This window comes from Ancalomicrobiaceae bacterium S20, from assembly GCA_040269895.1.
GTDB classification, from domain to species: domain Bacteria; phylum Pseudomonadota; class Alphaproteobacteria; order Rhizobiales; family Ancalomicrobiaceae; genus Methyloraptor; species Methyloraptor flagellatus.
The window spans coordinates 4,899,692-4,955,023 of sequence record CP158568.1; the positions used below are offsets into that span (position 1 = coordinate 4,899,692).

Genomic DNA, 55,332 nt, shown 5'->3' on the forward strand with positions numbered 1-55,332 from the left:
CTAGCGCGAAGACCGCGACCACGAGGACGGCGGCGCCGGGCAGGAACCGGCGACGCGGCGCGGCGGCGGTCGCGGACGGAGCGGAGACCGAAGGCACCATGGTCACGACGCCCTCCCGCCGAACAGCCCGGTCGGCCGGATGCTGAGCACCACGGCCATGAGCAGATAGATCAGCATCGACGACAAGGCGGGTCCGGCCGCGGCGGCGGCCGACTTGCCGACGATGAGCTTCAGGAGATCGGGCGCGAAGGCGCGGCCGAGCGTGTCGACGAGGCCGACGAGCAGCGCCGAGACGAAGGCACCCTTGATCGAGCCGATGCCGCCGATCACGATCACGACGAAGGCGACGATCAGGATCTTGTCGCCCATGGTCGGCTCGACCGAGACCAGCGGGCCGGCCATGGCGCCGGCGAGGCCGGCGAGCATGGCGCCGAAGGCGAAGACGAAGACGAACAGCCGATCGATGTCGACGCCGAGCGCGGAGACGGTCTCGGGATGGGTCGAGCCGGCGCGGACCAGCATGCCGATGCGCGTGCGGTTGACGATGTACCAGAGCAGGCCGGCGACCGCGATGCCGACGGCCAGAATCACCAGTCGCCAGACCGGATAGACGAGGCCGGGCATCAGCGGCACCGAGCCCGACAGCGCGGCCGGCGTCGGGAAGGCGAGCGGTGCCGCGCCGAACACGATCCTGACGCCCTCGGTGACGACCAGGATCACGCCGAAGGTGCCGAGCACCTGATCGAGGTGGTCGCGGCGGGTCAGATGTCGGAACACCAGGATCTCGAGCACGAAGCCGAGCAGCAGCGCGCCGACGAGGCCCAGGGCAAAGCCGAGCGCGAAATTGCCGGTGGTGGCGACCGCGACGGCGACCAGATAGGCGCCGAGCATGTACTGGACGCCGTGGGCGAGATTGATGAAGTCCATCACGCCGAAGACGAGCGTCAGACCGGCGGCGACCAGAAACAGGATCACGCCGAGCTGGAGCCCGTTCAGGAGCTGGGAGACGAGCAGCGCGGTGGTCATGGGCCCCCTGGCGGCTTGGAGGTTCGAGGTCGACGGGATCTGACGTCGGTCGGGGTCGAAGACTGCGGGATCGAAGACGGCGGGATCGAAGACGGCGGGCGCCCTGATGCGACGGGCGCCCGGCCGGGCCTCGTCACTTCAGCGGACATTCGCCAACGTACGCGTCCTTTGCCTCGGCGAAAACCTTCGAGACGGTCTCGGTGGCGAACTTGCCGTCGGCGCGCTTGACGGCCTTGGCGACGTAGAAGTCCTGGACGGGGAAGCCGTTGGTGTTGAACGAGAACCCGCCGCGCACCGACTTGAACGGCGCCGACGCCAGCGCCTTGCGGAACGCCTGTTTGTCGGCGACCTTGCCGCCCGTCGCCTTCAGCGCGCCGTCGATCAGCTTGGCCGCGTCATAGCCCTGCGCCGCATAGACCGACGGCACCACGCCGTATTCCTTCTCATAAGCCGCCACGAAGGCCTTGTTCTCGGCCGTGTCGATGTTCGGCGCCCATTCCGCGCCCGACAGGAGCCCGATCGCGGCGTCCTGGGTCGCCGGCAGCGTCGTCTCGTCGACCGTGAAGGCCGACAGGAACGGGATCTTGTCCTTGAGCCCGGCCTGGTTGAACTGCTTGACCAGATTGACGCCCATGCCGCCCGGCATGAACGTGAACAGTGCATCCGGATTGGCGGCCGCGATCTTCGCGAGTTCGGCCGAGAAGTCGAGCTGGCCGAGCGGTGTGAAGATCTCCTCGACCACCTCGCCCTTGAAGTGGCGCTTGAAGCCGGCCATCGAATCCTTGCCGGCCTGGTAGTTCGGCGTCATCAGGACGACCCGCTTGTAGCCCTTGTCCTGGGCATACTTGCCCATGACTTCGTGGTTCTGGTCGTTCTGGTAGGAGGCCGAAAAGAAATACGGCGAGCAGCCCTTGCCGGCGAGCGGCGACGGGCCGGCGTTGCCGGAGACGATGAAGGTCTCGTTCTCGAGCACCGGCTTCTGGATCGCCATCATGACGTTGGAGAAGACGACGCCGGCGACGATGTCGACCTTGTCGCGATCCAGCAGCGCCTTGACCTTGGTGACGGCGACGTCGGGCTTCAGCTCGTCATCGACCACGACGACCTCGGTCGGCTGTCCCCCGAGCTTGCCGCCGAGTTCCTTGACCGCGAGCAGGAAGCCGTCGCGCATGTGCACGCCGAGCGCCGCCGACGGCCCCGACAGCGTCGACACGAAGCCGATCTTCACCGGATCGGCCAGGGCCGCCGACGACAGGAGCGGCGTGGCCACGAGAGCCGAGGCGAGCATCAGGGCCGAGGCGAACGGCATCTTTCCAAACGGCGGCATCCGGTTATCCTTCCCTCGTTTCTGCGGGCCCGTTCTCCGCCACTCTTCCGGTGGCCGGTGATGGAACGAACGGACGGGCGATGCGCTGGCGGATCCGAAGCCGGTTCCGCGTTTCAAACAATTCAGGCATAAAAAGTTCAAGTGTCAAGCATAACGACTCGGCACCGTTTGCCCAAAGGCTGGGCGATCGGCGACACGCCTTTCCCGGTCATGGAGCCCGGCGGACGCACCAGATCGCGTGTCCGAGGCGAAACCGCCGTCGATTTTGCGACCCGACCGTCGGCGCGACCTCGCTTGACAGCCTGATTGAAGCGCGATTATTTTAATCCTAAAGCATCGGTCTGGCCCGTGCTCGACCGGTTCAGGGAGATCACCATGCGCATCGTCTGCATCGGCGGCGGCCCGGCTGGGCTCTATTTCGGGCTCCTGATGAAGAAGCTTCATCCGGAGCACTCGGTCACGGTGGTCGAGCGCAACAAGCCCTACGACACGTTCGGCTGGGGCGTGGTGTTCTCCGACGCGACCATGGCCTCGATGCGCCAGTGGGATCCGGAGACCGCGGCCGAGATCGAGGATGCGTTCAACCACTGGGACGACATCGAGGTCTGGTTCAAGGGCACCCGCCAGCGCACCAGCGGGCACGGCTTCGTCGGCATCGGCCGCAAGCAGCTCCTCAACATCCTGCAGCGGCGCTGCGAGCGGCTCGGCGTCGAACTGGTGTTCGAGCGCGAGGTCGACAGCGATCTCGACTTCCCCGACGCCGACCTGATCATCGCTTCCGACGGCATCAATTCGAAGGTGCGCAACCGGTACACCGAGGTGTTCCAGCCCGACCTGCTGGTGCGGCCGAACCGCTACATCTGGCTCGGCACCAAGAAGCTCTACGACGCCTTCACCTTCGACTTCCGCAAGACCGAGCACGGCTGGTTCCAGGCGCATATCTACAAGTTCGACGCCGAGACCTCGACCTTCATCGTCGAAACGACCGAGGAGGCCTATCAGGCCCACGGTCTCGGCGAACTCGACCAGGACGGTTCAATTGCCTTTTGTGAAAAGCTGTTCGAGGAGGTGCTCGACGGCGCGCCGCTGATGACCAACGCGCGGCATCTGCGCGGCTCGTCCTGGCTCAACTTCAACCGCCTGATCTGCGGCAAGTGGAGCCACTTCAACGGCCGCTCGCATGTCGTGCTGATGGGCGACGCGGCCCATACCGCGCATTTCGCGATCGGTTCGGGCACCAAGCTCGCCATCGACGACGCGATCGAACTGGCGCGCCAGTTCGAGACGCTCGGGCACGGCGTCGACACGATCCCGGCGGTGCTCGCCACCTACGAGGAGATCCGCCGCGTCGACGTCGCACGCATCCAGAATGCCGCGCGCAATGCGATGGAATGGTTCGAGGTGGTCGGTCGCCGCTATGCCGACACGCTGGAGCCCGAGCAGTTCATGTATTCGATGCTGACGCGCTCGCAGCGCATCAGCCACGAGAACCTGCGTCTGCGCGATCCGGCCTGGCTCGAGGGCTATGAGCGCTGGTTCGCGGCCAAGTCGGGTCTGCCGGTCACGGGCAACGGCCGCGCAACGCCGCCGATGTTCACGCCCTACAAGCTCCGCGACGTGTCGCTGCCGAACCGGATCGTCGTGTCGCCGATGGCGATGTATTCGGCGACCGACGGCGTGCTCGGCGACTTCCATCTCGTCCATCTCGGCGCCCGCGCCATGGGCGGCGCGGGGCTCGTCTTCGCCGAGATGACCTGCGTGTCGCCGGATGCGCGCATCACGCCCGGCTGCCTCGGCCTGTGGGACGATGCCCAGATCGAGGGCTGGAAGCGCTTCGTCGATTTTGTTCACGCCAATTCGGACGCCAAGGTCGCCTGCCAGATCGGTCATGCCGGCCGCAAGGGCGCGACCAAGCGCGCCTGGGACGGCATCGACCAGCCTCTGGAAGAGGGTGGCTGGCCGCTGATCTCGGCCTCGGCGCTGCCCTATCTGGAAGGCTCTCAGGTGCCGAAGGCGATGGACCGCGCGGACATGGACCGCGTCGTCGCCGACTTCGTCGCAGCGACCCGGCGTGCCGCCGCGGCTGGCGTCGACTGGCTCGAGCTCCACGCCGCGCACGGCTATCTGCTGTCGAGCTTCCTGTCGCCGCTGACCAACCGGCGCGCGGACGAATACGGGGGCTCTCACGAGAACCGCGCGCGGTTCCCGCTCGAGGTGTTCCGCGCCATCCGGGCCGTCTGGCCGGCGGAGAAGCCGATCTCGGTGCGCCTGTCGTGCCACGACTGGTTCGAGGGCGGTAATACGCCCGAAGACGCGGCGATCTTCGCCGCAATGTTCAAGGACGCCGGCGCGGACCTGATCGACTGCTCGTCGGGTCAGGTCTGGAAGCAGGAGAAGCCAGTCTATGGCCGGCTGTTCCAGACGCCGTTCTCCGACAAGATCCGCAACGAGGTGCGCATCCCGACCATCGCGGTCGGCGCGATCTCGGAGGCCGACCACGCCAATTCGATCATCGCGGCCGGCCGCGCCGATCTCTGCGCGATCGCCCGACCGCATCTGGCCGATCCGTCCTGGGCGCTGCACGAGGCGGCCAAGATCGGGCTGAAGTCGGTCGCCTGGCCGAAGCAGTACCGCTCCGCCAAGGGTCAGTACGAGGCGAATCTCGAACGCGCCGCGGCGCAGTGATCGACCAGACCGACGTCTCGACGTCAGTGAGGATCAACCGATGACGGTTCCGGATCTCGCCGCCACGACTGCGACATCGCTCGAGGGCCGCCACGCGCTCGTCACCGGCGCCGGCACCGGCATCGGCGCGGCGATCGCCCGGCGGCTGGCGCAGGCGGGGGCGCGGGTGACGCTCGCCGGCCGTCGCGAGGCGCCGCTCCGGGCCGTCGCGGCCGAGCTGCCGGTGGGATCGGCGACTGTCGTCGCCGGCTTCGACGTCACCGATCCGGCCGCGATCGAGCAGGGCCTCGCCGCCGCGCGCGCGGCCTTCGGGCCGGTCGCGATCCTGGTCAACAATGCCGGCGCGGCCGAGACCGCGCCGTTCGGCAAGACCTCGCTCGACCAGTGGCAGCGGGTGATCGCGGTGGACCTGACCTCGGTGTTCCTGGTCACGCAGGCGGTGCTCGCCGATGTGCGGGCGGCCGGCGCGAACGGCGGCGGGCGGATCGTCAACGTCGCCTCGACCGCCGGTCTCGTCGGCTATCGCTATGTCTCGGCCTATTGCGCCGCCAAGCACGGCGTCGTCGGGCTGACCCGATCGCTGGCGCTCGAACTCGCCAAGACCGGCGTCACGGTTAATGCGGTCTGCCCCGGCTACACCGATACGCCGCTCGTGCGCGATGCCGTGGCGGCGATCATGGCCAAGACCGGCCGCAGCGAGACCGAGGTCCTGGCGGAACTGACCGCCGGCAATCCGCAGGGCCGCCTCGTCGATCCGGACGAGGTCGCCGATACCGTCGCCTGGCTCGTTTCGAGCGGCGCGGCGTCGATCAATGGACAGGCGATCGCGGTCGCCGGTGGTGAGGTGATGGTGGGATGAGCGACGCGGCTTCGACGATGGCGGGCATGAAGCGGGCCTTCAAGGATCATCGCCCGACGCATTTCCTGATGGAGACGAGCGCGGACGGTCGCGTCGCGACGATCCGGCTCAACCGGCCGGAGCGCAAGAACCCGCTCACCTTCGAGAGCTACGCCGAGCTGCGCGACCTGTTCCGCGACCTCGTCTATGCCTCCGACATCCGCGCGATCGTGCTGACGGGCGCGGGCGGCAATTTCTCCTCCGGCGGTGACGTGTTCGAGATCATCGAGCCGCTGACCCGCATGACCATGCCGGATCTCATCGCCTTCACGCGCATGACCGGCGACCTCGTCAAGGCGATGCGCCGCTGCCCGCAGCCGATCATCGCGGCGGTCGACGGCGTCTGCGCCGGGGCGGGGGCGATCCTCGCCATGGCCTCGGACCTGCGTTACGCCACGCCCGAGGCGAAGACGGCGTTCCTGTTCACGCGCGTCGGCCTGGCCGGCGCCGACATGGGCGCCTGCGGGATCCTGCCGCGCATCATCGGCCAGGGCCGGGCGGCGGAACTGCTCTACACCGGCCGGGCGATGACCGCGGCCGAGGGACAGGCCTGGGGCTTCTACAACGCGCTGCATGCTGCGCCGGAACTCGAGGCGAAGGCCGGTGACCTCGCCCGCTCGCTCGCCGATGGCCCGTGGTTCGCCCATGGCATGACCAAGACCATGCTGAACCAGGAATGGGCCATGGGGCTCGAGGAGATGATCGAGGCGGAAGCGCAGGCGCAGGCGATCTGCATGGCGACGCAGGATTTCCGCCGCGCCTTCGAGGCCTTCGCCGCTAAGGTGAAGCCCGTGTTCGAGGGGAACTGAGGCCATGAGCGCCGCGTCCTCTCTTGCCGCCTCCCGCCTTGTCGGCCCTGCCCGAGACCCGCTCGACTGGCCGTTCTTCGGCCCGGAGCATCGCGCCTATGCCGAGCGGCTCGACGGCTTCGTGGCCGACGGCGGGCTAGCCGGGCTCGACCATACGCAGGTCGACGGCACCTGCCGGACGCTGGTCGCCCGGCTCGGCGCGGCCGGGCTCCTGGAGGCGGCGGTGCCGGCGCCGGACGAGGACGGCGCGTCGATCCGCTCGCGGCAGCTCTGTCTCGCGCGCGAGACGCTGGCCTGGCACGACGGTCTTGCCGATTTCGCCTTCGCCATGCAGGGGCTCGGCACCGGGGCGATCGCGCTGTCGGGCTCCGAGGATCTGAAGCGCGCCGTGCTGCCGAAGGTCCGCTCCGGCGCCTGGCTCGCCGCCTTCGCGCTGTCGGAAAAGGACGCCGGATCCGACGTCGCCGCCATGGCCTGCGCGGCGCGCGCCGAGGGCGAGACTTACGTGCTCGACGGCGAGAAGACCTGGATCTCCAACGGCGGGATCGCCGATGTCTACACCGTGTTCGCGCGAACCGGCGAGGCGCCGGGCACGCGCGGCATCTCGGCCTTCGTGGTGTTCGCCGACGATCCCGGCTTCTCGATCACCGAGCGCATCGATGTGATCGCGCCGCATCCGCTGGCGACGATCCGCTTCGACGCCTGCCGTATCCCGGTCGGCCGTCGGCTGGGCAGCGCGGGTGAGGGCTTCAAGGTGGCGATGCGGACGCTCGACATCTTTCGCGCCTCGGTCGCGGCGGCCGCGCTCGGCTTCGCGCGGCGTGCCTTCGACGAGGCGGTCGCCCATGTCGGGGCGCGGCGCATGCTCGGGGGCACGCTCGGCGACCTGCAGCTGACGCAGGCCGCGCTCGGCGACATGGGGGCGGAGATCGATGCGGCGGCGCTCCTGACCTATCGTGCCGCCTGGCGCCGCGACGTGCAGGGGCTGCCGACGACCCGCGAGGCCGCCATGGCCAAGATGACCGCGACCGAGGCGGCCCAGCGCGTCATCGACCGCGCGGTGCAGCTGTTCGGCGGCCGCGGCGTGCGCGTCGGCGAGATCGTCGAGAGCCTCTATCGCGAGATCCGGGCGCTCCGGATCTACGAGGGCGCCACGGAAGTGCAAAAGCTGATCATCGCGCGCGAGGTTCTGAAGGCGGCGACCGTTCCGCGAGGAGGGCAGGGCGCATGACCTTTTCGACCGCCCGCACGCTCGGCTTCGGCGATTGCGATCCGGCGGGGATCGCCTTCTTTCCCGGCTACATGCGCCTGCTCGTCGGCGTGACCGAGGAGATGTTCGAGCGTTTCGGCGCACCGTGGCCGGCGATGATCCGCGAGCGGCGCATCGGCGTGCCGACCGTCAAGCTCGACGTCGATTTCACCGCGCCGGCGTTCCATGGCGACCGGCTCGATTTCACCGTCGCTGTCGCCGCGCTCGGCAGCCGGTCGGTCGATCTGCGCCACCGCGTCGCGGTCGGCGATCGCGTGGTCTGGACCGCCCGGCAGGTGCTGGTCGCGACCTCCCTCGAAACCCATCGGGCCGTCGCATGGCCCGACGACATCCGCGCCGGCCTCGCCGCGCATCTGGAGACGAACGATGCACGAGATCCTGCAGCCTGACGGGTGGGCGAAGCCGATCGGCTACGCCAACGGTGTTCTCGCCCGCGGTCGCCAGATCTGGGTCGGTGGCCAGATCGGCTGGTCGGCGAGCCAGGTCTTCGAGACCGACGACCTCGTCGAACAGGTGCGCCAGACGCTGCGCAACATCGTGGCGGTGCTGCGCGAGGGCGGGGCCACGCCGGCGCATATCGTGTCGATGACCTGGTACTTCGTCGACAAGCAGGAATATCTCGCGCGGCTGAAGGAGATCGGCGCGGTCTATCGCGAGGAGATCGGCCGACACTTCCCCGCCATGGCGGCGGTGCAGGTCGTGGCGCTGATGGAGGATCGCGCCAAGGTCGAGATCCAGGCGACTGCCGTCGTGCCGGAGTGAGCCCATGAGCTGCGTGGCGATGGAGACCCCGCCGCCGGCTCGGCTCCGGCGAGAGCGTCGGAAACCCGCGGATCCGATCGTGCCGGACGTGTTCGGCGGCGATGCCTCGGGCTTCGCGGCGCGCGTTGCCCGGCTCAGCCGCATGCAGCGCTTCGTGCTGGCGCAGGTCGCCTGCGGCCGGCTCAACAAGCAGATCGCCTTCGATGCCGGCCTGGCCGAAGCCACGGTGAAGTCGCATGTGACCGAGATCTTGCGCCGGCTCGGCACCCGCTCGCGGACCGAGGCCGCGGTGAAGTATGCGGTATTGATGGACCGCTTCGGCGACCGGTCGGCCGTCGGCTGAGCGGGGAAGATCCGGCTACCGCGACCAGGGGAGGAACATCGCATGCGTGACTGGGACGATGCCTATGCCAATGGCGCCCATGTGCCGGGCTCCGAAAAGCTGCCGGCGCTCTGGGCCGAGCGCGCGGCCGCCTACCGGGCGGGTCTGACGGGGCTCAGGACGGATATCGCCTATGGCGCCGGAGAGCGGCAGCGGCTCGATCTCGTGATGCCGGAGGGCACGCCGAAGGGGCTCGTCGTGTTCGTCCACGGCGGCTACTGGATGCGCTTCGACAAGTCGACCTGGACCGACCTCGCCGAGGGTGCGCGGGCGTCGGGCTGGGCGGTCGCGCTGCCGAGCTACACACTGGCACCGGCGGCGCGAATCGCCGAGATGACGCGCGAAATCGCGAGCGCGATCACGACCGCCGCCGGACTGGTCGAGGGGCCGATCCGCCTCGCCGGTCACTCGGCCGGCGGCCATCTCGTCTCGCGGATGATGTGCGACGACGGACTGCTTTCGGAGACCGTTTTTGCGCGCATCGTCTCGATCCTGTCGATCAGCGGGCTGCACGACCTCAGGCCGCTGCTCAAGACCAAGATGAACGACACGCTTCGCATGGATGACGCCGAAGTGTCGGCGGAAAGCGCGGCGCTGCATCGCCCGCGCCCTGGTCCGGCGCTGACCGCCTGGGTCGGCGGCGCCGAGCGGCCGGAGTTCATCCGGCAGGCCGAATTGATCGCCAACATCTGGACCGGCTTCGATGTCGCGGTCCGGTCCGAGATCGAGCCGGGGCACAACCATTTCACCGTCATCGAAGGTTTGACGGACAAGGGCGCGCCGATCACCCGGGCGCTGCTCGGGCTCGGTTGAATCGTCAGCCCGGGAGGGCGGCCAAGGGAGGGCGGCCATGACATCGTCGACTTATGATCCTGCGAGCGAGGGCGCCGAGACGGACTTCGCGAAGCGCATGTCCTACGGCGACTATCTCGCCCTCGACGCGATCCTCGGCGCGCAGCATCCGCTCTCCGATGCGCATGACGAACTCCTGTTCATCATCCAGCACCAGACCTCGGAGCTCTGGATGCGGCTCGCGCTGCACGAGATCGGGGCGGCGCGGCGTGCGATCGCCGCGGACGACGTGCAGCCCGCGTTGAAGATGCTGGCGCGGGTGTCGCGGATCTTCGAGCAGCTGAACGGCGCCTGGGACGTGCTGCGCACCATGACGCCGAGCGACTACACGCGATTTCGCGACGCGCTCGGCCAATCGTCGGGCTTCCAGTCCTGGCAATACCGGCTGATCGAATACACGCTCGGCAACCGCAATGCCGCGATGCTGAAGCCGCACGCGCACGATCCGGCGGTCACGGCCAAACTCGAAGCCGAACTGGCGAACCCGAGCCTCTACGACGAGGTGCTGCGGCTGGCCGACCGGGGTGGGATCGCGATGCCGCGCGCGGTGCTCGAACGCGACGTCTCGGAGACGCATCGGGTGAACGAGGCGGTGGTCGAGGCGTGGCGGCGCGTCTACGAGGCGCCGGAGGCGCATTGGACGCTCTACGAACTCGCCGAAAAGCTCGTCGACTTCGAGGACTATTTCCGCCGCTGGCGCTTCAATCATGTGACCACGGTCGAACGGGTGATCGGCTTCAAGCGCGGCACCGGCGGCACGGCCGGCATCGGCTACCTGAAGCGGATGCTCGAGATCGAGCTGTTCCCCGAGCTCTGGCGCGTCCGCACGGTGCTGTGAGACGGGCCGTAATCGAAGAGGAGCCGAGTGCCATGACCGAGACCCGCCCGCAGCTCCGTGTCTATGACGACACGCGCGCGCTGTTCCATCTGCCCGAGGGCGTGATCTATCTCGACGGCAATTCGCTCGGCGCGCTGCCGCTCGGTGCCGCGGAGCGGGTGGCGCGCACGATCACGGCGGAATGGGGCGAGGATCTGATCCGGGCCTGGAACACGGCCGGGTGGTATGTCCAGCCGCGCCGGGTCGGCGACCGGATCGCGCGGCTGATCGGCGCCGAGCCCGGCTCGGTGATGATGGGCGATACGCTGTCGCTCAAGGTCTACCAGGCGCTCGCCGCCGCGCTCGACATGGTACCCGAGCGGCGGGTGATCCTGTCCGACACCGGCAATTTCCCGACCGACCTCTACATGGCCGAGGGCCTGATCACGACGCTCGGGCGCGGCCACGCGCTGCGGCTGGTCGCGCCGGAGGCGATCGAGGACGCGCTGACCGAGGAGGTCGCGGTTCTCTATATTACCGAGGTCGACTACCGGACCGGCCGCAAGCACGACATGGCGGGCCTGACCGCCAAGGCGCATGCGCTCGGCATCGTCACGGTGTGGGATCTGGCGCATTCGGCCGGCGCGCTGCCGGTCGATCTCGCCGGCGCCGGCGCCGATTTCGCCGCCGGCTGCACCTACAAGTACCTGAACGGCGGCCCCGGCGCGCCGGCGTTCCTCTATGTGGCGCCGCGCCATGCCGAGCGGGCGCGTGCCGCGCTGTCGGGCTGGATGGGCCACGCAAAACCGTTCGCCTTCGATCTCGGCTATCGCCCGGCCGGCGGCGTCGAGCGCATGCGTGTCGGCACGCCGCCGGTGCTGGCGCTCGCCGCGCTCGAAGCCTCGCTCGACATATGGGACCGGGTCGACATCGCCGAGGTCCGGGCGCGGTCGATCGCGCTCTGCGATCTGTTCATCGCCGAAGTCGAGCGGCGTTGTCCGTCGTTGCGGCTGGTCACGCCGCGCGACCCGGCGAGCCGCGGTTCCCAAGTGTCGTTCGCCTTCGAGGGCGGCTATGCGGCGATGCAGGCGCTGATCGCGCAGGGCGTTATCGGCGATTTCCGGGCGCCGGACATCATGCGCTTCGGCTTCACGCCGCTCTATATCGGCGAGGTCGAGGTGGTGCGGGCGGCGGAGATCTTGGAAGCGATCATCCGCGACGAGGTCTGGCGGCGACCGGAATTCGCGGTGGTCAACGCGGTGACCTGAGCCGATCGGCTTCGGCTTGTTGCTTCGAAAAGGGCGGGATACGCGGTGCGCGTGTCCCGCCTTTTCCGTCTCAGACGCGGGTGGCTTCGCGCAGCGCGAAGCGCTGGATCTTGCCGGTCGACGTTTTCGGCAGCGCGTCCACGAAGCGGACCGAGCGCGGGTACTTGTAGGGCGCGATGGTCGCCTTGACGTGTTCCTGCAGCTCGCGGACGAGCAGCGCGTCAGCCTCGTGGCCGCTGGCGAGCACGACATAGGCCTCGACGATCTGGCCGCGCTCCTCGTCGGGCGCGCCGATCACCGCGCATTCCGACACCGCCGCATGGGCGAGCAGCGCCGCCTCGACCTCGGGGCCGGCGATGTTGTAGCCGGCGGAGACGATCATGTCGTCGTTGCGGGCGGCGAAGTGGAAGTAGCCGGCCTCGTCCTGGAAGAAGGCGTCGCCGGTGATGTTCCAGCCGTCCTTCACATATTCGGCCTGCCGCTTGTCGGCGAGGTAGCGGCAGCCGGTCGGGCCGCGGACCGCGAGCCGGCCGACCGTGCCGCGCGGCACCTCATGCATCGCCGCGTCGACCACCTTGGCCTCGAAGCCGGGCACCGGGCGGCCGGTGCGGCCGGGGCCGTGGTCGTCGAGCGTGTTGGAGATGAACACGTGCAGCATCTCGGTCGAGCCGATGCCGTCGAGGATCGGCTTGCCGGTGCGCTTGGTCCAGGCCTCGTAGACCGGCGCGGGCAGCGTCTCGCCGGCGGAGACCGCGATGCGCAGCGACGATAGGTCGGCGCCCTCGTTCATCGCCGCCAGCATGGCGCGGTAGGCGGTCGGGGCGGTGAAGCAGATCGTCGCCTTGTAGGCCTCGATCAGGCCGATCAGGTTCGGCGGCGTCGCAGTCTCGATCAGGGTCGCGGTGGCGCCGAAGCGCAGCGGGAACACCGCGAGGCCGCCGAGACCGAAGGTGAAGGCGAGCGGCGGCGAACCGACGAAGATGTCGTCCGGCGTGACGCGCAGCACGTTCTTGGCGTAGGTGTCGGCGATCGCGAGGATGTCGCGGTGGAAATGCATGGTCGCCTTCGGCACGCCGGTGGTGCCGGAGGTGAAGCCGAGCAGCGCAACGTCGTCGCGGCCGGTCTTCACCGCCTCGAAATTGACCGGCTTGTCGAGCGCGGCGCGGTCGAGCTCGGCGTCATGGTTGGCGGTGCCGTCGAAGCCGACCACCGCTTCCAGGAACTGGCTCTCCTTGGCGCAGGCAACCAGCTCGTCGAGGATGCGCGTGTCGCAGAGCGCGAGCTTGATCTCGGCCTTGTCGATGACCTTGGCGAGCTCGCCGGCGCGCAGCATCGGCATGGTGTTGACCACGACCGCGCCGGCCTTGGTCGCCGCGAGCCAGCAGGCGACCATGGCCGGGTTGTTGGCCGAGCGGATCAGCACGCGGTTGCCGGGCTTCACACCGTAGTTCTCGACCAGTGTGCGGGCGAGCCGGTTGGTCCAGTCGGACAGTTCCTTGTAGGTGCGCCGCCGGCCGTTGCCGATCAATGCGACGTGGTCGCCGAAGCCGCGCTCGACCATGCGGTCGGTCAGCTCGACGGCGGCATTCATGTACTCCGGATAGGCGAGCCCGGCGCCCGGCATCGCCGGCCAGGTGTCGAGCGGCGGCAGGCGATCGCGCGTGAACGTATCGACATGAACCGACGGACCCAACATGCGCTGACCCTCCCGCGACAACGATCGTTCAAGGACGGCGGCTCGCCAAGTGCCGCATGCCGTCCACAGGCCGGCGCCGCGCCCCTCGCGGGCGCCCGGCCTTTCGTCAGAACCGAGGCTGGCATACGCCCCTATTTAGTTCAAGCATAAAATGTATCCATCTAAAGCATTGGAATCGGGCGGAGGTGCACGCGGTTCTTCTTCTGGCGGCGCTTCGCGTCAAAGCGCAGGATCCAGTGGATTTCCGGCTCAGAGCCTCGCGGCGGACGCAGCGCCGGCCGCATCGGCGGCAGGTCCGGCGAAGCCCGAACTGGCGCCGGATTGCGCCGGAACAGTACATTTGACATATGAAAGATGCCGGTCCCGTGATATCGAGCGGAACATGAACGAAACCATTCTCGAAGACGTCGAGGCGCTCGTCCGCGACGAGCCGGCCGGCTCGAAGATGGAGCTTCGGCTCTGGCTCCGGCTCCTGTCCTGCTCGAACCTGATCAGCGCGGAGATCCGCCGCCGGCTCCGGGCCGACTTCGACGTGACACTGCCGCGGTTCGACGTGATGGCGCAGCTCCACCGCGAGCCGGACGGGCTCCGGCTCGGCGACCTGTCGCGCCGGATGATGGTCACCAATGGCAACATCACCGGCCTGATCGACCGTCTGGTCGAGGAAGGGCTGGTCGTGCGCGAGGCCGATCCGAACGATCGGCGCGCGACCACGGTGCGGCTGACGCGCGCCGGCTCGACCATGTTCCGCATGATGGCGAGCGCGCACGAAGGCTGGATCCACGAGCTGTTCGGCGCGCTCGGGCCGGTGCAGGTCGAGACCATGCTCGAGGATCTCGAAGCGCTGAAGCTCTCGGCGGCCGCAAAGATGCGAGCGGGCGACGACAAATGAGGCGCTGAGGCGACCGCGCGGTTTCGGACCGGCGGCCGGGGCGCCTCACGTGCGGGCTCGCTGTTCGGCTCCGCTCACATCCGCGCGGCGGCGGCCGCCGGCTCGGCGAGCGCGGCGAATTCCGGCGGGGTCAGGATCAGCGACGGCGCCGCGGCGTCGAGCTGGGTCCACAGGTTCTCGGCCCGGCTCGGCAGCTTGTGCGAGGGGCGGTAGATCCGGATTTCCAGATCGATATCGAGATCGGGGCTGCCGGCGCGGACGAGGCGCGAGCGCAGGATGTCGTTGTGCGTCGTCGTCAGCGGCAGCCAGGCGACGCCGAGACCGGACAGCGCCATGGTGCGCAGGCCGTCGGCGAGCGAGTTCTCATAGAGATTGTTGAGCCGCGGCAGGTCGGAGCGGGCGGCGATCAGGCCCTCGACCGCCCAGCCGAGCGAACATTCGCGGCTGTAGGCGAGATAGGATGCGGACCGCCGCGGGCCGACGTCGAGCGGATGCAGCGGCGCGCCGTTCTCCAACGCCGCGGAGAGCGGGATCAGCCGCTCCCGGCCGATCGTCACGTATCGGCATCCCTCCATCGGCAGCGGGCGGCCGCCGGTGCGGAAGATCGCACCGCTCGGATCGACCAGGCAGACGACGAAGTCGACCGAGCCGTCCTCAAAGGCGCTGGCACAGCCGGGCAGGTTGTCGGAGACGATCGCGAGCCGCGTGCCGCCGAGCCGGTTCTGGATCGCCGGGATCCAGCGCGGAAAGAAGGTCACCGACAGCACGTGCGGCGCGGCGAAGCGGATGCAGCGGTTGCGCTCGTCGAGATCCTCGCGGATCGCCCGGCGCGCGGCATTGAGCCGGTTCAGCGTCTCGCTCGCGGCTTCGAGCACCCGATAACCGGCGTCGGTCAGCTCGAACGGGTTGCGGCGCCGGTCGATCAGCGGCGTGCCGGCCCAGTGCTCGAGCGACTGGATACGCCGGCTGAAGCCCGACTGGGTGACGTTTCGGATCTCGGACGCCTTGGTGAAGTTGCGGGTCTCGGCGAGCACGACGAGATCTTCGAGCCAACGGATATCCAGCATCGATCCACTCCTTCCGGCCCTCTCCGGGTCTGCCATTGCCCCGGTCTGCCGCGTGGGCGCAGCGGTCGGACGACGAAATCATGACACGGCCGGCGGGCGCGCGGTCATGCGAATTGGCGATTGGCGGTCGCGCGATCCGCATTGGCGGGATTTTGTGTCGCCGGCTTAGCCTCGGATCCGAAAGCAAGGAGCGTGCTCGACCGGCGAACGGTCGGCGGGACCGCCTCCCGCCCCGTCTCTCGGTCTGGAGGATCTCGATGTCGCAGCCCTTCGCGTGTTCCCGCGTGTTCGCCGCCGCCGCCGTGTTCGCGACCCTCGTCACCGGCACGCTCGTCGCCGGCGCCGTGCCGTCCGGTGCCGTGGAGAGCGGGCCCGGCAACAGTCCGGTGCTGAAGCGGATCGCGGAGCGCAACACGATCACGATCGGGCATCGCGAGGCCTCGGTGCCCTACTCGTATCTGAGCCGCGATCAGAAGGTCGAAGGCTATGTGATCGACCTCTGCACCAAGGTGGTCGACGCGGTGAAGGAGCGGCTCGGCAAGCCGGACCTGCAGGTCCGCTACGTGCCGATCAACACGACCAACCGCATCCCGCTGGTCGCCAATGGCACCATCGATCTCGAATGCGGCACGACCACCAACACGCTGGCGCGGCAGGAGCAGGTGGCGTTCTCGCCGGTGTTCTACATCACCGGCACGCAGGTGCTGGTGAAGACCGCGAGCGGCGTGAAGGAAGTCGAGGATCTCGCCGGCAAGCGCGTCGCGGTGCTGCAGGGGTCGAGCAACGAACAGTCACTGCGTGCGCTGAACGACGCGAAGAAGCTCGGCATCGAGCTGGTCTATGCCAAGGATCTCGCCGAGGGCGCCTTGCTGGTCGAGACCGACCGCGTGGACGGCTTCGCGGCCGACGGTGGCCAGATCAAGGTCTATGCGGCCACCAAGGCGCGCCAGCCCGGCAGCCTCGCGGTGATCGGCCGGCTGCTCACCTACGATCCCTACAGCGCGATGATGCAGAAGGGCGATCCCGACTTCACGTTGCTGGTCGGCCGCGTCTTCGCCGACGCGTTCCGCTCCGGCGAGGCCGAGAAGCTCTACGACAAGTGGTTCGGCCCGCTCGGCATCGGGCTCGACCCCATCCTGAAGACCGCCTTCGAGATCCAGGCCCTGCCGCGCTGAGCGCGGCCCGGAAGGACGGCACTTCGCGCCGTGCGCGGCGGCAAAGGGCATCGCCGCGCTGAATGCGGCTGGAGGATCCCATCGGTCCAAAGGGGTGAGCGTCATGGAATATCATTGGAACTGGGGCGTCCTGTTCGAGCCGCCCTATTTCGGCTGGCTCGTCGACGGCACCAAGTGGACGCTGCTGGTCGCCGCGACGGCCTGGGTGCTGGCGCTCGCGGTCGGCGTTACGATCGGCGTGGCGCGGACGCTGCCGTGGCGGCCGGTCCGCGCTCTCGGGGCGGCCTATGTCGATCTCTTCCGCAATGTGCCGCTGCTGATCCAGCTGTTCCTCTGGTACTTCGTGCTGCCGGAGGTCCTGCCGGCCGAGATGGGCCGCTTCATCAAGCGCGACCTGCCGAACCCGGAGTTCTGGACCGCAGCCGTCGGCCTCGGCCTCTTCACCGCCGCGCGCGTCGCCGAGCAGGTGCGCGCCGGAATCCAGGCCGTCGGTCAGGGCCAGGGCATGGCCGCGGCGGCGAGCGGCATGACGCTCGCGCAGTCCTATCGCCACGTGCTGCTGCCGCTCGCGCTGCGCCAGATCCTGCCGCCGCTCACCTCCGACTTCCTGCACGTGATCAAGAACTCGTCGCTGGCGCTGACGATCGGGCTTCTGGAGCTGACCGGGCAGAGCCGGCAGATCGAGAGCAACACCTTCCAGGGCATCGAGGCGCTGACCGCCGCCACGCTCGTCTATGTCGCGATCACGCTGGTCGTGACCGTGGCCATGCGCGCGGTCGAACGGCGCGTCGCGATCCCCGGCCAACTGGCGAGGGCGTGAGCGATGGGTGGCTTCGATCTCGGCGTCATCATTCAGGCCCTGCCGTTCCTCGGCGAGGGGCTGGCGACCAGCTTCGCGCTGCTCGGCCTCGCCATGGCGGGCGGCATCCTGCTCGGCACGCTCATCGCGATCCTGCGGCTCGCCGGTCCGGCGCCGATCCGCTGGCTGGCGGTCGCCTACGTCAACGCGCTGCGCACCGTGCCGCTGATCATGGGCATCTTCTGGCTCTATCTCCTGGTGCCGCTGGTGATCGGGCGGCCGATCGGCGCCTTCGTGTCGGCGCTGGTCGCCTTCGTGCTGTTCGAGGCGGCGTTCTATTCGGAGATCGTGCGCGCCGGCATCGAGGGCGTGCCGCGCGGCCAGATGGCGGCGGCCGAGGCCTCCGGCATGAGCCGCGCGCAGGCCTTCGTCCATGTGATCCTGCCGCAGGCGTTCCGGCGCATGCTGCCGGTCCTGGTGTCGCAGAGCATCGCGCTCTTCCAGGACACCTCGCTCGTCTACGTCATCGGCCTGCACGACTTCATGACCGCGACCGCCGTCACCGCCAACCGCGAGGGCCGGCTGGTCGAGCTCTATCTGTTCGCGGCCGCCGTCTACTTCCTGATCTCGTTCGCCGCCTCGCGGCTGGTCCAACGCCTCAACGCCGCGCAGGTGATTTGATGACTGTCTCCTTCAAGCTTCGTCCCTCCGACGGCGTCGCCCGCGCAGCAGCGCGACCGGTGCTGCAGCCGACGATGATCGCGATCGATGCGATCTCGAAATCCTACGGGCCGCTCGAGGTGTTGAAGGGCTGCTCGACGCGGGTCGCGCGCGGCGAGGTGGTGGTCGTCTGCGGCCCGTCTGGTTCCGGCAAGTCGACGCTGATCAAATGCGTCAACGGGCTGGAGGCGTTCCAGTCCGGCACGATCACGGTCGACGGCGTCTCGGTCGGCGACCGGCGCACCGACCTCGCGAAGCTCCGATCGCGGATCGGCATGGTGTTCCAGCACTTCGAGCTCTACCCGCACCTGACGGTGCTGCAGAACATCACGCTCGCGCCGATCAAGGTCTTGAGGCGCTCGCCGAAGGAGGCGGCCGACAAGGCGATGGCGCTGCTCGAGCGGGTCGGGCTCGCCGACAAGGCCGCGCGCCATCCGGCGCAGCTCTCCGGCGGCCAGCAGCAGCGCGTGGCGATCGCCCGCGCGCTGGCGATGGACCCGATCGCCATGCTGTTCGACGAGCCAACCTCGGCGCTCGACCCGGAGATGATCAAGGAAGTTCTCGACGTCATGGGCGAGCTCGCCGCCGAGGGCATGACCATGATGGTCGTGACCCATGAGATGGGCTTCGCGCGGCGCGTCGCCGACCGGGTCGTGTTCATGGACGGCGGCCGTATCCTCGAGGATGCGCCGAGCGAGGCCTTCTTTGCCGCGCCGTCGACCGAGCGCGCGCGCGGCTTCCTGTCGAAGATCCTGCACCACTGACCACGCCGACCAGGCAGACGCTGCGACCGGGAACGCGGCGGAGCCCTCGATCGCGACGGGCACAACGAGAAAAGACCGAGCGGATGAACGCCTTCACACTGAAGCCCGTCGACACCGTCGACACTCGGGCGCATGCCGGAGCCGATTTCAGGGCGACGTTCCGGGCCGAGACGCCCGGCACCGCGCGCGTCCTGCATGTCAACGCCGCCGGGGCGGGCCTGCCGCCCGGCTGCGTCACGCGCGCCATGACGGCCTTCCTGGAGCGCGAGGCCGAGGTCGGTCCGCACTGGGCAGCCGACGAGGTGCGTACCGACCTCGCCGCCATCCGCCGGTCCTGCGCCGATCTCATGGCGTGCCGGCTGGACCAGGTCGCCTTCGGCGAGAGCGCCGGCCGGCTCTGGGCGATGGCGATGCTGGCCATGCCGGTCCGGCGCGGCGCGCGCATCCTGATCGCGCGCTCCGACTGGGCGGGCAATCTGATCAACCTGTTCAAGCGCGCGCGGGTCGATGGCGTATCGGTCGAGATCATGCCGGTCGACGCGGCAGGCCGGGTCGATGTCGCCGCGCTCGGCGCGGCGATCGACGAGCGCACGGCGGCGCTCTGCATGCCGCTGGTCGGCAGCGGTTCGGGCCAGCGCCAGCCGGTCGAGGCCGTCGCGCGGCTGCCCCGGCCCGAGGGCTCGCTGTTCTTCGTCGATGCGGCGCAGTCGCTCGGGCGCGAGCCGGTCGACATGGAGACGCTCGGCGCCGACGTGCTGGTCGCGCCGGCGCGCAAGTGGCTGCGAGGCCCGCGCGGGCAGGCGCTGATGGCGCTGTCGGATCATGCGCTCGCCCGGCTCGGCGATCCGCCGCTGCTCGATCAGGCCGGCTCGGCGTGGACGCGGCCGGGCGGCTACACGACGCGCTCCGACGCGGCGCGGTTCGAGGCGTTCGAATTCGCGGTCGCCGGCCGGCTCGGGCTCGGCGCGGCGGTTACGCATCTCGGCCGGTTCGGCGTCGGTTCCGTGTGCGAGGCGATCCGGCGCATCCTGCGTCGGCTCGCCGACGGGCTCGATACGATCGACGGTCTCCGTGCCTTCGAGCGCGCCGAGGACGATCCGGCGTTCCTGACCTTCGCGGTGGATGGCCTGTCGGCGGAGACGGTCGGTCTCGGCCTCGCCGCCGCCGGCATCTGCGCGGCGACGGTCGGACGCGACTATGCACGGCTCGAGCTCGAGGCGCGCGGTGTTCGGGCCGTCACGCGGCTCGCGCCGCACGCCTACACCAGCGACGAGGAGATCGACCGGCTCGTCGACGTGCTTGCCGATATCGTCGCCAAGGCCCGCCGGCGGCCGGGGCGCCGCGCCGGCTGAACCCGTCGTCCGTTCCTTCATCCACCGATGCGGCGCGGCATTCGCGCCGCCGAACCGCAGAGGCCCGTTCGCATGTCCGTCTCCTCCACCTCCGCGCCCGTGCCATCGCTCGGCGTTGCGCTCGGCTCGGCGCTCGACCCGTCGATCGTCGCGGCGCTCTCGGCCGTCTCGACCGCGACCCTCACCACGGTGTTGCTCAAGAAGGGGCTCAGGAACGTCTGGATGCGCGGGCCGCGCCCGCTGAAGCCGGGGCAGCCGCGACTGGTCGGCCGCGCGTTCACGCTGCGCTTCGTGCCGGCGCGCGAGGATCTGGCGACGCCGGAATCCTGGTCGTCGCCGCGCTCGACCCGCGCGGCGATCGAGGACATGCCGGCCGGGTGCATCGTCGTCGCCGATGCGATGGGCGTCGTCGATGCCGGCATCTTCGGCGACATCCTCGCGGCGCGGATGGCGAAGCGCGGCGTCGGCGCGCTGGTCACGGACGGCGTCATGCGCGACCTCGCCGGCGTCAACGGCACCGGCCTGCCGGTCTGGTGCCAGGGCGGCGCGGCGCCGCCGTCGGTGGCCGGGCTCACCTTCGTCGGCTGGCAGGAGCCGATCGGCTGCGGCGGCGTCGCGGTGTTCCCGGACGACGTCATCGTGGTCGACGACGACGGCGCGGTGGTGATCCCGCAGGCGCTGGTCGACACGGTCGTGCCGGTCGCCGTCGAGCAGGAGCGGCTGGAAGGCTGGATCATGGCGGAGGTCGACAAGGGCGCCGCGCTGCCCGGCCTCTATCCGCCGAACGCCGAGACCAAGGCGCGCTACGAGGCGTGGAGCGCCGCGCAGCCGGTCGCGCTCAGCGGGGCGGCAGAATGAGCGGGGTCGTCGAGCGGTTGCGCGCGGCCGGACTGGACCTGCCGGTGCCGAACGCACCCGCGGCGAACTATGTGCCATTCACGAGGATGGGCTCGCTCCTGTTCGTCGCCGGGCAGACGCCGGTGGTCGACGGCGTCGCGCGCTACACCGGCATCGTCGGCGAGGACATCGACATCGAAACCGCGCAGGCGGCGGCGCGGCTTTGCGCCCTCAATCTCCTCGCCCAGGTCGGCGCGGCCTGCGGCGGCGACTTCGCCGGGGTCAGGGCCCTGCGCATCGGCGGTTTCGTGCGCTGCCGGGCCGATTTCATCGACCAGCCGAAGGTGATGAACGGCGCGTCCGACCTGCTGCTGCTCGCGCTCGGCGACAACGGCCGTCACGCGCGCACCGCCGTCGGCACCAATGCCCTGCCGCGCGGGGTGCCGGTCGAGGTCGAGGGCATCTTCGATCTCGGCCGCTGATCAGCGATCCGTCCGTCTGCATGGCTGCCCGGATCACCGCCCGGCGATCCGGGGCTCCCCTTCGGCGTTGCCCGCCTGTATTCGTCGCGGAGCGAGCGACGATCGGCAGGCTGGAGGCGGCGATGAAGACGGTGACTTTCGCGGACGGAACCGAGGTGCCGGCGCTCGGGCAGGGCACCTGGATGATGGGCGACGACCGGGCCATCCGCGCCGAGGAGATCGCCACGCTGCGCGCCGGCCTCGATGCCGGCGCGACGCTGGTCGACACGGCCGAGATGTACGGCGATGGTCGTTCGGAAGACCTCGTCGGCGAGGCGCTCGCCGGACGGCGCGAAGAGGCCTTCCTCGTCTCGAAAGTCTATCCGCACAATGCTTCGCGCGCCGGCGTGGTCGCGGCCTGCGAGCGGTCCTTGAAGCGGCTCCGGACCGACCGGCTCGACCTCTACCTGCTGCACTGGCGCGGCTCGATCCGGCTCGCCGAGACGATCGAAGGCTTCGAGCGGCTGATCGCCGAGGGCAAGATCCGGCGCTGGGGCGTGTCGAACTTCGATCCGTCCGACATGGCCGAACTGGTGGGGCAGCCGGGCGGCGCGGCGGTCGCGACCGATCAGGTGCTCTACAATCTGACCCGTCGCGGCATCGAATGGGATCTGCTGCCCTGGTGCGCCGACCGGGGCATTCCGATCATGGCCTATTCACCGATCGAGCAGGCCGCGCTCGCCCGCCATGCCGGGCTGACGCGGCTCGCGCAAGGGCTCGGCGTCTCGGCCGCGGCACTGGCGCTCGCCTGGGTGCTCGACCGTGACGGGGTGATCGCGATCCCGAAGACGTCGGCGCGCGCCCACCTCGCCGACAACCTGCGTTGCCGGGAGGTGACGATCACCGACGAGATCCGCTCGGCGCTCGATGCGATGTTCCCGCCGCCCCGGCGGGCGACGCCGCTCGAGATGATCTGAGGACGACCCTTCGCACAAGGGTGCCGCGACCGCCGCGCCAGAGCTGAATCACTGCTCTAGCGCGGGCCGTTCAGCGTCGGATCCGGACAGCGCGAGATCGCTTCGACGATGTTGCCGCGGCCGCGATAGGTGATGCGGTCGAAGCAGAGCTTCGAGGCGATCGCGATGCCGCGGCCGTTCGGTCCGTCGAGCGGATAGCCCTGGCTCATTGCGCTCGCATGGTCGAAGCCCTTGCCGGCGTCGATGATGCGCAGCCGGACCTGATGTCGCGTCCGCCGGAAGGCGACATGGACGCGGCGAGCTGCGTAGGGTTGCGTCGCGAGCCGGCGTTCGATCTCCTCCTCGTAGCGACCTGTCAGCAGCAGTTCGCGTTTGGTGGCGAAGTCGATCTCCAGATTGCCGTGTTCGATCGCGTTGCAGAGCAGTTCCCAGATGCCGATCACCAGCCGTTCGGGGTCCGGATGGCATGACGCCAGCAGGGTCGCCAGACGCTCGGCCTCGGTCAGGGTGGAGATCTCGAAGATGCCGCTGACCAAACGGCCGATCGCCGAACGGTTGATTCCGATGTAGCGGCCGATGGCGCGCGGGGGGCCGCGATCGATCGCGGCGACCCGGATCGTCCGGAGCACGATGCCGTCGTCGCCGGGCACGACCAGCACCGTGTCCGCGCCGGCCGCCAGCAGCATCTGTCGGTTCTCGGGCCGTTCGGGCCGGATCTCAATGACGGTGCGGACGCGGCGCGGCGTTGAAATGGCGCCGAGCGCGATGAGGGCCGCGGTGAGGCCAGCGCCGTCGAGCGGCGCGCGGCAGAGCACGACGTCGATCTCGGTGCCGCTGCCGGCGACCGTCTCCGCCAACAGCCCCGGATCCTCGACGGTCGACGCCGTGAGGCCGGCGTTGACGATCTGCGCGGCGGTGAAGTCGAGCGCCTCGGCGTCTTCGCCGAGCACGACGACGAGCGCCGTCAGGGTCTGACCGCGCGGTTCGGCCGTGCGGGGGGACGCCGATGGCGTGCCGGCGATCGTTTGCGAGTGGGGCGTCGCCGAACCCGTTGCGGAAATTGTGGTCGATACCGTCATGGGGCCGTGCTCCGCTCGTGGCGGACGACGACCAGTGTCAGGTCGTCGGCCGGCTTTTCCGGTGAACCGAAGAACAGCGCGCCGATGGTCGCGCGGCGCAGGACCGCCGCGCTGGCATCGGGGGCGAGCGAATTCAGGAAGTCGCGGTAGGTCTCCGGCGTGAACACCGAGCAGGGCGGCAGCGGCGTCTCGACCAGGGCATCGCTGTAGAGGGCGAGCGCCGCGCCCGGGCCGAAGGGCGCGCTGCGCGTCTCGTAGGTGGCGTCACGGGTGATGCCGAGCGGCAGGCCGGAGCCGTCGAGCAGTTCGAACGGCTCGCCGTGGCGGGGACGCAGCGGCACAGGCGGGCTCGCAGCGGCAGCATAGCTCACCCGTTCGGCGGCGAAATCGATCACGGCCAGGAACATGGTCGCAAACTGGCCGACCGGCAGCACGTCGCAGAGCAGCGCATTGAGCCGGGCGAGGCTGGTCGCCGGATCCTCGACGGCGGCCGAGCTGCTCTTCAGATAGGCGTGGAGCCGGAACGTGTTCAACGCGGCGCGGACGCCGTGGCCCGCGAAGTCGCAGGTGTAGATGCCGACGCGGCCGCCCGGCCAGGCGAACACGCCCCAGATGTCGCCGCCGAGCCCGACCGAAGCCTGGTAGAAGCCGGCGATGTCGATCGGATGCGCCTCGGTCAACGCCTCCAGTTCGTGCTCCTGCGGCAGGAGCGACACTTGCATCTTGCGGGCTTCGATCAGCTCCTCGTCCATGCGGCGCTGCGCCTCGACCAGGCTCTCGATCAGGCGCTTGCGCTCGATGTGCAGCCGGACGCGGCCGGTCAGCTCGATCGGGTTGATCGGCTTGATGATCAGGTCGGAGGCGCCGGCGGAGAGCACGCGTGCGCGATCGTCCGCGCCGCTGAGGCCGGTCTGGACGATCACCGGGATCGCGGCCGTCGCCGGATCGGCGCGCAGCCGGCGGATGAATTCATAGCCGTCGACATTCGGCATCATCAGGTCGGTGACGATCACGTCCGGTCGCCGGCGCTGGATCAGGTCCAGCGCCTCGGCGCCGTCACAGGCCAACTCGATCCGCTCGAACCCTTGCGCCGCCAGGTAGGACTTGAGGATCAGCCGGTTGGTCAGGTTGTCGTCGATGACCAGCACGTGCGCGGCGTTCTCGTCCGGCGAGGGCGCCGCGGCGCTGTAGCCGAGCGTGCCGGACGGGACGATCGAGAGCCGCGTCCTGCGCGCCATCAGGACACGTCCACGGTGACGAGGCGGTCCATACGCGACAGCTGCAGCAGCTGCTTGACGTGGCCGGTGGCGCCGACCAGCGACAGACTCCAGCCGCCGGTCTTGGCCGCCTCGATCGCGATGATGAACATGCCGAGCCCGGCGGAATCGATCGAGACCAGTTCGGACAGGTCGAAGACGCAGCGCGTCGGCGCCGCCGCGGCGACGTCGTCGAGCAGCTTTCGAAAGGCGGGATGATCGGCGAAGCTCAGCCGTTCGCTGAGCTTGGCTTCGAAGGTGCCGCCGGTTTCGGCGTAGGTGATGCGCATGCGTGGTGCCTCCGTGTCGTATCCGTTCCCTCGTCCCCGTTTTTCGTCCCGTTGCGTCAGAAGAGTTCGATGCCGCCGTCGTCCGACGGATCGGTCGGCGTGGTGCGCAGCGTCTCCGCGGCTCCGTGCGTCGGCAGCCCGACGGCGCGCGCGAAGCGGTCGCGCACCGCGCCCAGCGTCGAATGGTCGGCGACCCGTTCGAACAGGGCGCGCGCCCGGGCGGCGTCCGCGACCTCGATCGGGCAGGCGACGTGCGTGTCGCGTTCGAGCGCCTCGACCTCCTCGGCGACGCTGGTGAGCGTCTCGCGCACGTTGTCGAGGCGCTGCTTGGCGCGATCCTGGAACTGCAGCCCGACGATCGAGCCGGAGATGTCGTTGGCCAGCATCTCGGAGGCGCGGGCGGTCTCCTCGAGCGCCGCGCTGAAGCGGGCGTTCTGGTCGATCATCGCCTGCATCATCGCGTGGATGCGGTCGTCGGCGAACAGGTTCGCCTCCGACATGTCGGTGGTGGCGATCTCTTGCAGGAGCGAGTAGCCGCGGCCGAGGCCAGCGGAGACCGAGGCGATCTGGCGTTTGAGGTCGGTCGACATCGCGTCGACGAGCTTGGCCAGTTCCTGCACCTCGGTCGCGACCACGGCGAAGCCGCGGCCGAGCTCGCCGGCCCGCGCGGCCTCGATCTTGGCGTTGAGCGCGAGCAGATTGGTCTGGCGGTTGATCTTGTCGATCTGGGCGATCGAACCCTCGACCTGCTTCAGCTCGCCGAGCACGTCGTCGAGCGTGTAGACCATGCTGACGCCGCGCGACGACAGGTAGACGATCTTCTCGACGAATTCGGAGATCGTGGTCGACAGGTCCGTGGTCATGCGTTCGATCGAGATCGACTGGCCGTCGAACTCGAGCGTGGTCGCGGTCGCCGCGAGCTGGCGGATCGTGTCCATCTGCTGGCGCGACACCTGCGCCATGTTCTGGAACCGGCCGGAGAAGTCGCGCACGCTGGCGTCCATGTCGCCGGCGACGTCGCCGATCTCGCCGCTCAGGAAGTCGAGCACACGGCGCTGGCCCTCCGAGAGGCCGAGCCACTGCGACAGGAGTTCGATGCCGGCCCGGTCGGGACCGGCCTTGCCTGGGCCGGACCCGTCTTGGCGGTTGCCGTCTTGTGCCGGCGCCGCGTCATCGGCCGCCCGCAGCTCCGGCCGGCCTTCCGATCGTTGTGCCGCGTACGGCGCGGCTACGACCTCCGACGGAGCCGGCGGGACGATCTTCAGGGCGGGCCGTTTCAAACCGAACATGGTCCTGCTCTCGGACAGGGGTTGCAATCAGAGACGCGCGCCGGCTTCGGCGCACGTCCCGCAGGTCTCGACAAGAATTTCCGGGATCGCATCGAGCCGCGCCTGCCGCTCGACCGCGCCGACTTCGAAGGCGACGCGCGGCATGCCGTAGACGAGGCTCGTCTCCGGATCCTGGCCGATGGTGCGCGCGCCGGCGCGGCGCATGGCGAGCAGGCCGGAGGCGCCGTCGCGGCCCATGCCGGTCAGGATCACGCCGGTCGCCGCGGCGCCGGCCACCCGGGCGACCGAGGCGAACAGCACGTCGACCGAAGGGCAGTGGCCGCTCACCGTCTCGCCCTCGCTGATCCGGCACCGATAGTCGGAACCGGAACGCTTGATCTCCAGATGCCGGCCGCCCGGTGCGATGTAGGCATGGCCGGCGAGGAGGCGGGCGCCATCCTCCGCCTCCAGGACGCGGACCGCGCAGAACCCGTCGAGCCGCTCGGCGAACTTGCGGGTGAACTGCGCCGGCATGTGCTGGGTGACGACGATCGGGGGCATGTCCGGCGGCAGCGCGCCGAGGAGCGTGCCGAGCGCCTCGACCCCGCCGGTCGAGGCGCCGATCGCGATGATGCGGTCGGTCGGCATGATGCTGCGCGGGATCGGGTCCAGCCGCCGGCGATCGGGGCGCGGTTCGCGGCGGACGACCTTGATCCGCGCGGCGGTCTTGACCTTGGCCAGGATCTCCTCGCGCAGGCCGGGAAAACTGTCGGCGAGGTCCTCGACCGGCTTGGCGATGAAATCGACCGCGCCGCGATCGAGCGCGCGAAAGGCCGCCTCGGCGCCATGCTGCGTCAGCGCCGAGAGCATGATCACCGGCATGGGCCGGAGCGTCATGATCCGATCGAGAAAGTCGAGGCCGTTCATGCGCGGCATCTCGATGTCGAGTGTCAGCACGTCGGGGTTCAACTTCTTGATCTTGTCGCGCGCGATCAGCGGGTCGGACGCCGTCTCGACCCAGCCGATCTCGGGATCGCTCGTGAGAGCGGCCGTCATGATCCGCCGGACCAGGGCGGAATCGTCGACGACGAGAACTCCGATCGGCTTGTTCATGGGCGGCCTCAATCGAACAGCTCGATGGCGCCTTCCTGGGGCGCATGGGAGATCGTGGAGATGTAGCGGCTCTCCTCGGCGACGACGGTCTTGACGTTCATCGGCTTCAGAAACAGCCGCTGTACCTTGCCGTTCGCCGGCCGATAGTGGATCCGGCGCGCGAGGTTGCCGCCGAGATCGACCGCGTCGGGCCACAGACCCTCGATCTCCAGATACTTCAGGGCAAAGCGGGCATTCATGGTGCCGACCATCGGCCCCTCGTTGAGGTCGGCGCCGCCGAACAGCTTGATCTCCAGGTCCTCGCGCCGGCAGCCCGTCGTGAGCACCGCGTTGATCAGCGTTTCCATGGCGTGATTGCCGTAGCGCATGGCGGCCGACACGCCGCTCCAGTGGCCGCTCTCGCTCTCCGGCAGCATGAAGTGGTTCATGCCGCCGAAGCCGGTGCGCGGATCGCGCACGCAGGCGGCCACGCAGGAGCCGAGGATCGTGACGATCACCTCGTCCTCGGCATCGGTCGTGTAGTAGTCGCCCGGCAGGACGCGGATGCCATAGGCGTCCTCGCCCGGCATGTAGACGCGCGCCGCGCGCTTGGAGCGATGATCCGGGCTGCCACCGATGAGGTGGCGGGGGCGGGCGGTCGCGAGGCTCATGACTCGATCTTCCTGTAGATCGTACGGCCCGCGGTCTTGAAGATCTCCTGCTGGCCGAGCAGCGTCTCGGCATGGCCGATGTAGAGCCAGCCGCCGGGTGCCAGCAGCTCCGAGAAGCGGCGGACGAGTTCGAACTTGGTCGGATTGTCGAAATAGATCATCACGTTGCGGCAGAAGATCGCGTCGAACGGACCCTTCATCGGCCAGGGACCGAGCAGATTGAGCGGCTTGAAGGTGATCAGATCCCGCGCCGGCGGCCGGACCGCGAAACGGTCGCCGCCGGGCTCGCGCTTGAAGTGTTTGGCGACGGTCGCGCCCGGCACGCCCTCGAGCGCGGCGCGGCCGTAGATGCCGGCGCGGCCGTGCGCGACCATGTTGGTGTCGAGGTCGGTCGCGAGGATCTTAACGTCGAAACTGCCGAGGCCGGCGAGCCGGTCGGCGACCGTGATCGCGATCGAGTAGGGCTCCTCGCCCGAGGAGCAGCCGGCCGACCAGATCCTGATCCGGCGCGCGTCCCGCTTGGCGAGATCCGGCACCACGGTCGCGCCGAGGTGCTCGAAATGATGGTTCTCACGGAAGAAGCGCGTGAGGTTGGTGGTGATCGCGTTGATCAGATGACCGATCTCGTCGGCGCCGTCCGGGCTGCCGACGAGATCGCAATAGTCGGAGAAGGTCGGCAGGCCGAGCTCGCGCAGGCGGCGGACCAGGCGCGAGTAGACCATGTTCTGCTTGCTCGGCCCGAGCACGATCCCGCTTCGCGCGAAGACGAGCTCCGCGATGAAGGCGAATTCGGCGTCACCGAACGGGAACTCTCGTTCACCGGCATGGGGCGTCGCGGACAGGGATCGGACGGAGGCGTTCAAGGATCATCCTCGGCGCTGGCGGGACGGGGGGCCATCCGCCGGCGGACCGGCGGATGGCGTGCTTCCATGGACGGATCAGAATTCCTTCCAGTCCGCGTCGTCCTGGAAGGCGGACTGCAGTTCCGCCTGCATGCGAGCCGCGCCGCCCGATGCGGCGACCTTGCGCGCCGGCGGACGCGGGGCGGGCTTCGCCGCCGCCGGGCGAACCGGGACCTTGGCCTTGATCGGCGTCGGCTGGGCGGCGAAGGCGGCGTCGAGCTCGAACTGCGACATGCGGTGCTGCATGTCGTCGGCCTGGTCCTGCAGGAGCCGGCAGGCGGCCGCGTTCTCTTCGACCAGGGCGGAGTTCTGCTGGGTCATCTCGTCCATCTGCGAGACGGCCTTGTTGATCTCCTCGACGCCGGTCGCCTGTTCCTTCGAGGCGGAGGCGATCTCGGAGACGATGTCGGCGACCTTCTTGATCGAACCGACGATCTCGTTCAGCGCCTGGCCGGCGTCGTTGACGAGCTTGACGCCGTCCTTGACCTGGCTGCCCGAGGCCGCGATCAGGGCCTTGATGTCCTTCGCCGCACCCGACGAACGCTGGGCGAGCGAGCGGACTTCCGAGGCGACGACCGCGAAGCCCTTGCCGGCGTCGCCGGCGCGTGCCGCCTCGACCGCGGCATTGAGGGCGAGCAGGTTGGTCTGGAAGGCGATCTCGTCGATCACGCCGATGATGTCGGAGATCTTCTGCGACGAGCTCTCGATCCGGCTCATCGCCTCGACCGCCTTGTCGACCACCTGGCCGCCGTCGGTGGCGGTCGAGCGGGCCGAGATGGCGAGGGTGTTGGCCTGCTGGGCGTTCTCGGCGTTGAGCTTGATGGTGGCGGCCATCTCCTCCATCGAGGCGGCCGTCTCCTCGAGGTTGGAGGCCTGCTGCTCGGTGCGCTTGGAGAGGTCGTTGGTGCCGTTGGTGATCTCGCCGACCGCGGTCGCGATGGTCGAGGACGAGGCGAGGATGTTCGCCACCACCGAGGTCATCGTGTCGATCAGCGAATTGATGCCGCTGCACAGCTCGTGCAGCGAGCCGGTCTTGCCCTCGAGCGGGATGCGGCGGGTCAGATCGTTGTCGCGGGCGGCCGCGATGATCGCCTGGCTCTCGGCGACCGCGGCCTCCATGGCGCGGCTCGCCAGCACCTGCTCGGTGACGTCGGTGGCGTATTTGACCACCTTGAACGGCTTGCCGTTCATGTCGAAGATCGGGTTGTACGAGGCCTGGATGAAGACCTCGCGGCCACCCTTGCCGATGCGCTTGTACTGACCGGCGTCATACTCGCCGCGGCCGAGCTTCTCCCAGAACAACCGGTACTCGTTGCCCTGACGCTCGGTCGGGTCGACAAACATCGAGTGATGCTGGCCCTTGATCTCGTCGAGCGTGTAGCCGAGCGTGTCGAGGAAGTTCTTGTTGGCGTGGCGGACGCGGCCGTCGAGGCCGAATTCGATCACGGCCTGGGCCTTGCCGATCGCTGCGAGCTGACCCTCGAAGTCGGCCGTGCGCAGCTTCTGCTCGGTGATGTCGGTGGCGTATTTGACCACCTTGAACGGCTTGCCGTTCATGTCGAGGATCGGGTTGTAGGACGCCTGGATCCAGACCTCCTTGCCGCCCTTGCCGATGCGCTTGTACTGGCCGGCATCGTATTCGCCGCGGCCGAGCTTCTCCCAGAACAGCCGATAGTCGGCGCCCTGACGTTCGACCGGGTCGACAAACATCGAGTGATGCTGGCCCTTGATCTCGTCGAGCGTGTAGCCGAGCGCGTCGAGGAAGTTCTTGTTGGCATGGCGGACGCGGCCGTCGAGACCGAATTCGATCACGGCCTGGGCCTTGCCGATCGCGTCGAGCTGGCCTTCGAAGTCGGCCGTGCGCAGGCGCTGCTCGGTGATGTCGGTCGCGAACTTCACGACCTTGAACGGCTTGCCGTGGATGTCGAGGATCGGGTTGTAGGTCGCCTGGATCCAGACTTCCTTGCCGCCCTTGCCGATGCGCTTGTACTGACCGGCGTCGAACTCGCCGCGGCCGAGCTTCTCCCAGAACAGCCGGTACTCGGTCGTCTGGCGCTCGGCCGGGTCGACGAACATCGAGTGATGCTGGCCCTTGATCTCGTCGAGCGTGTAGCCGAGTGCGTCGAGGAAGTGCTTGTTGGCGGTCACGACGCGGCCGTCGAGGCCGAACTCGATCGTCGCCTGCGCACGTTCGACCGCGTCGACCATGCCGCGGAACACCGCGTTCTCGGCCTCCTTGGCGCGCAGGTGGCCGATCTCCGACCACTCCAGGATGTTGCCGACATAGCGGCCCGAGCGGTCGATCGAGGCATGGACGTGCAGCGCGAAGCGCAGCGGGCCGACGACGATCTCCGTGTGATAGGGCAGGCGGGTCGGGTCGGAGAGCATGTTGCGCTGGTGCGACGGGTTCTTGTGGAACACGTCGATGTTGGTGCCGATGATCCTTTCGGCATCGAAGCTCGGCCACAGCGCGCGGAAATGCTCGGCATTCTCGCGCAGCATGTCGACGGTGGTCTTGTTGGCGTAGGTGACGACGAAGTCGCGGTCGACCATCATGATGGCCGACGAGACGAGATCGACGGTCGTGCGCATCGCGGCATCGTCGACGCCCTTGCGGGCCTTCTTGCCGAGGAAATCGAAGTTGAACCAAGACATGGGAAGAGGTCCTCTTAGGCGGCCATCTGGGACGCCCGGGCGACGACCGAGCGACTGAACAACTGCTCGAGCGAGAGCAGGACGACCATGCCCTCCTCGACGGCGATGATTCCGGAGAGATAGTCGGAGGCGACGCCGCGCTCGGTCTCCGGGACCGGGCGGATCTGGCCCGCGTCGACGGTCAGGATGTCCGAGACGGCATCGACCAGGAGGCCGATGATCCGGTCGGACACCGAGACGATGATCACGACATGGCTCGGTGTCGCCTCGGTCAGTCCGAGGCCGAACCGGCAACGCAGATCGAACACCGGCACGATCGCGCCGCGCAGGTTCATCACCCCGAGCACGAACTCCGGCTGGTTCGGCAGGACCGTGGTCTCGGTCCAGCCCTTGATCTCGCGCACGGCGAGAATGTCGATCGCGTATTCGGCCGTGCCGATCCGGAAGCTGATGAACTGGCGGGGTTCGTCCGCGGCGGCGCCGGCGGGGAGATCCGCGGGCGCCGGAGAAGCTTGGGAGGTTGGGCTCATGGTCATCCGTCGGTCTCCTCAGGCGCTCAGGGCGAGCGGGACGTCGGCCGGCTCGTCGATCGGGCGGGCGGTCGGGCCCCGTCCCGCGTCGGCGCGGCGGCCGGCCGGCCGTTCGGGCAGGCGCGTCAGGTTTTCGATGTCGAGGATCAGCGCGACCCGGCCGTTGCCGAGGATGGTGGCGCCGGAGATGCCGGCGACCGGGTCGTAATTCTCCTGCAGGCTCTTGATGACGACCTGCTGCTGGCCGAGCAGTTCGTCGACCGCGATGCCGATCTTCTCGCCGCTGGCGGTCTCGACCAGCACGACGATGCCGCGCCAGGGCTCGGTGATCGCGCTGGGCACGTCGAAGATCCGGTGCAGCTGCACGAGGCGGTAGAACTGGCCGCGGATCGAGGCGACGTCGCCGCCGCCGGCGAGCGTGCTGACCTGGCCCTTGTCCGGGCGAAAGCTCTCGATGATCGAGGTCAGCGGCAGGATGTACTTCTCCGCGCCGACCGCCACGACCATGCCGTCGAGCACGGCGAGCGTCAGCGGGATCACCAGCGTGAAGCGCGTGCCCTTGCCCAACTGCGACTGCACCTGGATGCGGCCACCGAGATTGACGATGTTGCGGCGGACGACGTCCATGCCGACGCCACGGCCCGAGACGTCGGTCACGGTCTCGGCGGTCGAGAAGCCGGGCGAGAAGATCAGATCGTCGATCTCCTCGTCGGAGAGCTTCGCGTCGGCGGCGATGATGCCCTTGGCGAGCGCCTTGGCGAGGAGGCGCTCGCGGTCGATGCCGCGGCCGTCGTCCTCGAGGTGGATCAGGATGTTGGAGCCGACGTGGGCCGCGGAGAGCGCGATCGTGCCCTCCGGCGGCTTGCCGGCCGCGATCCGCGCCTCGGGCGTCTCGATGCCGTGATCGATCGCGTTGCGGATCATGTGGGTGAGCGGGTCGGCGAGCTCTTCGATGACCGTCTTGTCGACCTCGGTCTGCTCGCCGCTCATCACCAGCCGGACGTGCTTGTCGAGCTTGGCGGAGACCTCGCGGACGAGGCGCGGCATGCGCTGGAACACCGAGCGGACCGGCTGCATCCGGATCGCCATCACGCATTCCTGCAGCTCGCGCGTCAGGGTCGCCAGTTCGTCGCTGCCGCGGATGCTCTCGCGGTCGCCGCCATGGCTCTCCTGCAGCTGCTGGGCGAGCATGGCCTGGGTGATGACCAGCTCGCCGACCATGTTCACGAGGCGATCGACACGGCCGAGATCGACCCGGATCGAGGAGACGCTCGACTTCGCCTGCGCCGCATTGGCGGCGCCGGAGGCTGTGGGTCGGGCCGTCGGTGCGATCGCGGCGGCGACGGCTTCCGGGGTTGCGGGCGTCCGTGTGGCGGCGGCCGGCGAGGCCGTCGGAGAGGGCTCGGCTCCGGCGGCATGCGGCTCGGCATCGTGATCGCCGGCCTCGGCCTCGGCGTCCTGCGCGTCGGGTTCGAACAGTCCCCAGCCATCGGCATCGTCGTCGTCGGCGTCTTCGCCCGCGGCCGGCAGGACCGGCGCGAGGGTCAGATCGCAGTCGGCATCGACGAATTCGAACACTTCGGCGATCTCGCTCTGCGGCCGATCGGTGACGAGCTCGAAGGTCCAAGCGAAATAGGCGTCCTCCGGATCCATGTCGGCGAGCGCGGGCAGGCGGTCGTCGCGCAAGGTCGTCTCGAGCGTGCCGAGACGTTGCAACTCACCAATCAGCAGCAGCGGCTCGTTGGCGTGCCGGAACAGTTCGGCGCGCGGCACGAAGTCGATGCGATAGCATGTGAGGGAATCAGTATGCGTGATACCTGCATCTAATGCAGGTGCGGCCGGTGTTTCGGAGCGGTCGGAAGCCGCGTCCCGGGCGTCCCCGCTCGCGGTCACGGGCGGGCGGGCGGGTGCCGATCCCGCCGTTGCAGACGGGGCGGCCCCGGCCGCTCCGGCGGCGCGGCGTCCGGCCTCGTCGAGCAGCGCCTGCAGTTCCTCGGCGACGTCGGCGCCGAAATCCGGTTCGACCGGGCTGTCGGTCTGGGCGGCCGCGACCAGCGTCGCCAGCACGTCGCCGGCGTGGACCACGGCGGTCGCGACGCGTTCGTTCTGGGTGATCCGGCCGTCGCGCATCCAGTCGAGCAGGGCTTCGAACGTGTGGGAGAAGCCGACCAGCGAACCGAGATTGAACGCGCCGGCGCCGGCCTTGATCGAATGCACCGCGCGGAAGATCGCGTTCAGTTCCTCCGCATCGATCGCCTCGGACTGCAGGCGCGTGAGACGGCCGTCGAGATCGGCGAGGATCTCGCTGCATTCCTCGAAAAAGGTCGCCTTGAACTGGGCGTATTCGCCGCCCTGGCCGCCGGTCGTCATCTCTGCTCGCTCCGCTCGCGGGTCGTCATGTCGGTTCTCTTCCCTCGCAGGGCGAAACCTCAGCGGCCGGGGCACACCTTGTTGACGACCTGGAGCAGCTTGTCGGGCGCGAAGGGCTTGACGATCCAGCCGGTCGCGCCGGCGGCGCGGCCGTCGGCCTTCTTGTCCTCGCCGCCCTCGGTGGTGAGGATCAGGATCGGCGTCGACTTGAAGTTCGGCTTGGCACGCAACTGACGGACCAGCGTGACGCCGTCCATGTTCGGCATGTTGATGTCGGTGATCACCAGATCGACCGACTGGCTCGACAGCACCGACAGGGCACGGACGCCGTCTTCGGCCTCGAGGACGTCGAAGCCCGCGCCGCGCAGCGTGAAGGCGACCATGTCGCGCATGGTCTTGGAATCGTCGACGGCGAGAACACGCCTGGCCATATGTCTGTCTCCTTGATCTCAGGCTCGCTTCAGCAATCCGACATCCTCCAGCGCGCGACGCATCGCGGAGGACGGAGAGCGCAATTTCAGGGATCGCCCCTCGGCCGCCGCGCCACGGGTCGCGGCGAGCAGGACCTGGATCGCCGGCGTGCCGATCCGCTCGACCGCCGCGCCGTCCACCTCGATCCGGGGCGCGCCCGCCATTGCGAGCAACTGCTCGCGCAGCTCGATCGTGGCGGCCATGTCGACATGCGTCGGCAGGGCAACGGACGCGACCGGGTCGCGGGCCGCTTCGCTCATGGCAGTGGCTCCATGTTGATGGGGACCGTGGTCGGGCGAATGCCCAAATCACCGTGGTGTTTTTCCCTAGGGGAACTGCTTTGTCGTTCGCAATGAACTTGGTCTGAATTGGTTTAAGAAAGATAAATTCTAAAGATCGTTTTGATGCGCCTCACGGTAAATTAATAGACAATCCGTGAATAAATTCTCTGTACCTTCCGTGTTGAACTTCTGAAATAATTCTAAGTTCTAATGAAATTTCTGTCTGATGCTCCAATTCCACGGAATCGAAGCGGCTCTTGGTGTCGGCCACGTGGAATCGATTCAGGCCGAGGACAAGAACCACGGCTGGGCAATGGTTGTGCTGGGCGCGAAACTGCTTTTCGCCCCTGGCGACGACTGAAAATCTCTCGGCCTGAAATACTAGAGTTTACGCTGCGCGATCGCTCAGGAGTCTTTGTGAGGCGCCGGTGCTCGCGTGCCGGGAGTTTTCGCGGTATCGGCGCGTCCGACGGTTGGTAAGTAGCCTTACGGACAAAGCCGGGATGCTGGTCGCGCGGCGCGGGCCAGCGCCCCGCGCCTTGTCGGTTTCATGCCGCGGGCCCGGCCGGGCGGCCCCTCTTTGTCGGCCCTCCGACATGCGCGCCGCAGAGGATTGTAAGGGTTGCGCCAATAAGCTGGCGGAGATCAAAATAATTCTTTATGGTTGGATACGTAAATGACAGGATTTGAAATCGAATAATTCCAAACTGGTGAATTTTGAAAAGCTATAATCGGCGGATACTCGGTTGACGGTCGTTGTTCGGTGGATCTAAAGAAGTCTCAGTCAACGCGAACCTCTCGGGGATCTTCGAATGCGTAAAGCTGTCATTCTTGGTTGCTGCCTCCTGCTCGGGGCCGCCGGCGCTGCCTTTGCCAAGGAATACCCGATCGGCAAGCCGCAGCATCAGGGCGGCATGGAGATTGCTGCGGTGTACCTGCAGCCGATCGAAATGGAACCTGCCGGCATGATGCGCGACGCGAAGGAGAGCGACGTTCACCTCGAGGCCGACATCAAGGCCGGCAAGGACAACAAGAACGGCTTCGCGCAGGGCGACTGGGTGCCGGCGCTCGGCGTCGCCTACGAGCTGACCAAGGAAGGCGATGCCGCGCCGATCAAGGGCGAGTTCATGGCCATGGTCGCCAACGACGGTCCGCACTACGGCGACAACGTCAAGCTCAAGGGGCCGGGCAAGTACAAGCTCAAGCTCACGATCTCGCCGCCGGGCGAAGGCGCGGCCGCGCATTCGCACTTCGGCCGCCACGTCGACAAGGAGACCGGCGTCGGTCCTTGGTTCAAGACCTTCACGGTCGAATACGACTTCGTGTTCGCCGGCATCGGCAAGAAGGGCGCCTACTGATGCGGCACCGGCTTCCCGCCCTCATCCTCCTCTGCATGGCCGCGGCCGTGCCGGCGCTGCCGGCGCAGGCGCAGGACCCGACGTTTCGAATCGAATTCGAGGACGGCAAGGTCACGCCGCAGCGGCTCGAGGTGCCGGCGGGAAGCCGTATCGCGCTCGAACTGGTCAACAAGGGCAAGAGCCCGGCCGAGTTCGAGAGCAAGGAGCTGCGCAAGGAGAAGGTTCTGGCGCCGGGCTCGTCCTCGACGCTGATCATCCGGACGCTCGATCCGGGTACCTACGATTTCTTCGACGACTTCCATCCGGACGCGCCGCCGGCCGTCCTGATCGCCAAGTGAAGGGGTGTCGGCAGGCATGACGGCGCAGCTCGGCAACATCGTCTTCATCATCTGGCGCGAGAGCGTCGAGGCGCTGCTGGTCGTCGGCATCCTGAACGCCTGGCTGCAGCGCCAGACCGCGGGTGAGGGCTTTGCCCGCGCCCGCGCGTTCCTCTGGGGCGGCGTCGGTGCCGGGCTCCTGATCGCGGTCGCCTTCGCCGCGGCGCTGATCGGCTTCGGCGACGCGCTGCCGGACGATGCCCAGCAGGCCTATCAGACCGCCGCGGTGCTGATCGCGGCGGCGCTGATCGTGCAGATGGTGTTCTGGATGCGCCGCAATGGCCGCGACCTGAAGCGCAACCTGCATGCCGCGCTCGGCGATGCCGCCGGGCGGCGCAATTGGTGGGGCGTGTTCGTGCTGGCGATGATCGCGGTCGGCCGCGAGGGCAGCGAGACGGCGGTGTTCCTATACGGAACGCTGGTGTCGGGCGCGACCTCCGGGCTCGGCGCCGAGCTCGCCGCGGTCGCGGCCGGTTTCGCGCTCGCGGTCGCCACCTACATGGCGCTGCAGATGGGCGGTCGCATCCTGTCGTGGCGGGTGTTCTTCCGCGCGACCGAGATCATGCTCCTGTTCCTCGCCGCCTCGCTGATCGTCACCGGCATCGATAATCTCGCCGATCTCGGCATGATCCCGTCCGGCTTCGCCGGTCTCGGCCGCAAGGTCTGGGACACCTCGGCGCTGCTTTCCGATGGCGGGCCGATCGGCGGTCTCGTCTCGGCGCTGACCGGCTATCGCGCCCGGCCGGCGCTGCTCGAAGTCATCACCTACGCCACCTATTGGATCGTGGTTCTATGGTTGCTGTCGCCGTCCAGGACCGTCCGCCAGCCGGCTTGACGCCGGATCGTCGGGCCGAGCAGACCGTCGATCGCGCGCTCGCGGCGATCGGCGACTGGCTCATGCGCCATCAGCGCGCGATCCGGGCCGCCCAATGGGCGGTCGTCGGCGTTTATGTGGCTCTGCTCGCGGTGCCGGCGGCGCTGCCGCTGCCGGAGCGCACGGCGCATATCTGGACCAATGTCGTCCTGTTTGCGCAGTTCGTGTTCTGGGGCATCTGGTGGCCGTTCGTGCTGGTCAGCATGGTGCTGGTCGGCCGGCTCTGGTGCGGCGTGCTGTGCCCCGAAGGCGCGCTTGCGGAAGCGGCGAGTCGGCGCGGGCTCGGTCGCGCGGTGCCGCGCTGGATCGCCTGGAAGGGCTGGCCTTTCGTCGCCTTCGCCTGCACGACGATCTACGGCCAGATGGTCAGCGTCTATCAATATGCCCTGCCGGCGCTTCTGGTGCTCGGCGGCTCGACGGTCGCGGCGGTGATCGTCGGTTTCCTGTTCGGCCGCGGCAAGCGGGTGTGGTGCCGGTATCTCTGTCCGGTCAACGGCGTGTTCTCGCTCCTGTCGAAGCTCGCGCCGGTGCATTTCCGTGTCGATACCGGCGCCTGGGCCGCCTGGCCGAAGGCGCCCGGCGCGCAGCCGAAGGTCGATTGCGCGCCGCTGGTGCCGATCCGCACGATGAAGGGCGCCAGCGCCTGCCACATGTGCGGCCGCTGCAGCGGCTACAAGGGCGCGATCACGCTGTCGCGCCGCTCGCCGATGCACGAGATCGTGCATGTCGCCGGGCTCGAGGCGAAGCCTTGGGAGACGGTGCTGATCGTGGTCGGCCTGATGGGCATCGCCTGCGGTGCGTTCCACTGGTCGGCGAGCGCGATCTATGTCGACGTGAAGCAGTTCTTCGCCGAGCAGCTGATCGGGCTCGGCTTCGTCTGGCCGCTCGAGGCGACGATGCCCTGGTGGATCCTGACCGACTATCCGGACCAGAACGACGTCATGACCGTGCTCGACGGCGCCGTGCTGGTCGGCTTCATTCTCGGGACGGCGGCGCTCGTCGCGCTCGGGGTCGGCGCGGCGCTGGCGCTCGCCACACGGCTGACCGGCCGCTGGTCCTGGGCGCGGTTCCATCATCTGGCGCAGGGCCTGATCCCGATCGCGGCGGCCGGCGTGTTCCTCGGCCTGTCGGCGCTGACCGTCACCATGCTGCGCGCGGAAGGGTTCGAGCTCGACTTCGTCTCGCCGCTGCGCGCGGCGCTGCTCGTCGGCGCCGGTCTGTGGTCGCTCGCCTTCGGCTGGCGCATCGCCGGGCTCGCGCCGGTCGGGCTGCCGTCGCGGCTCGCGGCGACGGTCGCCTTCTCGGGCGCAGTCGCGATCGGCGTGGCGAGCTGGGCCTTGTTGTTCTGGACGTTCTGAAAAGCAGTTCTGCTGCTGTCGGTCGCATCCCTTGTTGCGCAAGGGATGTGCATGTGCACATCTGTAGGTCAGGTGTGGCTTCTTTGAATATAGAAGTACTATAAACTGCTGGATTTGTTATTGAATTGATGCGGCTATCGCCATATGACCATTGATGACATGAGGGTGACGTCGCGGTTCTCGGCCTGAAGGGTTTGAGATGCGCGCATCCTGAAACTCATCTGGATTTCATCGATGCGAGACGACAAGGCCATGGAGACGATCGAGGTGCCGGCGGCGGCCGATGCGTCGGCAGGGCCGCCGGTGGTCGATGCGGCCGACCTGCTCGGCGAGACCCGGCAGATCCTGATAGCCCATCGCGGCGAGCACTACCGGCTGCGGATCACGTCCAACGACAAGCTGATCCTGACGAAGTGAGGTGGAGGTCGGCCGGCCGGGCGGTTCGGCCGCCGTCGTCAGGGCGCCTTGGCGCCGACGAGATCGGCGAGCGCGGTCGTCTCCAACGAGCGGAAAAAGGCGCGGTGCGCCGAGAAGATCAGATGCGACAGGCGGTCGTCGGGCGCGGAGGTCGGCAGGAAGCTGACCGGGCAATCGGCCGGCTCGAAGGCGCGGGCGATCTCGCTGACGAAGATGGTCGCCGCCGGCCGCGCGATGCGCAGGCCGCCGTGGCGGCCGCGGGTCGCCAGGATGAAGCCCGCCTGGACCAGGATGTTGGCGGTCTTCTGGACGTTGCGCGGCGTGATCATGGTGATCGCCGCAAGCTTGTTGGCCGTCACGTGCCCCGGCATCGCCTCGGCCAAGGCGGCCATGATCCTGATGGCGTCGACGGTGCGTTGGTTGAGCCACATGGTCGCGCTCCGGCTGCGTCGGCTCGACTGTGAGGCCGGGGGCCGACAACAAGGTTTTCCACTGCCGGCATCGCATTTATTCCGCGGCGCAGCAATAACTTGACGCCACGCGTCAACAATGTTTTATGGAATCCGCTCGTTGCAGGCAGCCAAAGGGCGCTTCCTCCAGCCACCCAGACAATCGAGCGTTTGTCATCGACACATCTGTCATGGGGCGGCCGCACCTCGCAGGAGGGCGGTTGAGGGGCGAAGCATGTCTACGAGCAAGGTGCCCGCATCGCTGCGGGCTTTTTCCAATCGTTCGGTCAATCGAGGCGTCGAGGCGCGCGTGACGGGCGCCGCGGGCGCCGGGCTGATCACCGCTGCCGCGCTCGCCGGCACGCTGGCGACCAGCGAGGCGATGGCGCAATCCGCCTCGGCCGCGACCGGCGCCATGCCGGCGCTGACCGTCGAGGCGCAGGCCGAGCCGCGCAAGAAGAAGACGGTCGCCAAGCCGGCGAAGGCCAAGGCGACCGCACCGAGCGCCGCCAGCGCCGCGCCGGCCGGCGCCGCGGCTGCCGCCGGACCGTCGAGCGCCAAGGCGCAGGGCGCGGCCGCGCCGGGCTCGAACCCTTACGCGGATCCCTCCGCGCCCTACAAGGTCGACCGGTCGGCCTCGTCGAAGCTGCCGAAGCCGATCCTCGATACGCCGCGCACGGTCACGACGATCCCCAAGGAGGTGATCGAGGACAAGGGCGCGACCTCGTTCCGCGACCTCGCCCGCACCACGCCGGGCCTGACGCTCGGCACCGGCGAGGGCGGCAACGCCTTCGGTGATCGCGTGTTCATCCGCGGCTTCGACGCGCGCAACGACGTCTATGTCGACGGCGTGCGCGACTCCGGCGTCAACATCCGCGAGAACTTCAACACCGAGCAGGTCGAGATCCTGAAGGGCCCGTCCGCCACGATCGGCGGCCGCGGCACCTCGGGCGGCGCGATCGACGTCGTGACCAAGCAGCCGTCCTTCGTCGACTTCACCAACGCGGCGGTGACGATCGGCACCGACCTGACCAAGCGCACGACGCTCGACGTCAACAAGGTCATCTCGCCGGAACTGGCGGTGCGCGCCAACGGCATGATCCAGGGCGCGCATGTCGCCGGCCGCGACTACGTCACCGACGATCGCTGGGGCGGCGCCTTCGCGGCGACCTATCGGCCGAGCGAGATCTTCAAGCTGACGGTCGACTATTTCCACGCCGACATCGACCAGATGCCGGACTGGGGCGTGCCGTTCAACGCGACGACCAAGCTGCCGTTCACCGAATCCGGCGTCAATCGCAACAACTTCTACGGCCAGCCGAACCGCGACTTCCAGCGCGCGCGCCAGGATGTCGCGACCGCCAAGGCCGAGGTGCAGATCACCGACTGGCTGACCGCGTCGAACAAGCTGCGCTACGGTTTCTCGACGCTCGACTACGTCGCCTCGGCGCCGGGCAACGTCAACACGTCCGCCGCCAATCCGGCCAACTGGACCGTGACCTCGGGCGCCAAGAGCCGCTACCAGCAGAACCAGGTGCTCGCCGACCAGGCCGAGCTGACCGCGAAGTTCGACACGTTCGGGGCCAAGCACACGCTGGTCGGCGGCGCCGAATTCTCGACCGAGCGCGTGTCGCGCGACACCTACCAGGCGCTGGCGACCGAGTCGTTCGGCACCTCGAACCTCGCCGGCGCGACGCTGAGCCTGTGGAACCCGAACGGCGCGGCGATCCCCTGGAACTCGACGTTCAAGCGCACCGGTACGCCGACCATCGTCGGTATCGATACCGCGAGCGGCTATGTGCTCGATACGGTCGAGCTGTTCGAGAAGCTGATCCTGACCGGCGGCGCGCGCGTCGATGACTACGACATCAAGGCGCGCTCGCTGTCGAGCAGCGGGGCGGTGACGAGCCAGCTCGGCCGCCACGATACAATGTTCAACTACAATCTCGGCGTCACCTACAAGGTCGTCCCGAGCTTCGCGCTCTATGCCGCCTACGGCACCTCGACCAACCCGGTCGGTGCCGAACTCGACGCCGGCGGCGCCGACTACGGCGGCATCACCGCCGCCAATGCGGTGCTCGGACCCGAGAAGAACAAGAGCTATGAGGCCGGCGCCAAGTGGGAGGTGTTCGAACGCCACCTGCTGCTCACCGCCTCGCTGTTCCAGAACGAGAAGACCGCCGCGCGCGAGACCGTCGGCGCGACCGTGCAGGCGACCGGCGCCTATCGGGTGCGCGGCGTCGAGATCGGCGCGACCGGCAACATCACCGATCGCTGGAGCGTCTACGGCGGCGCGGTGTTCATGGACAGCGACGTGACCCGCTCGGCGACCGCGTCGAACGTCGGTCGCCAGCTCGCCAACATCGCGCACGAGTCGTTCAACCTGCTGACCAAGTATCGCCTGACCGACGAGCTCTCGATCGGCGGCCAGGCGACCTACAAGAGCAAGATCTATGGCGGCACCTTCGCCGCCAACGACAACGTCCTGCCGTCGAGCTGGCGTTTCGACGTGTTCGCCGATTACGAGATCAACAAGAACTTCTCGGTGAAGGCGAGCGTGCTCAACCTGACCAACGAGACGATCTACGACGCATTCTACCGCAGCGCAGTCCCGTACGTCTATGTGGCGCCGGGGCGGTCGGCCTACCTGACCCTGAATGTGAAGTACTGACGTCTCCGCCCGCCGCGGTGCCCCTGACGCGGCGGGCTCCTTCTCGGAGGTGTTCCGCGTGTTGATCTGCATTCCCGATGTGCTGACCAAGGCCGAGGTGGCCCACTGCCGGGCGGTCATGGACCGCGCCGAATGGGCGGACGGGCGCCTGACGGCCGGCCCACAATCGGCCTCGGTCAAGAACAACATGCAGCTCCCGGCGACCTCGGCGGAAGCGCGCGAACTCGGCGACCTCGTGCTCGGCGCCCTGTCGGCGAACGCGCTGTTCCTGTCGGCGGCGCTGCCGCTCCGCATCCTGCCGCCGATGTTCAATCGCTATGGCATCGGCCAGACCTTCGGCGTCCATGTCGACAACGCGATCCGCAACGCGCCGGGCAGCCCGGTCAGGATCCGCACCGATCTGTCCGCGACGCTGTTCCTGGCCGAGCCGGAGGAATACGACGGCGGCGAGCTCACCATCGAGACGACCTATGGCGCCCACGAGGTGAAGCTGCCGGCCGGCCACATGGTGCTCTATCCGTCGACCAGCCTGCATTGCGTGACGCCGGTCACGCGCGGCGCGCGGGTCGCCTCGTTCTTCTGGATCCAGAGCATGATCCGCGACGAGAGCCCGCGCACCATGCTGTTCGAACTGGACCAGACGATCCAGGACCTGCAGGCCGAACGCGGTCTTGACGATCCCGCGAGCCGGCGGCTGACCGGCATCTACCACAACCTGATCCGGCACTGGGCGGAGACCTGATGATGCGAAGCGCTCGTTTCCGTAGCCGCCATGCCCTCGGCCGTTTTGCCATTGCCGCGCTCGCGGCGGCTCTGCCGTCGGCCGCATTCGCCGCCGACGGCTCGCCGATCCCGCATGAGCTGTCGCCGCTGGCGATGTTCCTCGCCGCCGACGTGGTGGTGAAGGGCGTGATGATCGGCCTTGCCGCCGCCTCGGTCGCGACCTGGACGGTGCTGATCGCCAAGACGATCGAGCTCGGTCTCGCGCGCCGCCGGCTCGCGCGCGCCGTCGAGACGCTGACCTCCGAGGCGACCATGGCCGAGGCGGCGCAGCACCTCGACCGCAAGGCCCGGATCGGCCGCGTGCTGATCGAGGCGGCGGCCGAGGAGCTCAGGCAATCGGCCCATACCAGCGACAAGGCCGGCATCAAGGAGCGGGTCGCCTCGCGCATCTCGCGGATCGAGATTTCGGCTGCCAAGGCGATGACGCGCGGCACCGGCCTGCTCGCGACGATCGGCTCGACGGCGCCGTTCGTCGGCCTGTTCGGCACGGTCTGGGGCATCATGAACAGCTTCATCGGCATCTCGAAGGCGCAGACGACCAATCTCGCGGTCGTCGCGCCCGGCATCGCCGAGGCGCTGCTCGCCACCGCGATCGGTCTCGTCGCGGCGATCCCGGCGGTGGTGATCTACAATCACTTCAGTCGCGGGGTCTCCGGTTACAAGATCCTGCTCGGCGACGCGGCCGCGGCCGTGCTGCGGCTCGTCTCGCGCGATCTCGACAGCGGCCTCGGGCCGCGCTCCGTCTCGCGCACGGGGACCTGAGCCATGGCGGTGCAGCTGGGATCGTCGTCCGACGACGATATGGCCGAACAGAGCGACATCAACGTCACGCCGTTCATCGACGTGATGCTGGTGCTCTTGATCATCTTCATGGTCGCCGCGCCGCTTTCGACCGTCGATGCGCCGGTCGACCTGCCGGTCTCGACCGCCAAGCCGCAGCCGCGGCCGGACAAGCCGATCTTCGTGACGCTGAAGGCGGATCTATCGCTGCTGGTCGGCGAGACGCCGGTCGCGCCCGACCTGCTCGCAACCACGCTCGACGTGCAGAGCAAGATGAACCGCGAACAGCGGCTGTTCGTGCGCGCCGATCAGGCCGTGCCTTATGGCGAGCTGACCCGGCTGATGAACATGCTGCGCGCCGCCGGCTACCTGAAGGTCGCGTTGGTGGCGCTCGAGAGCGGCAGCACGCAGGACGCGGGTCCGGGCGGGCCTGCATCCGGGCCGGCCGTGCCGACCGGCGGGGCGGCGCCGTCCGCCGGTCCTGCTCCCTCCGCCAGCCCGACTCCGTGAGGTCCTCCATGGCGCGCCGCCTCGCCTCCGAACACCAACTCATGCCGGCGCTGGCCTGGGGCGGCGCGGCGCTGCTGGCGCTGACGCTGCATGCCGGCGCCGTCGGCATTGCGATGGTCCAGGCGCGGATCGCGCCCGAGCTCGTCGCCGAAGATGTCGGGGCACAGATGGTGATCGAGCTCGCCGAGGTGCCGGCCGCCCCCGAGGATGCCGAACCGGCGGTCGCGGCGGCGGCCGAGGCCGCGGATTCGGCGCCGACCCAGGAGATCGACAAGAAGCTCTCGGCCGCGATCGAGACCGATCTGCCGACCGCGGCCGCCTCGCCGGTCGATGCGCCGCCCGAGCTGCAGGTCGCGCAGGACAAGACGCGCGAGAAGCAGAAGGAAGCCGAGGAGCAGGAGACCACCGAGGCGCAGGAGGCGCGCAACGAGCCGCCGCCGAGCGCCGGCTCCGAAGCGGCGGCCGCCGCCGCACAGATGACGCCGGTCACGGCCGAGACGGTGACCGCGCCGGCGGAGGGCAGCGTCGCGGTGGCCGAGACCGTGCCGGAGTCCTGGCAGCGCAGCGTGCTCGCCCATCTCGGCCGCCACAAGCGCTATCCGCAGGAGGCGCGGTCGAAGCGCGCGGAGGGCGAGGTGCTGATCAGCTTCACCGTCGACCACGGCGGCCGTATCCGCGGCGCAACGCTGACCCGATCCTCCGGCAGTCCCGCGCTCGATCGCGAGGCGCTCGACATGCTGAAGCGCGCCGAGCCGCTGCCGGCGCTGCCCGCCCGCGTCGCGGCCGCGGAAGCGACGCTGATCATCCCGATCCGGTATCGCCTCAAATGAACCACGCGCCGCCCCATGGTCATATCCCCGCGACGGTCGCCTCCGTCGCCGATTACGAGCCGCTCGCCCGGGCGCGGCTCGATCCGGCGGTTTGGACCTATCTCGCCGGCGGGGCGGGCGACGGGCTGACCATCGGCGCCAATCGCGCTGGCCTCGATCGGGTGCGATTGCGGCCGCGCGTGCTCAGCCCACTCGCCGGCGGCGATACGAGTCTGAGCCTGTTCGGTCGCCGGCATCCGCATCCGATCATGCTGGCGCCGATCGCGTTTCAGCGGCTCTATCATCCGGAAGGCGAGACGGCGACAGCCATGGCGGCGGCGGCCTTCGACGCCGTAATGATCGCCAGCACGCTGTCGAGCGTGCCGCTCGAGGTGATCGCGGAAGCCGGCGGCGGCGTTGCGCCGCAATGGTTCCAGCTCTATTGGCAGACAGATCGCGACGCCTCGCTGGCGTTGGCGCGCCGCGCGCTCGCGGCGGGCTTCGGCACGATCGTACTGACCGTCGATGCGATCGTGACCGCGCGCGACGACATCCGTCGCGCGGGCTTCACGCTGCCGGCCGACGTTCAGGCGGCCAATTTTCCGACGGGCGGATGCCGGCGGCGCCGAGCCGGGCCGGGCATCCGATCTTCGACGGCGTGCTCGGCGCGGCGCCGACCTGGGACGACGTGGCGTGGCTCGCTCAGCGCCTCGACGTGCCGCTGGTGATCAAGGGCATTCTGGCGCCCGAGGACGCGGAAGCCGCGATTGCGGCGGGGGCGGCGGGCATCGTGGTTTCGAACCACGGCGGCCGCACGCTCGACAGCGGCTTCGCCGCGATCGACGCGCTCGGGCCGATCGCGCGCGTGGTTGCCGGCCGCATGCCGATCCTGTTCGACGGCGGCATCCGGCGCGGCACCGACGTCGTGAAGGCGCTCGCGCTCGGCGCGGACAGCGTGCTGGTCGGCCGGCCGCAGGCGATGGCGCTCGCGGTCGCCGGCGCGCGCGGCGTCGCGCATATCCTGAAGCTCATCATCGAGGAGACGGCGGTCGTGATGGCGCTCTGCGGCGTCAGCCGGCTCGATGCGATCGGGCCCCAGCTGATCGTGGATTGATCGCCGGCTCCGCGCGGGGCGATCGGCTATTCCGCGACCAGCACCAGCTCGAAGGTCATCAGCACCGGGTTGTCGCCGCGTATGAGCTTTCCTTCGGCGAGGCGCCCGGTGTAGTCGACCAGCGAGACATCGACGTCGGCGACCGGCGTGCCGTCCGGACCGGGCGCGATGCGGCCGGATCGGACATAGACTTCGGTGGCGAAATTCGGCGTGCCGTCGCCATTGCCGAGCCGCGCCTCGATGGTCGAGCCGACGCCGCCGCGGATGCGCGCGGAACGCAATCCGTGCTCGGCGCAGAAGTCTTCCAGCGCGGTGCAGAAGTCCTCGTGCGGACGCAGGCGGATCGCATAGCAGGGTGTGAGGCCGGAGACGTCCGGGCCGAAGGCGGGCAGGGCGGGGTGCGGCTCGAACAGCTTGAAGTTCGTCTCCGGGCACGGCGTGCCGTCGAAGAGCGCGCCGTCGATACCGAAAGCGTCGATCTCGATCGTCTCGGCGACGACGGTCTCCTCCGGCAGGATGTGGCCGCCCGAGCGGCGGCCGTCGGGTTCGACCCAGAGCGCATGGCAATGGAAGAACGGCGCGCCGTCGCGGGCGCCGAAGGTCATGGCGCCGTGGTCGAGCCGGGTCACGCCCGGCGGCCGGAAGGTCGCGCTGTAGAAGGCGGCGTGCTGCGGCGTCTCCGACAAGGCCGGCATCACATAGGCGAAGGGATCGAGCGCCACCCGGCCGAGCTCCAGCGCGCCGGACTTGAAGCCCTCGCGGCCGAAGCCGTCGCGGACGGTGTCGACCAGGCGGGCGCCCTTTTCCAGCGTCAGGCGGAACGCGCGGCCGCGCGCCGGGACCGCGACGATGCGCTCGGCCTCGGCCGGGCCGGGCATGGCGATGCGGCGGGGCGCCATCAGGCGCTCGCCTTCTGCGTCGCGGCGCCGGGCAGGAGCCCGCGGCGCTCGAGCTCGTCCTTGACCATGCGCTTCGGCACCTTGCCATAGCCCGATTTCGGCAGTTCGTCCCAGAACAGGAACCGCTTCGGCATCTTGTACTTGGCGACCTTCTCGGCGAGGTGCTCGGCGATCGTGCCCTCGTCGATCGCCATGCCTGGCCGGGCGACGCAGACAGCAAAACCGATCTCGCCCCAGAGCGGATCCGGCACGCCGACGACGGCGCATTCGGCGATCGCCGGATGGGTCAGGATCTTCTCCTCGATCTCGCGCGGATAGATGTTCGAGCCGCCGGAGATGTACATGTCGGAGGCGCGGCCGGTGATGTAGACGAAGCCCTCCGTGTCCATGTGGCCGAGGTCGCCGGTGCGGAACCAGCCGTTGCGGAACGCCTTCGCGTTGGCCTCGGGCTGGTCGTAGTAGCCGGCGAACACGGCCGGGCCGATCACGCAGATCTCGCCGGTCTCGAACGGCTCGAGCTCGCGGCCGTCGTCGTCCTGGATCGAGACCTGCATGCCGGTCCGCTCGAAGCCGCAAGTGCCGATCTTCACATGCGGACCGTCATCCGGGTCGTGCAGGGCCGGCGGCAGCACGGTGATGTTGCCGGTCACCTCGCCGAGGCCGAAATACTGCACCAGCACCTTGCCGAGCTTCTTCAGCGCGGTCTTCTGGTCCTCGCGGTACATCGGCGCGCCGGCGTAGATGATGTAGCGCAGCGAGGAATGGTCGTGGGCGTCGACGGCCGGATGTTCGGCGAGCATCTTCAGGATCGTCGGGACGGTGAAGATGTTGCTGACCTTGTGCTTCGCGATCAGCCGGTAGGCCTCGTCGATGTCGAAGCGCTCGGTCGGCAAGAGGATGGTCGGCACGGCGCGGGCGGCCTGGCCGAGCTGGTGCACGCCGGCGCCGTGGCTGAGCGGCGCGACGACCAGCGAGGCGTCGGCCTCGGTGGTGCCGGGCGTCAGGTCGCAAAGGTGGTTGGTGATCACGAAGGCCATCTGGCCATGGGTCAGCACCGCCGCCTTCGACCGGCCCGTGGTGCCGGAGGTGAAGAAGAACCAGCACGGATCGTCGTAGTCGACCGACGCGTTGGGCGTCTTGGTGCCCCCGTGCTCGGCGATCAGGTCCGCCGCGGCGCAGTCGCCGAACGCGCCGTGTCCGAGCCGCATGGTGAAGGCGAGGCGGTCGCCCATCTGGCTGGCGACGGCCTCGGCATGGGCCGGGAAGTCGCCGTGGCAGAGGAACGCTTTCGCGCCGGCGAAATGCGCCAGTTCGGCGACCTCGGCCGGCATCAGGCGGAAATTGGTCGGCACCCAGACCGCGCCGATCCGGAACGTCGCCCACATCGAGAAGAACATCTCGTCGCAGTTCTTCGAGTGGACCAGGATGCGGTCGCCCTTGCCGACGCCCTTGGCCGAAAGCGCGGCGGCGAAGGCCGAGACCGCGGCGTCGATCTCACCCCATGTCCAGGTCCGTTCGCCCCAGATGAAGCCGGCGCGGTCGGGGAAGCGACGGGCGTTCTGGGTCAGGATATGGGCGAGGTTCATGACCCGGTTCGACTGGCGCGCGACGCCGCCGCGCGGATCCGCCGTCGCGGCGCTCATGGGCGTGGTCATGCGCGGGCCTCGCGATGGGTGATGGCCAGATCCATGGTCGCTTCCTCCCCGTGCCGGACGGTTCTCCGGTCGTTTCGCTTGGCCGGTTCTCCGGCCTGTTGATCCGAATTCAGCGCAGCGCGCGGCGGCGCGCGAGCGGGTCCGGCAGGACGACATAGTCGCGCAGCCGGTCCTCGATGCGCCGCACCTCCTCGCGCAACAGCGCCAGCAGTGCCGGCTGGCGGTCCGGCTGCATGCGGCTCTCGATGGCGGCGAGCGACAGGCAGCCCTCGACGCCGCCGCGGGCGTTGCGGATCGCGACGCCCATGCCCCACGAGCCGGGAAACAAGAGGCCGCGATTGATGCCGTAGCCGCTCACCCGCGCCTCGGCGACCAGATCGAGGATCAGGTCGCGGGAGAGCATCGGGTAGCGCAGGACCAGCACCTCGGCATTGGCATCGAGCGCGGCGGCGATCTCGGCATCGTCGAGCGCGGCGAGCACGGTGATGCCGCCGGCACCGGCGCCGAGCGGGTGGCGGTCGCCGGCGGCTAGCACATGCGAGCGGATCGGGTAGGGGCCGTCCTCGCGCTGCAGGCAGACGACCGACCATTCGCGGCGGATCTGCACGAAGGCGGCGTCGCCGGTCTCCTGCGCCAGCCGCACGACGCTGTCGCGCGCCAGCCGGTGCAGGCCGAAACGCTCGGAGGCGACGAGGCCGAGCACATAGGCTTCGGCGCCCAGAAAGTAGCGGCGGCTGACCGGGTCCTGCTCGACGAGGCCGGCTTCGATCAGCGCCACGAGGATGCGCCGGCAGGTCGGCTTGGCGAGGCCGGAATCCTCGACGAGCTCGCTCAGGCTCGCGCCCGGTCCACGGGCCGCGCCGAGGGATCGGAGCAGGCGCGCGGCCCGTCCGATGCTCTGGGTCCCGGAGGCGCCTTCGGCGTCCGGACCACGGTGTGGCGCGTGCATTTCCACGATGTGGACCAAAATTCAATCGATTGTCATTGACAGGTGGGCCATTTCGGGCCATTCGTCAACTCGAAAAACAAACGCGCCCGGTGGCGGTTCAACATGTGGACCATGTTTCGAGCCATTACCGAGGCGCTGAAAAGCAAGACGCCGCTCGATGACGAGTCGGCGCTGGACCGCTGCGAACCACGGCCTTCAGAGCCGGGGCGAAGTGGTCGGAGGAAATCGCCGTCTCGGGAGGACCGCATGACTTCTGTTTCTCGTCGTGGATTCACGGCCGGCGCGGCTGCGCTCGGCGTCTCGACCTTCTTCATCGGCCGCGCCCGCGCCGCCGAGTTCACCTACAAGTTCGCCAACAACCTGCCGGTCACGCATCCGCTCAACAAGCGGCTGAACGAGGCCGCGGCCAAGATCAAGGAAGAGACCGGCGGCAAGTTCGAGCTGCAGATCTTCCCGTCGAGCCAGCTCGGCTCGGACACCGATACGCTCGGCCAGATCCGCTCCGGCGCGGTCGACTTCTTCTCGCTCTCCGGCCTGATCCTGTCGACGCTGGTCCCGGCCGCGGCGATCAACGGCGTCGGCTTCGCGTTCAAGGACTACGACTCGGTCTGGAAGACCATGGACGGCAAGCTCGGCGAATATATTCGCGGCGAGATCGCCAAGACGCGCTCGATCTTCGCCTTCGAGAAGTGTTGGGACAACGGCTTCCGCCAGACCACCACCTCGACCAAGCCGATCACCAGCCCGGCCGACCTCGCCAACCTGAAGATCCGCGTGCCTCCGGCGCCGCTCTGGACCTCGATGTTCAAGGCCTTCGGCTCGGCCCCGGCGACGATCAACTTCAACGAGGTCTACAGCGCGCTGCAGTCGAAGGTCGTGGACGCGCAGGAGAACCCGCTCGCGGTCATCGACACCGCGAAGCTCTACGAGGTTCAGTCGAACTGCTCGCTGACCAACCACATGTGGGACGGCTTCTGGATCCTGGCCAACAAGGCCAACTGGGACATGCTGCCCAAGGACATCCAGGAGACGGTCGCCAAGCACATCAATGCGGCCGGCGTCGCCGAGCGCGCGGATGTCGCCGAACTCACCAAGGGCCTGCAGCAGAGCCTGGCCGAAAAGGGCATGAAGTTCAACGCGATCGATCCGGCGCCGTTCCGCGACAAGCTCAAGTCCGCCGGCTTCTATGCCGAGTGGAAGGGCAAGTTCGGCGATGCGGCCTGGTCGCTGCTCGAGAGCTCGGTCGGCTCGCTCGGCTGAGGGCGGCGCGTCTCATGCAAACCACGTCCGAATATGCCGCGCCGTGCCGGTCGCGGGTCTTCGCCCCGAGCGCTCTGCTCGCGACGGTCGACCGCTGGCTCGGCCTCATGGTCGAAATCCCGGCCGCCCTCCTGGTGGTGGCCGAGATCGTCGTGCTGTTTTCGGGCGTGGCCGCGCGCTACGTGTTCCACCGGCCGCTGGTCTGGTCGGACGAACTGGCCTCGATCCTGTTCCTGTGGCTCGCCATGCTCGGCGCGGTGATCGCGCTCAGGCGTGGCGAGCACATGCGCATGACCGCCTTCGTCTCGCGCCTCGGCGAGACGGCGCGCGAGTTCTTCGGCGCGCTGGCGGTTACGGCCGGGCTCGCCTTCCTCGTGCTCATCGTGTCGCCGGCGACGCACTGGGCCTATGAGGAGAGCTTCATCACCACGCCCGCGATGGAGATCCCCAACGCGTGGCGCGCGGCGGCCTTCCCGGTCGGCGTCGTGCTGATGATCGTCTTCTCGCTGATCCGGCTCGCCATGCGGTCGCGGCTGCTGCCCACGCTCGCCGCGCTGGTGCTGACAGCCGCGGCGGTCGGCGTGCTGTGGCAACTCGGGCCGGTCCTGAAGCCGCTCGGCATGGTGAACCTGCTCATCTTCTTCGTCGGCATCGTCGGTGTTTGCGTCTTCGCCGGCGTTCCGATCGTGTTCTCGTTCGCGCTCGCCACGCTCGGCTATCTGGCTCTCACCACGCGCGTGCCGCTGATGACGCTGGTCGGCCGCATGGACGAGGGCATGAGCCATCTGATCCTGCTCGCCGTGCCGCTGTTCGTGTTCCTCGGTCTCCTGATCGAAATGGCCGGCATGGCCAAGGCCATGGTGCGGTTCCTGGCGAGCCTGCTGGGCCATGTCCGCGGCGGGCTCTCCTATGTGCTGATCGGGGCGATGTATCTGGTCTCCGGCATCTCCGGATCGAAGGCCGCCGACATGGCGGCGGTCGCGCCGGCGCTGTTCCCGGAGATGAAGGCGCGCGGCGCCAAGCCGGGCGATCTCGTCGCGCTCTTGTCGGCGACCGGTGCACAGACCGAGACGATCCCGCCTTCGATCGTGCTGATCACCATCGGCTCTGTGACGGGCGTGTCGATCGCGGCGCTGTTCACCGGAGGCCTGTTGCCCGGCATCGTGCTGGCGATCGGTCTCTGCGTCGTGGTCGCGCGCCGCTACGCCGACGACGACCTGTCCCATGTCCAGCGCGCGTCCTGGGGCGAGATCGCGCGCAGCTTCGCGATCGCCTTTCCGGCGCTGGCGCTGCCCTTCGTGATCCGTGCCGCGGTGGTCGAGGGCGTCGCGACCGCGACCGAAGTCTCGACGATCGGCATCGTCTATTCGCTGATCGTCGGGGCGCTCTTCTACCGCCAGATCGAATGGCGGCGGTTCGGCAAGATCCTGGTCGATACGGCGGCGCTGTCGGGCGCGATCCTGATCATCATCGGCGCGGCTTCGGCCATGGCCTGGGGCCTGACCCAGTCCGGCTTCTCGCGCACGCTTGCCACTGCCATGACCCAGCTTCCGGGCGGCGCGGTCGGTTTCATGGCGGTGTCGATCGTCGCCTTCATCATTCTCGGCAGCGTGCTCGAAGGCATTCCGGCGATCGTGCTGTTCGGGCCGCTCCTGTTCCCGATCGCGCGCGCCGTCGGCATCCACGAGGTGCACTACGCCATGGTGGTGGTGCTCGCGATGGGCCTCGGCCTGTTCGCACCGCCGTTCGGCGTCGGCTACTACGCGGCCTGCGCGATCGGCAAGGTCGAGCCCGACGAGGGCATTCGGCCGATCTGGGCCTATATGCTGGCGCTGCTGATCGGCCTGATCGTCGTCGCCGCGGTGCCCTGGATCTCGACCGGGTTCCTCTGATCGAGGGCGGGCCGGGGGCCCGCTTGCCGCGACCCGCCTGCCTCTTTCGGACCAAGGGCTCAAGCGATGAAACTCGCCGACCGCGTCGCGATCGTCTTCGGTGCCGGTTCCTCCGGGCCGGGCTGGGGCAACGGCAAGGCCGCGGCGGTCGCCTATGCGCGCGCCGGCGCCCGGGTGGTGGCGATCGACATCGCCGAAGCGGCGGCCGCCGAGACGGCCGGGATCATCCGAAGCGAGGGCGGCGAGGCCTTGGCGCTCGCCGCCGACGTGACCGACTTCGCCTCGGTGGAGGCGGCGGTCGCGCAGGCCGTCGCCACCTTCGGTCGGCTGGACATCCTGCACAACAATGTCGGCGTGGTGATGCACGGCGGGCCGGTCGAACTCGACGAGGGTGCCTTCCTGCGCTGCCTCGATATCAACGTCGGCTCGGTCTACCGCACGGCCAAGGCGGTGCTGCCGCATTTCCTCGCGGCGAAGCGCGGGGCGATCGTCAACATCTCCTCGCTCGCGGCGACACGGTGGACCGGCTATCCCTACTTCGCCTATTACGCCGCCAAGGCGGCCGTGAACCAGGCGACCGTGGCGCTGGCGCTGCAGTATGGACCGCAGGGGATCCGCGCCAATGCGGTGATGCCGGGGCTGATCGACACGCCGCTGATCTATGCGCAGATCTCGTCGCAGTATGGCTCGGCGGCCGAAATGGTGGCGGCGCGCAATGCGCAGGTGCCGCTGCTCGGCAAGATGGGCACCGCCTGGGATGTCGCCAACGCGGCGGTGTTCCTCGCCTCCGACGAGGCCGCCTTCATCACCGGCGTGGTGCTGCCGGTCGACGGCGGGCAGGGCTGCTCGGTGGTGCCGCCCTGAGGAGGCGCGGCTCGAAGCCTTGGGCGCATCGCGGCCTCAATCCCGGCGCTCGCCGACCCTGAAGCGCAGCTCGCCCATGCCGAGCCGGCGCAGCCATTCCGGCACGAAGGCCGACAGGCGCGAAACGGTGTGGATCGGCTCGGGGAAGCCGATCACCGCCTTGCCGCGGGCGACGCCGCGCATGATCTTGCGCGCGGCCGTCTCGGCGTCGATCTCGAACGGCTTGTAGCCGAGATGGGTCTCGGTCATCCGCGTCGTGACATAGCCGGGGCAGGCGACCGACACGGTGATGCCGTCGGCGCGCACGGCCTCGCGCAGCGCCAGACCATAGGACAGGAGCCCGGCCTTCGAGGCACTGTAGGCGGGGGCGTCGGGCAGCGGCGAGAAGGCCGACAGCGAGCTGATCAGCAGGATCTTGCCGCGCTTCGCCGCGCGCATGCCCGGCAGCACGGCGTGGATCGTGTCGACCGCGGCGATCAGATTGGTCTCGATCACGGCGCGGGCGGTGTCGCCGTCCTCGACGCCTGCATCGCCGCGGCGGCCGTCGAGAATGCCGGCATTGGCGACGGTGAGATCGATCGGCCCGACACGCTCGGCCTCAGCGACGAAGTC

55 protein-coding genes and 1 pseudogene (2 of these 56 only partly in view) are annotated in these 55,332 nt (G+C 68.7%); 34 read left to right on the forward strand and 22 right to left on the reverse strand.

All coding sequences use genetic code 11. The annotated features are described in order from the left end of the window. The 3 genes from ABS361_22110 to ABS361_22120 form a co-directional block, all read right to left on the reverse strand. A protein-coding gene (locus tag ABS361_22110; protein XBY46987.1) for a branched-chain amino acid ABC transporter permease crosses the window boundary here: on the reverse strand, positions 1–100 show its 5' portion. Its footprint begins 890 nt before the window's first position; 100 of the gene's 990 nt are visible here — the first part of the coding sequence; its start codon is at positions 98–100; the stop codon falls past the left edge of the window. Between the two features lie 2 nt (positions 101–102). Further along, positions 103–1,026, reverse strand: a complete 924-nt coding sequence (locus tag ABS361_22115; protein XBY44655.1) for a branched-chain amino acid ABC transporter permease — start codon at positions 1,024–1,026, stop codon at positions 103–105. Positions 1,027–1,159: 133 nt separating this feature from the next. Beyond that, positions 1,160–2,353 carry an ABC transporter substrate-binding protein gene (locus ABS361_22120; GenBank protein XBY44656.1) on the reverse strand — a complete coding sequence of 398 codons (1,194 nt, stop codon included), beginning with the start codon at positions 2,351–2,353 and terminating at the stop codon, positions 1,160–1,162. Between the two features lie 375 nt (positions 2,354–2,728). Here ABS361_22120 and ABS361_22125 point away from each other — a divergent pair, with 375 nt between their 5' ends. The 10 genes from ABS361_22125 to kynU all read left to right on the forward strand — a co-directional run bounded on the left by ABS361_22125 (position 2,729) and on the right by kynU (position 12,096). Beyond that, entirely contained in the window at positions 2,729–5,038 is a 2,310-nt protein-coding gene (locus tag ABS361_22125; protein XBY44657.1) for a bifunctional salicylyl-CoA 5-hydroxylase/oxidoreductase, read from the forward strand. 40 nt (positions 5,039–5,078) lie between these two features. Then, entirely contained in the window at positions 5,079–5,897 is an 819-nt protein-coding gene (locus ABS361_22130) for an SDR family NAD(P)-dependent oxidoreductase (GenBank protein ID XBY44658.1), read from the forward strand. Then, complete coding sequence (locus tag ABS361_22135) at positions 5,894–6,745, forward strand: enoyl-CoA hydratase family protein (protein XBY44659.1); 852 nt, start codon at positions 5,894–5,896, stop codon at positions 6,743–6,745. The genes ABS361_22130 and ABS361_22135 overlap by 4 nt, the downstream gene beginning before the upstream one ends. Positions 6,746–6,749: 4 nt before the next feature. Continuing rightward, on the forward strand, positions 6,750–7,976 hold the full coding sequence (locus ABS361_22140; protein ID XBY44660.1) for an acyl-CoA dehydrogenase family protein: 1,227 nt from the start codon (positions 6,750–6,752) through the stop codon (positions 7,974–7,976). Beyond that, positions 7,973–8,404, forward strand: a complete 432-nt coding sequence (locus ABS361_22145) for a thioesterase family protein (protein XBY44661.1) — start codon at positions 7,973–7,975, stop codon at positions 8,402–8,404. Before ABS361_22140 ends, ABS361_22145 begins: the two co-directional genes overlap by 4 nt. Continuing rightward, a complete protein-coding gene (locus ABS361_22150; protein XBY44662.1) occupies positions 8,382–8,777 on the forward strand; it encodes a RidA family protein in 396 nt (131 codons plus the stop codon). Before ABS361_22145 ends, ABS361_22150 begins: the two co-directional genes overlap by 23 nt. 79 nt (positions 8,778–8,856) lie before the next feature. Beyond that, positions 8,857–9,120 (forward strand): helix-turn-helix transcriptional regulator, encoded by a 264-nt coding sequence (locus ABS361_22155; protein ID XBY44663.1) that lies wholly within the window; start codon positions 8,857–8,859, stop codon positions 9,118–9,120. 42 nt (positions 9,121–9,162) lie between these two features. Next, the gene (locus ABS361_22160; protein XBY44664.1) at positions 9,163–9,972 is read left to right on the forward strand and encodes an alpha/beta hydrolase; all 810 of its coding nucleotides are present in this window, start codon (positions 9,163–9,165) and stop codon (positions 9,970–9,972) included. A 37-nt stretch (positions 9,973–10,009) separates the two neighbouring features. Continuing rightward, positions 10,010–10,849: a tryptophan 2,3-dioxygenase gene (kynA, locus tag ABS361_22165; GenBank protein XBY44665.1), complete on the forward strand. Its 840-nt coding sequence runs from the start codon at positions 10,010–10,012 to the stop codon at positions 10,847–10,849. 32 nt (positions 10,850–10,881) lie between these two features. Continuing rightward, positions 10,882–12,096 carry a kynureninase gene (kynU, locus tag ABS361_22170; protein XBY44666.1) on the forward strand — a complete coding sequence of 405 codons (1,215 nt, stop codon included), beginning with the start codon at positions 10,882–10,884 and terminating at the stop codon, positions 12,094–12,096. Between the two features lie 70 nt (positions 12,097–12,166). Here kynU and ABS361_22175 read toward each other — a convergent pair whose 3' ends face one another. Beyond that, entirely contained in the window at positions 12,167–13,792 is a 1,626-nt protein-coding gene (locus ABS361_22175; protein XBY44667.1) for a benzoate-CoA ligase family protein, read from the reverse strand. Between the two features lie 382 nt (positions 13,793–14,174). Between ABS361_22175 and ABS361_22180 the strand changes: the two genes are divergently transcribed. Then, positions 14,175–14,684: a MarR family transcriptional regulator gene (locus tag ABS361_22180; GenBank protein ID XBY44668.1), complete on the forward strand. Its 510-nt coding sequence runs from the start codon at positions 14,175–14,177 to the stop codon at positions 14,682–14,684. A gap of 74 nt (positions 14,685–14,758) precedes the next feature. On the opposite strand, the gene ABS361_22185 is transcribed toward ABS361_22180, so the two are convergent. Continuing rightward, positions 14,759–15,751 carry a LysR substrate-binding domain-containing protein gene (locus tag ABS361_22185; GenBank protein XBY44669.1) on the reverse strand — a complete coding sequence of 331 codons (993 nt, stop codon included), beginning with the start codon at positions 15,749–15,751 and terminating at the stop codon, positions 14,759–14,761. A gap of 257 nt (positions 15,752–16,008) precedes the next feature. On the opposite strand from ABS361_22185, the gene ABS361_22190 reads away from it, so the two are divergent. The 8 genes from ABS361_22190 (at position 16,009) to ABS361_22225 (ending at position 22,836) form a co-directional block, all read left to right on the forward strand. Continuing rightward, positions 16,009–16,926 (forward strand): amino acid ABC transporter substrate-binding protein, encoded by a 918-nt coding sequence (locus tag ABS361_22190; GenBank protein ID XBY44670.1) that lies wholly within the window; start codon positions 16,009–16,011, stop codon positions 16,924–16,926. Between the two features lie 103 nt (positions 16,927–17,029). Beyond that, a complete protein-coding gene (locus ABS361_22195) occupies positions 17,030–17,746 on the forward strand; it encodes an amino acid ABC transporter permease (GenBank protein ID XBY44671.1) in 717 nt (238 codons plus the stop codon). Positions 17,747–17,749: 3 nt separating this feature from the next. Continuing rightward, positions 17,750–18,406: an amino acid ABC transporter permease gene (locus tag ABS361_22200; protein ID XBY44672.1), complete on the forward strand. Its 657-nt coding sequence runs from the start codon at positions 17,750–17,752 to the stop codon at positions 18,404–18,406. A gap of 74 nt (positions 18,407–18,480) precedes the next feature. Beyond that, positions 18,481–19,209 (forward strand): amino acid ABC transporter ATP-binding protein, encoded by a 729-nt coding sequence (locus ABS361_22205; GenBank protein XBY46988.1) that lies wholly within the window; start codon positions 18,481–18,483, stop codon positions 19,207–19,209. Positions 19,210–19,292: 83 nt separating this feature from the next. Continuing rightward, positions 19,293–20,561 carry an aminotransferase class V-fold PLP-dependent enzyme gene (locus ABS361_22210; GenBank protein XBY44673.1) on the forward strand — a complete coding sequence of 423 codons (1,269 nt, stop codon included), beginning with the start codon at positions 19,293–19,295 and terminating at the stop codon, positions 20,559–20,561. Positions 20,562–20,633: 72 nt separating this feature from the next. Next, positions 20,634–21,419 carry a ribonuclease activity regulator RraA gene (locus ABS361_22215; protein XBY44674.1) on the forward strand — a complete coding sequence of 262 codons (786 nt, stop codon included), beginning with the start codon at positions 20,634–20,636 and terminating at the stop codon, positions 21,417–21,419. After that, positions 21,416–21,880, forward strand: coding sequence for a RidA family protein (locus ABS361_22220; protein ID XBY44675.1), 465 nt, complete (start codon positions 21,416–21,418; stop codon positions 21,878–21,880). The genes ABS361_22215 and ABS361_22220 overlap by 4 nt, the downstream gene beginning before the upstream one ends. Positions 21,881–22,002: 122 nt before the next feature. Further along, on the forward strand, positions 22,003–22,836 hold the full coding sequence (locus tag ABS361_22225) for an aldo/keto reductase (protein ID XBY44676.1): 834 nt from the start codon (positions 22,003–22,005) through the stop codon (positions 22,834–22,836). 56 nt (positions 22,837–22,892) lie between these two features. Here ABS361_22225 and ABS361_22230 read toward each other — a convergent pair whose 3' ends face one another. From ABS361_22230 to ABS361_22285, 12 genes are all read right to left on the reverse strand, one after another. Further along, positions 22,893–23,915 (reverse strand): ATP-binding protein, encoded by a 1,023-nt coding sequence (locus tag ABS361_22230; GenBank protein ID XBY44677.1) that lies wholly within the window; start codon positions 23,913–23,915, stop codon positions 22,893–22,895. Then, positions 23,912–25,153 (reverse strand): SpoIIE family protein phosphatase, encoded by a 1,242-nt coding sequence (locus tag ABS361_22235; protein XBY44678.1) that lies wholly within the window; start codon positions 25,151–25,153, stop codon positions 23,912–23,914. The genes ABS361_22230 and ABS361_22235 overlap by 4 nt, the downstream gene beginning before the upstream one ends. Beyond that, positions 25,153–25,461: an STAS domain-containing protein gene (locus ABS361_22240; protein XBY44679.1), complete on the reverse strand. Its 309-nt coding sequence runs from the start codon at positions 25,459–25,461 to the stop codon at positions 25,153–25,155. The genes ABS361_22235 and ABS361_22240 overlap by 1 nt, the downstream gene beginning before the upstream one ends. A 56-nt stretch (positions 25,462–25,517) precedes the next feature. After that, a complete protein-coding gene (locus tag ABS361_22245; GenBank protein ID XBY44680.1) occupies positions 25,518–26,750 on the reverse strand; it encodes a methyl-accepting chemotaxis protein in 1,233 nt (410 codons plus the stop codon). A gap of 27 nt (positions 26,751–26,777) precedes the next feature. After that, positions 26,778–27,842, reverse strand: coding sequence for a chemotaxis response regulator protein-glutamate methylesterase (locus tag ABS361_22250; GenBank protein ID XBY44681.1), 1,065 nt, complete (start codon positions 27,840–27,842; stop codon positions 26,778–26,780). Between the two features lie 8 nt (positions 27,843–27,850). Then, on the reverse strand, positions 27,851–28,492 hold the full coding sequence (locus ABS361_22255) for a chemoreceptor glutamine deamidase CheD (protein XBY44682.1): 642 nt from the start codon (positions 28,490–28,492) through the stop codon (positions 27,851–27,853). Next, positions 28,489–29,355, reverse strand: coding sequence for a protein-glutamate O-methyltransferase CheR (locus tag ABS361_22260; GenBank protein XBY44683.1), 867 nt, complete (start codon positions 29,353–29,355; stop codon positions 28,489–28,491). Before ABS361_22260 ends, ABS361_22255 begins: the two co-directional genes overlap by 4 nt. 75 nt (positions 29,356–29,430) lie before the next feature. Further along, positions 29,431–31,602, reverse strand: coding sequence for a methyl-accepting chemotaxis protein (locus ABS361_22265; GenBank protein ID XBY46989.1), 2,172 nt, complete (start codon positions 31,600–31,602; stop codon positions 29,431–29,433). 461 nt (positions 31,603–32,063) lie between these two features. Further along, complete coding sequence (locus tag ABS361_22270; protein ID XBY44684.1) at positions 32,064–32,585, reverse strand: chemotaxis protein CheW; 522 nt, start codon at positions 32,583–32,585, stop codon at positions 32,064–32,066. 12 nt (positions 32,586–32,597) lie between these two features. After that, positions 32,598–34,949 carry a chemotaxis protein CheA gene (locus tag ABS361_22275; protein XBY44685.1) on the reverse strand — a complete coding sequence of 784 codons (2,352 nt, stop codon included), beginning with the start codon at positions 34,947–34,949 and terminating at the stop codon, positions 32,598–32,600. 59 nt (positions 34,950–35,008) lie between these two features. Next, complete coding sequence (locus ABS361_22280; GenBank protein XBY44686.1) at positions 35,009–35,380, reverse strand: response regulator; 372 nt, start codon at positions 35,378–35,380, stop codon at positions 35,009–35,011. Positions 35,381–35,398: 18 nt separating this feature from the next. Beyond that, positions 35,399–35,680: an STAS domain-containing protein gene (locus ABS361_22285; protein XBY44687.1), complete on the reverse strand. Its 282-nt coding sequence runs from the start codon at positions 35,678–35,680 to the stop codon at positions 35,399–35,401. Positions 35,681–35,927: 247 nt separating this feature from the next. Here ABS361_22285 and ABS361_22290 point away from each other — a divergent pair, with 247 nt between their 5' ends. The 6 genes from ABS361_22290 (at position 35,928) to ABS361_22315 (ending at position 40,085) form a co-directional block, all read left to right on the forward strand. Next, a complete protein-coding gene (locus ABS361_22290; protein XBY44688.1) occupies positions 35,928–36,062 on the forward strand; it encodes a hypothetical protein in 135 nt (44 codons plus the stop codon). Positions 36,063–36,513: 451 nt separating this feature from the next. After that, complete coding sequence (locus ABS361_22295) at positions 36,514–37,059, forward strand: iron transporter (GenBank protein XBY44689.1); 546 nt, start codon at positions 36,514–36,516, stop codon at positions 37,057–37,059. Further along, entirely contained in the window at positions 37,059–37,397 is a 339-nt protein-coding gene (locus tag ABS361_22300) for a cupredoxin domain-containing protein (protein ID XBY44690.1), read from the forward strand. The genes ABS361_22295 and ABS361_22300 overlap by 1 nt, the downstream gene beginning before the upstream one ends. Before the next feature lie 16 nt (positions 37,398–37,413). Then, positions 37,414–38,271: an FTR1 family protein gene (locus ABS361_22305; GenBank protein XBY44691.1), complete on the forward strand. Its 858-nt coding sequence runs from the start codon at positions 37,414–37,416 to the stop codon at positions 38,269–38,271. Then, on the forward strand, positions 38,229–39,668 hold the full coding sequence (locus ABS361_22310; GenBank protein XBY44692.1) for a 4Fe-4S binding protein: 1,440 nt from the start codon (positions 38,229–38,231) through the stop codon (positions 39,666–39,668). The genes ABS361_22305 and ABS361_22310 overlap by 43 nt, the downstream gene beginning before the upstream one ends. A 234-nt stretch (positions 39,669–39,902) precedes the next feature. Beyond that, the gene (locus ABS361_22315; GenBank protein XBY44693.1) at positions 39,903–40,085 is read left to right on the forward strand and encodes a hemin uptake protein HemP; all 183 of its coding nucleotides are present in this window, start codon (positions 39,903–39,905) and stop codon (positions 40,083–40,085) included. Between the two features lie 38 nt (positions 40,086–40,123). Here ABS361_22315 and ABS361_22320 read toward each other — a convergent pair whose 3' ends face one another. Next, positions 40,124–40,516 (reverse strand): Rrf2 family transcriptional regulator, encoded by a 393-nt coding sequence (locus ABS361_22320; protein XBY44694.1) that lies wholly within the window; start codon positions 40,514–40,516, stop codon positions 40,124–40,126. A gap of 253 nt (positions 40,517–40,769) precedes the next feature. Between ABS361_22320 and ABS361_22325 the strand changes: the two genes are divergently transcribed. The 6 genes and pseudogenes from ABS361_22325 (at position 40,770) to ABS361_22350 (ending at position 47,201) form a co-directional block, all read left to right on the forward strand. Beyond that, a complete protein-coding gene (locus ABS361_22325) occupies positions 40,770–43,205 on the forward strand; it encodes a TonB-dependent siderophore receptor (GenBank protein ID XBY44695.1) in 2,436 nt (811 codons plus the stop codon). A 58-nt stretch (positions 43,206–43,263) separates the two neighbouring features. Beyond that, complete coding sequence (locus ABS361_22330; protein XBY44696.1) at positions 43,264–43,947, forward strand: Fe2+-dependent dioxygenase; 684 nt, start codon at positions 43,264–43,266, stop codon at positions 43,945–43,947. A gap of 2 nt (positions 43,948–43,949) precedes the next feature. Further along, positions 43,950–44,750, forward strand: coding sequence for a tonB-system energizer ExbB (exbB, locus tag ABS361_22335; GenBank protein ID XBY44697.1), 801 nt, complete (start codon positions 43,950–43,952; stop codon positions 44,748–44,750). A gap of 3 nt (positions 44,751–44,753) precedes the next feature. Continuing rightward, the gene (gene exbD, locus ABS361_22340; GenBank protein ID XBY44698.1) at positions 44,754–45,278 is read left to right on the forward strand and encodes a TonB system transport protein ExbD; all 525 of its coding nucleotides are present in this window, start codon (positions 44,754–44,756) and stop codon (positions 45,276–45,278) included. A gap of 8 nt (positions 45,279–45,286) precedes the next feature. Next, positions 45,287–46,108 carry an energy transducer TonB gene (locus tag ABS361_22345; GenBank protein XBY44699.1) on the forward strand — a complete coding sequence of 274 codons (822 nt, stop codon included), beginning with the start codon at positions 45,287–45,289 and terminating at the stop codon, positions 46,106–46,108. After that, positions 46,105–47,201 (forward strand): annotated as a pseudogene (locus ABS361_22350) (alpha-hydroxy acid oxidase). The gene ABS361_22345 and the pseudogene ABS361_22350 overlap by 4 nt, the downstream one beginning before the upstream one ends. A gap of 26 nt (positions 47,202–47,227) precedes the next feature. On the opposite strand, the gene ABS361_22355 reads toward ABS361_22350, so the two are convergent. The 3 genes from ABS361_22355 to ABS361_22365 form a co-directional block, all read right to left on the reverse strand. Beyond that, on the reverse strand, positions 47,228–48,100 hold the full coding sequence (locus ABS361_22355; protein ID XBY44700.1) for a DUF296 domain-containing protein: 873 nt from the start codon (positions 48,098–48,100) through the stop codon (positions 47,228–47,230). Continuing rightward, entirely contained in the window at positions 48,100–49,755 is a 1,656-nt protein-coding gene (locus ABS361_22360) for an acyl-CoA synthetase (GenBank protein ID XBY44701.1), read from the reverse strand. Before ABS361_22360 ends, ABS361_22355 begins: the two co-directional genes overlap by 1 nt. A gap of 109 nt (positions 49,756–49,864) precedes the next feature. Then, positions 49,865–50,704, reverse strand: coding sequence for an IclR family transcriptional regulator (locus ABS361_22365; GenBank protein ID XBY44702.1), 840 nt, complete (start codon positions 50,702–50,704; stop codon positions 49,865–49,867). Between the two features lie 246 nt (positions 50,705–50,950). Between ABS361_22365 and ABS361_22370 the strand changes: the two genes are divergently transcribed. The 3 genes from ABS361_22370 to ABS361_22380 all read left to right on the forward strand — a co-directional run bounded on the left by ABS361_22370 (position 50,951) and on the right by ABS361_22380 (position 54,720). Beyond that, positions 50,951–51,964, forward strand: a complete 1,014-nt coding sequence (locus ABS361_22370; GenBank protein ID XBY44703.1) for a TRAP transporter substrate-binding protein — start codon at positions 50,951–50,953, stop codon at positions 51,962–51,964. A 107-nt stretch (positions 51,965–52,071) separates the two neighbouring features. Further along, positions 52,072–53,856: a TRAP transporter large permease subunit gene (locus tag ABS361_22375; GenBank protein ID XBY46990.1), complete on the forward strand. Its 1,785-nt coding sequence runs from the start codon at positions 52,072–52,074 to the stop codon at positions 53,854–53,856. Between the two features lie 66 nt (positions 53,857–53,922). After that, a complete protein-coding gene (locus ABS361_22380) occupies positions 53,923–54,720 on the forward strand; it encodes an SDR family oxidoreductase (protein ID XBY44704.1) in 798 nt (265 codons plus the stop codon). A 36-nt stretch (positions 54,721–54,756) separates the two neighbouring features. On the opposite strand, the gene ABS361_22385 is transcribed toward ABS361_22380, so the two are convergent. Further along, positions 54,757–55,332: the 3' portion of an SDR family NAD(P)-dependent oxidoreductase gene (locus ABS361_22385; GenBank protein ID XBY44705.1), read on the reverse strand. 198 nt of this gene lie beyond the right edge of the window; 576 of the gene's 774 nt are visible here — the last part of the coding sequence; the start codon falls outside the window, past its right edge; its stop codon occupies positions 54,757–54,759.

Excerpts from the sequence above, each read along its gene's own strand:
- ABS361_22115 (XBY44655.1), bottom strand. The coding sequence starts at position 1,026 with ATGACCACCGCGCTGCTCGTCTCCCAGCTCCTGAACGGGCTCCAGCTC.
- ABS361_22120 (XBY44656.1), bottom strand. The coding sequence starts at position 2,353 with ATGCCGCCGTTTGGAAAGATGCCGTTCGCCTCGGCCCTGATGCTCGCC.
- ABS361_22125 (XBY44657.1), top strand. The coding sequence starts at position 2,729 with ATGCGCATCGTCTGCATCGGCGGCGGCCCGGCTGGGCTCTATTTCGGG.
- ABS361_22130 (XBY44658.1), top strand. The coding sequence starts at position 5,079 with ATGACGGTTCCGGATCTCGCCGCCACGACTGCGACATCGCTCGAGGGC.
- ABS361_22135 (XBY44659.1), top strand. The coding sequence starts at position 5,894 with ATGAGCGACGCGGCTTCGACGATGGCGGGCATGAAGCGGGCCTTCAAG.
- ABS361_22140 (XBY44660.1), top strand. The coding sequence starts at position 6,750 with ATGAGCGCCGCGTCCTCTCTTGCCGCCTCCCGCCTTGTCGGCCCTGCC.
- ABS361_22145 (XBY44661.1), top strand. The coding sequence starts at position 7,973 with ATGACCTTTTCGACCGCCCGCACGCTCGGCTTCGGCGATTGCGATCCG.
- ABS361_22150 (XBY44662.1), top strand. The coding sequence starts at position 8,382 with ATGCACGAGATCCTGCAGCCTGACGGGTGGGCGAAGCCGATCGGCTAC.
- ABS361_22160 (XBY44664.1), top strand. The coding sequence starts at position 9,163 with ATGCGTGACTGGGACGATGCCTATGCCAATGGCGCCCATGTGCCGGGC.
- kynA (XBY44665.1), top strand. The coding sequence starts at position 10,010 with ATGACATCGTCGACTTATGATCCTGCGAGCGAGGGCGCCGAGACGGAC.
- kynU (XBY44666.1), top strand. The coding sequence starts at position 10,882 with ATGACCGAGACCCGCCCGCAGCTCCGTGTCTATGACGACACGCGCGCG.
- ABS361_22175 (XBY44667.1), bottom strand. The coding sequence starts at position 13,792 with ATGTTGGGTCCGTCGGTTCATGTCGATACGTTCACGCGCGATCGCCTG.
- ABS361_22180 (XBY44668.1), top strand. The coding sequence starts at position 14,175 with ATGAACGAAACCATTCTCGAAGACGTCGAGGCGCTCGTCCGCGACGAG.
- ABS361_22185 (XBY44669.1), bottom strand. The coding sequence starts at position 15,751 with ATGCTGGATATCCGTTGGCTCGAAGATCTCGTCGTGCTCGCCGAGACC.
- ABS361_22190 (XBY44670.1), top strand. The coding sequence starts at position 16,009 with ATGTCGCAGCCCTTCGCGTGTTCCCGCGTGTTCGCCGCCGCCGCCGTG.
- ABS361_22195 (XBY44671.1), top strand. The coding sequence starts at position 17,030 with ATGGAATATCATTGGAACTGGGGCGTCCTGTTCGAGCCGCCCTATTTC.
- ABS361_22200 (XBY44672.1), top strand. The coding sequence starts at position 17,750 with ATGGGTGGCTTCGATCTCGGCGTCATCATTCAGGCCCTGCCGTTCCTC.
- ABS361_22205 (XBY46988.1), top strand. The coding sequence starts at position 18,481 with ATGATCGCGATCGATGCGATCTCGAAATCCTACGGGCCGCTCGAGGTG.
- ABS361_22210 (XBY44673.1), top strand. The coding sequence starts at position 19,293 with ATGAACGCCTTCACACTGAAGCCCGTCGACACCGTCGACACTCGGGCG.
- ABS361_22215 (XBY44674.1), top strand. The coding sequence starts at position 20,634 with ATGTCCGTCTCCTCCACCTCCGCGCCCGTGCCATCGCTCGGCGTTGCG.
- ABS361_22220 (XBY44675.1), top strand. The coding sequence starts at position 21,416 with ATGAGCGGGGTCGTCGAGCGGTTGCGCGCGGCCGGACTGGACCTGCCG.
- ABS361_22225 (XBY44676.1), top strand. The coding sequence starts at position 22,003 with ATGAAGACGGTGACTTTCGCGGACGGAACCGAGGTGCCGGCGCTCGGG.
- ABS361_22230 (XBY44677.1), bottom strand. The coding sequence starts at position 23,915 with ATGACGGTATCGACCACAATTTCCGCAACGGGTTCGGCGACGCCCCAC.
- ABS361_22235 (XBY44678.1), bottom strand. The coding sequence starts at position 25,153 with ATGGCGCGCAGGACGCGGCTCTCGATCGTCCCGTCCGGCACGCTCGGC.
- ABS361_22240 (XBY44679.1), bottom strand. The coding sequence starts at position 25,461 with ATGCGCATCACCTACGCCGAAACCGGCGGCACCTTCGAAGCCAAGCTC.
- ABS361_22245 (XBY44680.1), bottom strand. The coding sequence starts at position 26,750 with ATGTTCGGTTTGAAACGGCCCGCCCTGAAGATCGTCCCGCCGGCTCCG.
- ABS361_22250 (XBY44681.1), bottom strand. The coding sequence starts at position 27,842 with ATGAACAAGCCGATCGGAGTTCTCGTCGTCGACGATTCCGCCCTGGTC.
- ABS361_22255 (XBY44682.1), bottom strand. The coding sequence starts at position 28,492 with ATGAGCCTCGCGACCGCCCGCCCCCGCCACCTCATCGGTGGCAGCCCG.
- ABS361_22265 (XBY46989.1), bottom strand. The coding sequence starts at position 31,602 with ATGGTCGACGCGGTCGAACGTGCGCAGGCGACGATCGAGTTCGGCCTC.
- ABS361_22270 (XBY44684.1), bottom strand. The coding sequence starts at position 32,585 with ATGACCATGAGCCCAACCTCCCAAGCTTCTCCGGCGCCCGCGGATCTC.
- ABS361_22275 (XBY44685.1), bottom strand. The coding sequence starts at position 34,949 with ATGACGACCGGCGGCCAGGGCGGCGAATACGCCCAGTTCAAGGCGACC.
- ABS361_22280 (XBY44686.1), bottom strand. The coding sequence starts at position 35,380 with ATGGCCAGGCGTGTTCTCGCCGTCGACGATTCCAAGACCATGCGCGAC.
- ABS361_22285 (XBY44687.1), bottom strand. The coding sequence starts at position 35,680 with ATGAGCGAAGCGGCCCGCGACCCGGTCGCGTCCGTTGCCCTGCCGACG.
- ABS361_22290 (XBY44688.1), top strand. The coding sequence starts at position 35,928 with ATGCTCCAATTCCACGGAATCGAAGCGGCTCTTGGTGTCGGCCACGTG.
- ABS361_22295 (XBY44689.1), top strand. The coding sequence starts at position 36,514 with ATGCGTAAAGCTGTCATTCTTGGTTGCTGCCTCCTGCTCGGGGCCGCC.
- ABS361_22300 (XBY44690.1), top strand. The coding sequence starts at position 37,059 with ATGCGGCACCGGCTTCCCGCCCTCATCCTCCTCTGCATGGCCGCGGCC.
- ABS361_22305 (XBY44691.1), top strand. The coding sequence starts at position 37,414 with ATGACGGCGCAGCTCGGCAACATCGTCTTCATCATCTGGCGCGAGAGC.
- ABS361_22310 (XBY44692.1), top strand. The coding sequence starts at position 38,229 with ATGGTTGCTGTCGCCGTCCAGGACCGTCCGCCAGCCGGCTTGACGCCG.
- ABS361_22315 (XBY44693.1), top strand. The coding sequence starts at position 39,903 with ATGCGAGACGACAAGGCCATGGAGACGATCGAGGTGCCGGCGGCGGCC.
- ABS361_22320 (XBY44694.1), bottom strand. The coding sequence starts at position 40,516 with ATGTGGCTCAACCAACGCACCGTCGACGCCATCAGGATCATGGCCGCC.
- ABS361_22325 (XBY44695.1), top strand. The coding sequence starts at position 40,770 with ATGTCTACGAGCAAGGTGCCCGCATCGCTGCGGGCTTTTTCCAATCGT.
- exbB (XBY44697.1), top strand. The coding sequence starts at position 43,950 with ATGCGAAGCGCTCGTTTCCGTAGCCGCCATGCCCTCGGCCGTTTTGCC.
- exbD (XBY44698.1), top strand. The coding sequence starts at position 44,754 with ATGGCGGTGCAGCTGGGATCGTCGTCCGACGACGATATGGCCGAACAG.
- ABS361_22345 (XBY44699.1), top strand. The coding sequence starts at position 45,287 with ATGGCGCGCCGCCTCGCCTCCGAACACCAACTCATGCCGGCGCTGGCC.
- ABS361_22355 (XBY44700.1), bottom strand. The coding sequence starts at position 48,100 with ATGGCGCCCCGCCGCATCGCCATGCCCGGCCCGGCCGAGGCCGAGCGC.
- ABS361_22360 (XBY44701.1), bottom strand. The coding sequence starts at position 49,755 with ATGACCACGCCCATGAGCGCCGCGACGGCGGATCCGCGCGGCGGCGTC.
- ABS361_22365 (XBY44702.1), bottom strand. The coding sequence starts at position 50,704 with ATGCACGCGCCACACCGTGGTCCGGACGCCGAAGGCGCCTCCGGGACC.
- ABS361_22370 (XBY44703.1), top strand. The coding sequence starts at position 50,951 with ATGACTTCTGTTTCTCGTCGTGGATTCACGGCCGGCGCGGCTGCGCTC.
- ABS361_22375 (XBY46990.1), top strand. The coding sequence starts at position 52,072 with ATGGTCGAAATCCCGGCCGCCCTCCTGGTGGTGGCCGAGATCGTCGTG.
- ABS361_22380 (XBY44704.1), top strand. The coding sequence starts at position 53,923 with ATGAAACTCGCCGACCGCGTCGCGATCGTCTTCGGTGCCGGTTCCTCC.